This is a genomic window from Rhodococcus sp. SG20037 (assembly GCF_031763325.1).
GTDB classification, from domain to species: domain Bacteria; phylum Actinomycetota; class Actinomycetes; order Mycobacteriales; family Mycobacteriaceae; genus Rhodococcus_F; species Rhodococcus_F qingshengii.
Window position 1 is genome coordinate 1,882,831 of the sequence record NZ_CP134497.1, and the last position, 56,232, is coordinate 1,939,062.

Annotated in this window: 59 protein-coding genes (2 of these 59 cut by a window edge); 41 read left to right on the plus strand and 18 right to left on the minus strand. The window is 63.1% G+C overall.

Going from position 1 to position 56,232, the window contains the following annotated elements; translation table 11 throughout:
- Together RHP72_RS08920 and RHP72_RS08925 are read right to left on the minus strand one after the other, a co-directional pair.
- Positions 1-373, minus strand: the beginning of a protein-coding gene (locus RHP72_RS08920) for a DMT family transporter (protein WP_058227497.1). 488 nt of this gene lie to the left of the window's left edge; 373 of the gene's 861 nt are visible here — the first part of the coding sequence; the start codon lies at positions 371-373; its stop codon lies off the left edge, out of view.
- Positions 370-1,170, minus strand: a complete 801-nt coding sequence (locus RHP72_RS08925; RefSeq protein WP_003942035.1) for a crotonase/enoyl-CoA hydratase family protein — start codon at positions 1,168-1,170, stop codon at positions 370-372. The genes RHP72_RS08920 and RHP72_RS08925 overlap by 4 nt, the downstream gene beginning before the upstream one ends.
- A 109-nt stretch (positions 1,171-1,279) precedes the next feature.
- On the opposite strand from RHP72_RS08925, the gene RHP72_RS08930 reads away from it, so the two are divergent.
- The 14 genes from RHP72_RS08930 to tuf all read left to right on the plus strand — a co-directional run bounded on the left by RHP72_RS08930 (position 1,280) and on the right by tuf (position 17,231).
- Positions 1,280-2,101, plus strand: a complete 822-nt coding sequence (locus RHP72_RS08930) for a TIGR03084 family metal-binding protein (protein ID WP_003941918.1) — start codon at positions 1,280-1,282, stop codon at positions 2,099-2,101.
- Complete coding sequence (locus RHP72_RS08935; RefSeq protein WP_311094572.1) at positions 2,098-3,819, plus strand: acyclic terpene utilization AtuA family protein; 1,722 nt, start codon at positions 2,098-2,100, stop codon at positions 3,817-3,819. Before RHP72_RS08930 ends, RHP72_RS08935 begins: the two co-directional genes overlap by 4 nt.
- Entirely contained in the window at positions 3,816-4,964 is a 1,149-nt protein-coding gene (locus RHP72_RS08940; protein ID WP_311094573.1) for an acyl-CoA dehydrogenase family protein, read from the plus strand. The genes RHP72_RS08935 and RHP72_RS08940 overlap by 4 nt, the downstream gene beginning before the upstream one ends.
- The gene (locus RHP72_RS08945) at positions 4,961-6,559 is read left to right on the plus strand and encodes an acyl-CoA carboxylase subunit beta (RefSeq protein ID WP_003941989.1); all 1,599 of its coding nucleotides are present in this window, start codon (positions 4,961-4,963) and stop codon (positions 6,557-6,559) included. Before RHP72_RS08940 ends, RHP72_RS08945 begins: the two co-directional genes overlap by 4 nt.
- Positions 6,560-6,567: 8 nt before the next feature.
- Positions 6,568-8,553: a biotin carboxylase N-terminal domain-containing protein gene (locus RHP72_RS08950; RefSeq protein WP_050656406.1), complete on the plus strand. Its 1,986-nt coding sequence runs from the start codon at positions 6,568-6,570 to the stop codon at positions 8,551-8,553.
- Positions 8,553-9,713, plus strand: a complete 1,161-nt coding sequence (locus tag RHP72_RS08955; protein WP_003942033.1) for an acyl-CoA dehydrogenase family protein — start codon at positions 8,553-8,555, stop codon at positions 9,711-9,713. Before RHP72_RS08950 ends, RHP72_RS08955 begins: the two co-directional genes overlap by 1 nt.
- A 13-nt stretch (positions 9,714-9,726) precedes the next feature.
- Positions 9,727-10,512 carry an enoyl-CoA hydratase family protein gene (locus RHP72_RS08960; protein ID WP_058038134.1) on the plus strand — a complete coding sequence of 262 codons (786 nt, stop codon included), beginning with the start codon at positions 9,727-9,729 and terminating at the stop codon, positions 10,510-10,512.
- Between the two features lie 60 nt (positions 10,513-10,572).
- A complete protein-coding gene (locus RHP72_RS08965; protein WP_003942008.1) occupies positions 10,573-11,184 on the plus strand; it encodes a TetR/AcrR family transcriptional regulator in 612 nt (203 codons plus the stop codon).
- A gap of 83 nt (positions 11,185-11,267) precedes the next feature.
- On the plus strand, positions 11,268-11,816 hold the full coding sequence (locus RHP72_RS08970) for a DUF3558 domain-containing protein (RefSeq protein ID WP_003941874.1): 549 nt from the start codon (positions 11,268-11,270) through the stop codon (positions 11,814-11,816).
- Positions 11,813-12,358 carry a DUF3558 domain-containing protein gene (locus tag RHP72_RS08975; RefSeq protein WP_003942022.1) on the plus strand — a complete coding sequence of 182 codons (546 nt, stop codon included), beginning with the start codon at positions 11,813-11,815 and terminating at the stop codon, positions 12,356-12,358. The genes RHP72_RS08970 and RHP72_RS08975 overlap by 4 nt, the downstream gene beginning before the upstream one ends.
- A 409-nt stretch (positions 12,359-12,767) precedes the next feature.
- On the plus strand, positions 12,768-13,142 hold the full coding sequence (gene rpsL / locus RHP72_RS08980) for a 30S ribosomal protein S12 (RefSeq protein ID WP_003941908.1): 375 nt from the start codon (positions 12,768-12,770) through the stop codon (positions 13,140-13,142).
- Positions 13,142-13,612, plus strand: a complete 471-nt coding sequence (gene rpsG / locus RHP72_RS08985; protein ID WP_003941856.1) for a 30S ribosomal protein S7 — start codon at positions 13,142-13,144, stop codon at positions 13,610-13,612. The genes rpsL and rpsG overlap by 1 nt, the downstream gene beginning before the upstream one ends.
- A gap of 200 nt (positions 13,613-13,812) precedes the next feature.
- Complete coding sequence (fusA, locus tag RHP72_RS08990) at positions 13,813-15,915, plus strand: elongation factor G (protein WP_007728394.1); 2,103 nt, start codon at positions 13,813-13,815, stop codon at positions 15,913-15,915.
- Positions 15,916-16,040: 125 nt separating this feature from the next.
- Entirely contained in the window at positions 16,041-17,231 is a 1,191-nt protein-coding gene (gene tuf / locus RHP72_RS08995) for an elongation factor Tu (protein ID WP_003941926.1), read from the plus strand.
- Between the two features lie 137 nt (positions 17,232-17,368).
- On the opposite strand, the gene RHP72_RS09000 is transcribed toward tuf, so the two are convergent.
- From RHP72_RS09000 to RHP72_RS09020, 5 genes are read right to left on the minus strand one after another with little or no spacing between them, the layout of a single operon-like run.
- A complete protein-coding gene (locus tag RHP72_RS09000; RefSeq protein ID WP_003942084.1) occupies positions 17,369-17,932 on the minus strand; it encodes a hypothetical protein in 564 nt (187 codons plus the stop codon).
- A complete protein-coding gene (locus tag RHP72_RS09005) occupies positions 17,929-18,903 on the minus strand; it encodes an Asp23/Gls24 family envelope stress response protein (RefSeq protein WP_397517610.1) in 975 nt (324 codons plus the stop codon). The genes RHP72_RS09000 and RHP72_RS09005 overlap by 4 nt, the downstream gene beginning before the upstream one ends.
- Positions 18,890-19,069, minus strand: coding sequence for a hypothetical protein (locus tag RHP72_RS09010; protein WP_003942043.1), 180 nt, complete (start codon positions 19,067-19,069; stop codon positions 18,890-18,892). Before RHP72_RS09010 ends, RHP72_RS09005 begins: the two co-directional genes overlap by 14 nt.
- Before the next feature lies 1 nt (position 19,070).
- Entirely contained in the window at positions 19,071-19,448 is a 378-nt protein-coding gene (locus tag RHP72_RS09015) for a hypothetical protein (RefSeq protein WP_003941945.1), read from the minus strand.
- Positions 19,445-19,912 (minus strand): Asp23/Gls24 family envelope stress response protein, encoded by a 468-nt coding sequence (locus RHP72_RS09020; protein ID WP_003941912.1) that lies wholly within the window; start codon positions 19,910-19,912, stop codon positions 19,445-19,447. Before RHP72_RS09020 ends, RHP72_RS09015 begins: the two co-directional genes overlap by 4 nt.
- Positions 19,913-20,096: 184 nt before the next feature.
- Between RHP72_RS09020 and RHP72_RS09025 the strand changes: the two genes are divergently transcribed.
- Positions 20,097-21,275: an NAD(P)/FAD-dependent oxidoreductase gene (locus RHP72_RS09025; protein WP_238592553.1), complete on the plus strand. Its 1,179-nt coding sequence runs from the start codon at positions 20,097-20,099 to the stop codon at positions 21,273-21,275.
- A gap of 42 nt (positions 21,276-21,317) precedes the next feature.
- Complete coding sequence (locus tag RHP72_RS09030; protein ID WP_070162580.1) at positions 21,318-22,082, plus strand: glutamate racemase; 765 nt, start codon at positions 21,318-21,320, stop codon at positions 22,080-22,082.
- 71 nt (positions 22,083-22,153) lie between these two features.
- On the opposite strand, the gene RHP72_RS09035 is transcribed toward RHP72_RS09030, so the two are convergent.
- Positions 22,154-22,522, minus strand: a complete 369-nt coding sequence (locus tag RHP72_RS09035; RefSeq protein WP_003941901.1) for an SPW repeat protein — start codon at positions 22,520-22,522, stop codon at positions 22,154-22,156.
- A 361-nt stretch (positions 22,523-22,883) separates the two neighbouring features.
- On the opposite strand from RHP72_RS09035, the gene RHP72_RS09040 reads away from it, so the two are divergent.
- Positions 22,884-23,621, plus strand: a complete 738-nt coding sequence (locus RHP72_RS09040) for a DNA alkylation repair protein (protein ID WP_058038130.1) — start codon at positions 22,884-22,886, stop codon at positions 23,619-23,621.
- A 38-nt stretch (positions 23,622-23,659) separates the two neighbouring features.
- Complete coding sequence (locus RHP72_RS09045; RefSeq protein ID WP_311094577.1) at positions 23,660-24,976, plus strand: glycosyltransferase 87 family protein; 1,317 nt, start codon at positions 23,660-23,662, stop codon at positions 24,974-24,976.
- Here RHP72_RS09045 and RHP72_RS09050 read toward each other — a convergent pair.
- Positions 24,948-26,003, minus strand: a complete 1,056-nt coding sequence (locus RHP72_RS09050; RefSeq protein ID WP_003941851.1) for a ferredoxin--NADP reductase — start codon at positions 26,001-26,003, stop codon at positions 24,948-24,950. The two genes, RHP72_RS09045 and RHP72_RS09050, sit on opposite strands and share 29 nt — an antisense overlap.
- Positions 26,004-26,364: 361 nt before the next feature.
- Between RHP72_RS09050 and mdo the strand changes: the two genes are divergently transcribed.
- The 4 genes from mdo to RHP72_RS09070 all read left to right on the plus strand — a co-directional run bounded on the left by mdo (position 26,365) and on the right by RHP72_RS09070 (position 30,732).
- Complete coding sequence (mdo, locus tag RHP72_RS09055) at positions 26,365-27,639, plus strand: NDMA-dependent methanol dehydrogenase (protein WP_003942095.1); 1,275 nt, start codon at positions 26,365-26,367, stop codon at positions 27,637-27,639.
- A gap of 86 nt (positions 27,640-27,725) precedes the next feature.
- Positions 27,726-28,808 carry a MadB family AAA-type ATPase gene (locus RHP72_RS09060; protein ID WP_269614060.1) on the plus strand — a complete coding sequence of 361 codons (1,083 nt, stop codon included), beginning with the start codon at positions 27,726-27,728 and terminating at the stop codon, positions 28,806-28,808.
- Positions 28,805-30,328 (plus strand): MadC family VWA domain-containing protein, encoded by a 1,524-nt coding sequence (locus RHP72_RS09065; RefSeq protein WP_311094578.1) that lies wholly within the window; start codon positions 28,805-28,807, stop codon positions 30,326-30,328. The genes RHP72_RS09060 and RHP72_RS09065 overlap by 4 nt, the downstream gene beginning before the upstream one ends.
- A gap of 56 nt (positions 30,329-30,384) precedes the next feature.
- Entirely contained in the window at positions 30,385-30,732 is a 348-nt protein-coding gene (locus tag RHP72_RS09070; protein ID WP_311094579.1) for a hypothetical protein, read from the plus strand.
- Here RHP72_RS09070 and RHP72_RS09075 read toward each other — a convergent pair.
- Both RHP72_RS09075 and RHP72_RS09080 read right to left on the minus strand, forming a co-directional pair.
- Positions 30,721-31,140, minus strand: a complete 420-nt coding sequence (locus RHP72_RS09075; RefSeq protein ID WP_037129880.1) for an RNHCP domain-containing protein — start codon at positions 31,138-31,140, stop codon at positions 30,721-30,723. The genes RHP72_RS09070 and RHP72_RS09075 overlap by 12 nt on opposite strands.
- Before the next feature lie 11 nt (positions 31,141-31,151).
- Positions 31,152-31,514: an RNHCP domain-containing protein gene (locus RHP72_RS09080; RefSeq protein ID WP_003941922.1), complete on the minus strand. Its 363-nt coding sequence runs from the start codon at positions 31,512-31,514 to the stop codon at positions 31,152-31,154.
- Positions 31,515-31,949: 435 nt separating this feature from the next.
- Here RHP72_RS09080 and RHP72_RS09085 point away from each other — a divergent pair, with 435 nt between their 5' ends.
- Genes RHP72_RS09085 through RHP72_RS09095 form a run of 3 tightly spaced genes read left to right on the plus strand, consistent with a single transcriptional unit; the run spans position 31,950 to position 35,267 of the window.
- Positions 31,950-33,155 carry an iron-containing alcohol dehydrogenase gene (locus RHP72_RS09085; RefSeq protein WP_003942060.1) on the plus strand — a complete coding sequence of 402 codons (1,206 nt, stop codon included), beginning with the start codon at positions 31,950-31,952 and terminating at the stop codon, positions 33,153-33,155.
- A 58-nt stretch (positions 33,156-33,213) separates the two neighbouring features.
- Positions 33,214-34,587, plus strand: a complete 1,374-nt coding sequence (locus RHP72_RS09090; RefSeq protein WP_003941844.1) for a MadS family sensor histidine kinase — start codon at positions 33,214-33,216, stop codon at positions 34,585-34,587.
- The gene (locus RHP72_RS09095; protein ID WP_042453153.1) at positions 34,584-35,267 is read left to right on the plus strand and encodes a MadR family response regulator transcription factor; all 684 of its coding nucleotides are present in this window, start codon (positions 34,584-34,586) and stop codon (positions 35,265-35,267) included. Before RHP72_RS09090 ends, RHP72_RS09095 begins: the two co-directional genes overlap by 4 nt.
- On the opposite strand, the gene RHP72_RS09100 is transcribed toward RHP72_RS09095, so the two are convergent.
- Together RHP72_RS09100 and RHP72_RS09105 are read right to left on the minus strand one after the other, a co-directional pair.
- Positions 35,264-35,803: a hypothetical protein gene (locus tag RHP72_RS09100; RefSeq protein WP_064443509.1), complete on the minus strand. Its 540-nt coding sequence runs from the start codon at positions 35,801-35,803 to the stop codon at positions 35,264-35,266. The genes RHP72_RS09095 and RHP72_RS09100 overlap by 4 nt on opposite strands.
- 83 nt (positions 35,804-35,886) lie before the next feature.
- The gene (locus tag RHP72_RS09105) at positions 35,887-36,381 is read right to left on the minus strand and encodes a GbsR/MarR family transcriptional regulator (protein ID WP_007728322.1); all 495 of its coding nucleotides are present in this window, start codon (positions 36,379-36,381) and stop codon (positions 35,887-35,889) included.
- 68 nt (positions 36,382-36,449) lie between these two features.
- Here RHP72_RS09105 and RHP72_RS09110 point away from each other — a divergent pair, with 68 nt between their 5' ends.
- Both RHP72_RS09110 and RHP72_RS09115 read left to right on the plus strand, forming a co-directional pair.
- Complete coding sequence (locus tag RHP72_RS09110) at positions 36,450-37,385, plus strand: ABC transporter ATP-binding protein (RefSeq protein ID WP_003942009.1); 936 nt, start codon at positions 36,450-36,452, stop codon at positions 37,383-37,385.
- On the plus strand, positions 37,382-39,052 hold the full coding sequence (locus tag RHP72_RS09115; protein WP_063314736.1) for an ABC transporter permease: 1,671 nt from the start codon (positions 37,382-37,384) through the stop codon (positions 39,050-39,052). The genes RHP72_RS09110 and RHP72_RS09115 overlap by 4 nt, the downstream gene beginning before the upstream one ends.
- Positions 39,053-39,064: 12 nt before the next feature.
- On the opposite strand, the gene RHP72_RS09120 is transcribed toward RHP72_RS09115, so the two are convergent.
- Both RHP72_RS09120 and RHP72_RS09125 read right to left on the minus strand, forming a co-directional pair.
- Positions 39,065-39,853 carry a thioesterase family protein gene (locus RHP72_RS09120; RefSeq protein WP_311094580.1) on the minus strand — a complete coding sequence of 263 codons (789 nt, stop codon included), beginning with the start codon at positions 39,851-39,853 and terminating at the stop codon, positions 39,065-39,067.
- A 233-nt stretch (positions 39,854-40,086) separates the two neighbouring features.
- Positions 40,087-40,563 (minus strand): MaoC/PaaZ C-terminal domain-containing protein, encoded by a 477-nt coding sequence (locus RHP72_RS09125; RefSeq protein ID WP_003942052.1) that lies wholly within the window; start codon positions 40,561-40,563, stop codon positions 40,087-40,089.
- A gap of 110 nt (positions 40,564-40,673) precedes the next feature.
- On the opposite strand from RHP72_RS09125, the gene RHP72_RS09130 reads away from it, so the two are divergent.
- Complete coding sequence (locus tag RHP72_RS09130; RefSeq protein ID WP_311094581.1) at positions 40,674-41,099, plus strand: DUF6314 family protein; 426 nt, start codon at positions 40,674-40,676, stop codon at positions 41,097-41,099.
- 16 nt (positions 41,100-41,115) lie between these two features.
- Here RHP72_RS09130 and RHP72_RS09135 read toward each other — a convergent pair whose 3' ends face one another.
- The gene (locus RHP72_RS09135) at positions 41,116-41,328 is read right to left on the minus strand and encodes a molybdopterin-binding protein (protein ID WP_003942061.1); all 213 of its coding nucleotides are present in this window, start codon (positions 41,326-41,328) and stop codon (positions 41,116-41,118) included.
- A 141-nt stretch (positions 41,329-41,469) separates the two neighbouring features.
- On the opposite strand from RHP72_RS09135, the gene RHP72_RS09140 reads away from it, so the two are divergent.
- A complete protein-coding gene (locus tag RHP72_RS09140) occupies positions 41,470-41,673 on the plus strand; it encodes a DUF4287 domain-containing protein (protein ID WP_007728313.1) in 204 nt (67 codons plus the stop codon).
- 6 nt (positions 41,674-41,679) lie between these two features.
- Here RHP72_RS09140 and mftM read toward each other — a convergent pair whose 3' ends face one another.
- Both mftM and mftR read right to left on the minus strand, forming a co-directional pair.
- Positions 41,680-42,513, minus strand: a complete 834-nt coding sequence (gene mftM, locus RHP72_RS09145; protein ID WP_042453167.1) for a mycofactocin oligosaccharide methyltransferase MftM — start codon at positions 42,511-42,513, stop codon at positions 41,680-41,682.
- A 29-nt stretch (positions 42,514-42,542) separates the two neighbouring features.
- Complete coding sequence (mftR, locus tag RHP72_RS09150) at positions 42,543-43,142, minus strand: mycofactocin system transcriptional regulator (RefSeq protein ID WP_007728311.1); 600 nt, start codon at positions 43,140-43,142, stop codon at positions 42,543-42,545.
- A gap of 150 nt (positions 43,143-43,292) precedes the next feature.
- Here mftR and mftA point away from each other — a divergent pair, with 150 nt between their 5' ends.
- The 12 genes from mftA to RHP72_RS09210 form a co-directional block, all read left to right on the plus strand.
- Complete coding sequence (mftA, locus tag RHP72_RS09155; RefSeq protein ID WP_063836238.1) at positions 43,293-43,388, plus strand: mycofactocin precursor MftA; 96 nt, start codon at positions 43,293-43,295, stop codon at positions 43,386-43,388.
- Positions 43,373-43,660 (plus strand): mycofactocin biosynthesis chaperone MftB, encoded by a 288-nt coding sequence (gene mftB, locus RHP72_RS09160; RefSeq protein WP_007728309.1) that lies wholly within the window; start codon positions 43,373-43,375, stop codon positions 43,658-43,660. Before mftA ends, mftB begins: the two co-directional genes overlap by 16 nt.
- A gap of 76 nt (positions 43,661-43,736) precedes the next feature.
- Positions 43,737-44,954, plus strand: coding sequence for a mycofactocin radical SAM maturase (gene mftC / locus RHP72_RS09165; RefSeq protein WP_311094583.1), 1,218 nt, complete (start codon positions 43,737-43,739; stop codon positions 44,952-44,954).
- 55 nt (positions 44,955-45,009) lie between these two features.
- Positions 45,010-46,188 (plus strand): pre-mycofactocin synthase MftD, encoded by a 1,179-nt coding sequence (mftD, locus tag RHP72_RS09170; RefSeq protein ID WP_218696043.1) that lies wholly within the window; start codon positions 45,010-45,012, stop codon positions 46,186-46,188.
- Positions 46,189-46,214: 26 nt separating this feature from the next.
- On the plus strand, positions 46,215-48,146 hold the full coding sequence (locus RHP72_RS09175) for a mycofactocin system FadH/OYE family oxidoreductase 1 (RefSeq protein WP_311094584.1): 1,932 nt from the start codon (positions 46,215-46,217) through the stop codon (positions 48,144-48,146).
- Entirely contained in the window at positions 48,143-48,970 is an 828-nt protein-coding gene (locus tag RHP72_RS09180; protein WP_003941966.1) for a mycofactocin-coupled SDR family oxidoreductase, read from the plus strand. The genes RHP72_RS09175 and RHP72_RS09180 overlap by 4 nt, the downstream gene beginning before the upstream one ends.
- Positions 48,970-50,919 (plus strand): mycofactocin system FadH/OYE family oxidoreductase 2, encoded by a 1,950-nt coding sequence (locus tag RHP72_RS09185; RefSeq protein ID WP_311094585.1) that lies wholly within the window; start codon positions 48,970-48,972, stop codon positions 50,917-50,919. The genes RHP72_RS09180 and RHP72_RS09185 overlap by 1 nt, the downstream gene beginning before the upstream one ends.
- A gap of 52 nt (positions 50,920-50,971) precedes the next feature.
- Positions 50,972-52,210: a DUF222 domain-containing protein gene (locus RHP72_RS09190; RefSeq protein WP_311094586.1), complete on the plus strand. Its 1,239-nt coding sequence runs from the start codon at positions 50,972-50,974 to the stop codon at positions 52,208-52,210.
- Positions 52,211-52,308: 98 nt separating this feature from the next.
- On the plus strand, positions 52,309-53,001 hold the full coding sequence (gene mftE, locus RHP72_RS09195; protein ID WP_007730152.1) for a mycofactocin biosynthesis peptidyl-dipeptidase MftE: 693 nt from the start codon (positions 52,309-52,311) through the stop codon (positions 52,999-53,001).
- 97 nt (positions 53,002-53,098) lie between these two features.
- Positions 53,099-54,496 (plus strand): mycofactocin biosynthesis glycosyltransferase MftF, encoded by a 1,398-nt coding sequence (gene mftF, locus RHP72_RS09200; protein ID WP_007730153.1) that lies wholly within the window; start codon positions 53,099-53,101, stop codon positions 54,494-54,496.
- Positions 54,493-55,974, plus strand: coding sequence for a mycofactocin system GMC family oxidoreductase MftG (gene mftG / locus RHP72_RS09205; RefSeq protein ID WP_311094587.1), 1,482 nt, complete (start codon positions 54,493-54,495; stop codon positions 55,972-55,974). The genes mftF and mftG overlap by 4 nt, the downstream gene beginning before the upstream one ends.
- A gap of 105 nt (positions 55,975-56,079) precedes the next feature.
- Positions 56,080-56,232: the start of a helix-turn-helix domain-containing protein gene (locus tag RHP72_RS09210; RefSeq protein WP_047268928.1), read on the plus strand. 1,161 nt of this gene lie beyond the right edge of the window; only the first 153 of its 1,314 coding nucleotides appear in the window; its start codon is at positions 56,080-56,082; the stop codon falls past the right edge of the window.

Here is a 56,232-nt window from a genome sequence, read left to right on the forward strand (position 1 = left end):
AGGCGAGCAGCACCCATGCTCCGTCGGCCCACCGACGAGACAGAATTGCGGCCAGGGTGAGCGGTCCGAGGAACTCGATGGTGACGGCCGTTCCGATGGGCACCGTGTCGAGGGCGAGGTAGAAGGCGCCGTTCATCACGGCGAGGGCGATGCCCAGTGCGAAGATGCCTTTGCGCTGCCGGTTCGACCATCTGCTCCATCGCGGGCGGACGATGACGCCGAGGATGATCGCGGCGATCGTCAGCCGCAGCGTCGTGGCTCCGGCCGGTCCGATCTGCGAGAACAATGTCGTCGCGAATGCCGCGCCGAACTGGAGCGACAGTATCGACGTGAGGACTGCTCCGACCGGCAGTAGCTGACTGCCGGCCTTCATTCTCCGGTGAACTCGGGACTTCGACGCTCGAGCATCGCGGCGACGGCTTCGTGGTGATCTCGGGTGTGGTGGGCGATCGACTGCATGGCGGCGGAGAGTTCGAGCAAGCTCTCGAGGCTCTGGTGCTGGCCCTCGCGGAGGAGCTTTTTGGTCATGCGGAGTACCTGCGGGGGATTGGCGGCTACTCGAGCCGCCAAAGCGTGCGCAGCGGAAAGCAATTCCTCGGGCTCGGTCACCTGCGAGACCAGACCCCAGTCGAGTGCTCTCGCAGCATCGATCGGTTCACCGGTGAACGCCATCTCGGCCGCGCGGGCGTTGCCGATCGCGCGCGGGAGCAGCCACGCTCCGCCGTCGCCGGGGATGAGTCCTACCTTGACGAAACTCTCGGCGAAGACTGCGGCGGTCGAGGCGATGCGGAGGTCGCACATGAGTGAGAGGTCGCAGCCCGCTCCGATGGCCGGGCCGTTGACCGCCGCGATGGTCGGCACCTCACACGTGTACAGCGCGAGCGGGATGCGTTGGATGCCGTGCCGGTAGCCCTGGCGGATCTCGCCGGGTGCGCCACCGAACATGCCCTCCTTGTCTCGCATGTGCTTGACGTTGCCGCCGGAGGAGAAGGCCGATCCGGCCCCCGTCAGAATGACCGTGCGCACACTCTGATCTCGGTTGACCGCGGTGACTGCGTCTTCGAGGGCCTCGATCATGTCGATCTCGGAGATCGCATTGCGGGTGTCCGGGCGATTGAGGGTCCACGTGACCACATCGCCGGTTCGCGAGATCAGTACGGCGTCGCTCATGGGTGCTCCTGGTTGTCGATGGCAGTTGAACTCAGTCTCTCACCACAGGATTTCGCAATAACAATCATTCGTGCTTGATTTTTATGGATGTGGATGTGATGCTGGTCGCATGGCCGAACTTCAGACGTTCATCGATGACTTGCGGGCCGAAGGCGAGAGCCTCGACGCCCTGGTTGCGGATCTGCCCGAGGAGAAGTGGGCGACAATGACGCCTGCGGAAGGGTGGACCATCGCACATCAGATCGGGCACCTGCACTGGACGGACAGTGCAGCGATCCTGGCGATCACCGACCCGGACGGGTTCGCGGAGCAGTTGAAGGCGGCGTTCGTGAACCCGGCAGGGTTTGTCGACGACGGTGCTGCCGAACAGGCGGCCCGCCAGCCGGCGGAGTTGCTCGCCGATTGGCGAGCGGGGCGCACCGCTCTCGTCGAGGCGCTCACCGCCGCCCCGGCCGGAACCAAGTTCCCCTGGTACGGCCCGCCCATGGGCGGTGTCTCCATGGCTACCGCGCGACTGATGGAGACGTGGGCGCACGGGCAGGACGTTGCCGACGCACTCGGCGTCGAACGCGCTCCGACGGCGCGCATCAAGAACATCGCTCACCTGGGTGTGCGGACGCGAAACTTCGCGTACTCGGTCAACGAGAAAACGCCGCCCGCCGACGATTTCCGGGTTGAGTTGACCGCGCCGGACGGGTCGCTCTGGACCTGGGGGCCGGAAGATGCACCGCAGAAGGTCACCGGGCCGGCGTTGGACTTCTGCCTGCTGGTTACCCAGCGCGCCAATCGCGCCGATCTCGATCTGGTCGCCGTGGGTGCCGATGCGGACGAGTGGCTCGGGTTCGCGCAGGCCTTTGCCGGACCCAGCGGTGAGGGACGAGCCGCCGTCGGATCCAGCGGTGAGGGACGAGCATCGAAGGTGGGCAAATGAGTTCGGTACGGATCGGTAACTGCTCCGGGTTCTACGGCGACCGCGTCTCGGCGATGCGCGAGATGCTCGAGGGCGGCGAACTCGACTACCTGACCGGCGACTACCTGGCCGAACTGACGATGTTGATCCTCGGGCGGGATCGGATGAAGGACCCGTCGCTCGGCTACGCGAAGACGTTCCTGCGGCAGGTGGAGGACACGCTCGGCCTTGCGCTCGACAAGGGGGTGAAGATCGTCGCGAATGCAGGCGGTCTCAATCCCGCCGGACTGGCCGACGCGTTGCGCGAGGTCAACACCAAGCTGGGGTTGAACGCAAAGATCGCCCACGTCGAGGGCGACGATTTGATCTCTCGGGCAGACGAACTCGGACTCGGCTCCCCACTGACGGCCAACGCGTACCTCGGCGCCTGGGGCATCGTCGAAGCATTGTCGGCCGACGCCGATGTCGTGGTCACCGGACGGGTCACCGATGCGTCGGTGATCGTCGGTCCGGCCGCTCACCATTTCGGTTGGAAGCGAGATGATTTCGATCAGCTTGCCGGTGCTGTCGCGGCGGGCCACGTCATCGAGTGCGGAACCCAGGCCACCGGCGGCAACTACGCGTTCTTCACAGAGATTCCCAATCTGGGCCGGCCTGGCTTCCCGATCGCCGAGATCAACGCGGACGGATCTTCGGTCATCACCAAGCACGCCGGAACGGACGGCGAGGTGAGCGTCGGCACGGTGACGGCGCAGCTGCTGTACGAGATCACCGGTGGACGCTACGCAGGCCCGGACGTGACGACCCGCATCGACAACGCAGTGCTCACCCAGGAAGGCCCGGACCGGGTGTTGATCAGCGGCGTCACGGGCGAGGCTCCGCCGCCGCAGTACAAGGTCTCCCTGAACACGCTGGCCGGGTTCCGTAACGAGGCCACCTTCATCCTCACGGGTCTCGACATCGAGGCCAAGGCCGATCTGGCGAAGACTCAGCTCGAATCCTGGCTGACGAAGAAGCCCGCCGAACTGGTCTGGACTCTCGCTCGCACGGATCATCCGGATTCCGACACCGAGGAAACCGCGAGTGCGTTGCTGCGCTGCGTGGTTCGCGATTCCGACCCCAAGGTGATCGGTCGCCCTTTCTCCGCGGTTGCGGTGGAAATGGCACTTGCCAGCTACCCCGGCTTCTCGCTGACGGCTCCGCCGAGCAACGGCCAACCGTACGGAGTGTTCACCCCCGGCTACGTCGACGCGGGATCGGTGCCGCACGTGGCCGTACTGCCGGACGGCACGCGCGTGGACATCGCTCCGTCCACGTTGACGCAGGACCTCGAACCCGTCGGCGAACCGGAGCGTCCGGAGCCGTTGCCGCCACAGACGTCGCTTTCAGTACCACTCGGCACGATCGCCGGTGCCCGTAGCGGCGACAAGGGCGGAAATGCCAACGTCGGCGTCTGGGTTCGCACGGACGATCAGTGGAAGTGGTTGGCGCACACACTGACCGTCGAGATGCTCAAGGAACTGCTACCGGAAGCAGCAGACCTGAACGTCACTCGCTACCAGCTTCCGCACCTTCGTGCCGTCAACTTCGTGATCGAGGGAATTCTCGGTCAGGGCGTCGCCTCGCAGGCGCGGTTCGATCCGCAGGCCAAGGGAATTGGTGAATGGCTGCGTTCGCGCCACATCGACATCCCGATTTCGCTACTCCCCGTAACTGACGAGAAAGAGGATTCACGGTGACCGTGTGGACCACACCGGAAAGGCTTGCGCTTCGCGAGACCGTACGCGGATTCGTGAACCAGGAGATTCTGCCGCATCTGACGCAGTGGGAGCGAGACGGCGAGATTCCGCGCGAATTGCACCGCAAGGCAGGCGCTCTCGGACTCCTCGGGGCCAGCGCACCCGAATCGGCCGGTGGTGAGGGCGGCGACGCCGTCGACTCCATCGTGATCTGTGAGGAGATGCATCAGGCAGGTGCGTCGGGCGGGCTGTTCGCATCGCTCTTCACCTGCGGCATCGCGGTGCCGCACCTGATCGCGGCCGGCGACGAGGCGCAGATCGAGAAGTGGGTCAAGCCGACCCTGCGCGGCGACAAGATCGGCTCGCTCGCCATCACCGAGCCCGGCGGAGGCAGCGACGTCGGGCACCTGACAACTACAGCCAAGCGCGACGGCGATCATTACGTCGTGAACGGCGCCAAGACGTTCATCACCTCCGGCGTTCGAGCGGACTTCGTCGTTACAGCGGTGCGCACCGGTGGTCCCGGCGCGGGTGGTGTCTCACTGCTCGTGATCGAGAAGGGCACACCGGGTTTCACCGTCTCGCGCAAACTCGAGAAGATGGGCTGGCGCGCATCCGATACCGCGGAACTCTCCTTTGTCGACGCCCGGGTTCCGGTGGAGAATCTGGTCGGTGCAGAGAACAGCGGCTTCGCGCAGATCGCCCAGGCATTTGTCTCCGAGCGGGTAGCGCTCGCCGCGCAGGCGTATGCCAGTGCAGAACGTTGCCTGGAGCTGACGCTCGAATGGTGCCGCGTCCGTGAGACTTTCGGTCGCCCCCTGATCAGTCGGCAGGCCGTCCAGAACACCGTCACCGAGATGGCCCGCAAGATCGACGTCGCCAAGGTGTACACGCACTCGGTGATCGAGCGGTACATGGCCGGTGACGGCGATCTGATCGCCGAGGTGTGCTTTGCGAAGAACACGGCAGTCGAGACGGGCGAATGGGTTGCGAACCAAGCTGTTCAGCTGTTCGGCGGCCTCGGATACATGCAGGAAAGCGAAGTGGAGAGGCAGTACCGGGACATGCGAATTCTGGGAATCGGTGGCGGAACCACCGAAATCCTCACCGGCCTCGCGGCCAAGCGATTGGGGTATCAGTCATGAGTGTCATCCGGTCAACACTGGACACCAATTCCGAGGTGTACAAGACCGCAACTTCGACCATGAATACCAAGCTCGCCGAGATCGAGGTCGAGCACGCCAAGGCGTTGGCGGGTGGCGGCGAGAAGTACACCGAGCGGCACCACAAGCGGGGAAAGCTCCTGGCACGCGAGCGGATCGAACTCCTGCTCGATCAGGATTCACCGTTCCTCGAACTGTGTCCCCTCGCTGCGTGGGGGAGTGACTTCCCGGTCGGCGCCAGCACTGTGGTCGGTATCGGCGTCGTCGAAGGTGTCGAATGCCTGATCGTCGCCAACGATCCCACCGTGCGCGGCGGCACCAGCAACCCGTGGACGCTGCGTAAGGGTTTCCGCGCCAACGACATCGCCATGCAGAACCGACTCCCGGTGATCTCCCTCGTAGAGTCCGGCGGCGCAGACTTGCCGACGCAGAAAGAGGTGTTCATCCCGGGCGGGCGTATGTTCCGTGACCTCACTCAGCTGTCCGCAGCCGGAATCCCCACCATTGCACTGGTCTTCGGTAACTCGACGGCCGGCGGTGCGTACATCCCGGGCATGTCCGACCACGTCGTGATGATCAAGGAACGCTCCAAGGTGTTCCTCGCAGGCCCGCCGCTGGTCAAGATGGCCACCGGTGAGGAATCCGACGACGAGGCACTCGGCGGCGCCGAAATGCACGCTCGCAAGTCCGGGTTGGCCGACTACTTCGCCGCCGACGAGCAGGACGCGATCCGCATCGGGCGCTCGATCGTCAAGCGGCTCAACTGGACCAAGAAGGGGCCGGCGCCGCGCGCGGAGATCATCGAACCGCTCGAGGATCCGGAAGAGTTGCTCGGCATCGTTCCGGCCGACCTGAAGATCCCGTTCGATCCGCGTGAGGTCATCGCCCGTATCGTCGACGGTTCCGACTTCGACGAGTTCAAGCCGCTCTACGGTTCCTCCCTCGTGACCGGGTGGGCAGAGCTCAACGGCTACCCGATCGGCATCCTGGCGAACGCACGTGGAGTGCTCTTCAGTGAGGAATCACAGAAGGCCACGCAGTTCATCCAGCTCGCCAATCGTTCCAACACGCCGTTGCTGTTCCTGCACAACACCACCGGCTACATGGTGGGTAAGGAATACGAGGAGGGCGGCATGATCAAGCACGGATCGATGATGATCAATGCGGTTGCCAACTCCAAGGTTCCGCACATCTCGATCCTGCTCGGAGCGTCGTACGGCGCCGGTCACTACGGCATGTGCGGACGGGCGTTCGATCCGCGATTCCTCTTTGCCTGGCCCAGTTCCAAGTCCGCCGTCATGGGCGGTGCGCAGCTCGCCGGCGTCATCTCCATCGTGGGACGCGCTGCTGCCGAGGCCCGCGGCCAGGTCTTCGACGAGCAGGCCGACGCCGGCATGCGCGCGATGATCGAGAACCAGATCGAGGCCGAGTCACTTCCGATGTTCCTGTCGGGTCGTCTGTACGACGACGGCGTCATCGATCCCCGAGACACCCGCACCGTGGTGGGAATGTGCCTGTCGGCCATCGCCACCGCCCCGATCGAAGGCACCGAGAACTTCGGCGTCTTCCGTATGTGAGGCACGCCGTGACAATCACTTCAGTACTGGTCGCCAATCGTGGCGAAATCGCCCGCCGTGTCTTTGCAACCTGCCGCAAGAACGGAATCGGCACGGTCGCGGTATTTTCCGACGCAGATGCCGACAGCCCGCACGTCGCCGAAGCCGATGCTTCGGTTCGCCTGCCGGGTAACACGCCTGCCGAGACCTACTTGCGGGGTGAGCTCGTCATCGCCGCCGCCAAGGCTTCGGGCGCCGACGCGATTCACCCCGGATACGGATTCCTCTCCGAGAACGCGGAGTTCGCGCGCAGCGTCATCGACGCGGGACTGACGTGGATCGGCCCGCCCGTCGAATCCATCGAGCTCATGGGGTCGAAGGTCGAGTCCAAGAAGATCATGGACGCCGCCGGAGTGCCGGTGCTCTCCGAACTCGATCCCGCCGCGGTGACCGAGGCTCATCTGCCGGTGCTGATCAAGGCGTCGGCGGGCGGCGGCGGACGCGGAATGCGTGTCGTTCGTGAATTGTCGGCGCTGGACGGCGAACTGGAAGCGGCGCGGCGTGAGGCGCAGTCCGCTTTCGGCGACCCGACAGTCTTCTGTGAGCGTTACCTCGAGACCGGTCGGCACATCGAGGTTCAGGTCATGGCCGACCGCCACGGTGCGGTGTGGGCGGTGGGGGAGCGCGAGTGCTCGATCCAGCGTCGGCATCAGAAGGTGGTCGAAGAGGCCCCGTCGCCGCTCGTGCAACGCATCCCCGCCATGCGCGACAAGCTGTTCGACGCCTCGCGGCTCGCAGCCAACGCCATCGGTTACGAGGGGGCAGGAACCGTTGAATTCCTGGCTGACGAAAAAGGCGACTTCTTCTTCCTCGAAATGAACACGCGTTTGCAGGTGGAGCATCCGGTCACCGAGTGCACCACTGGACTCGATCTGGTGGAACTGCAATTGCAGGTCGCTTCAGGTGAAGCACTTCCGGACGATCAGCCGGAGATCCGGGGGCATTCGATCGAAGTGCGCCTGTACGCCGAGGACCCCGCCAAGAACTGGCAGCCGCAGAGCGGAACCGTCCACCACATCGAGTTGCCCGGTGACCCGCAAGAATTCAGTGTTCTGCGTGAGCAGGGCGTTCGCCTCGACTCCGGCGTCGTCGACGGCAGTGTTGTCGGCGTCCACTACGACCCGATGTTGGCCAAGGTCATCTCGTACGCGCCGACGCGGACCGCAGCTGCCCGGCTGCTCGCATCGACGCTGGCGCGCACCAGGATTCACGGGCTGCGCACCAACCGCGACCTGCTCGTCAACGTCCTGGCCCACCCCGCCTTCATTGCCGGAGACACCGACACTGCCTTCTTCGAGACTCACGACCTCGAGAAGCTGTCTACGCCCTTGGCCGATACCGACGCCGAAAGACTCTCGGCGCTGGCGGCGGCACTTGCCGATGCCGCGCACAACCGGGCGTCGGCCCGCGTCATCGGCCGCTTGCCCAGCGGGTGGCGCAACCTCCCGTCGCAGCCGCAGAGCAAGAGCTATTCCACTGCGTCGGGCGACTACGACGTCCGCTACTCCCTGAGCCGAAGCGGCGTGCTGAGTGCAGAAGGCTTCGACGACGTGCGCCTGGTATCGGCAACTGCGACCCGGGTAGTGCTCGAGCAGAGCGGAGTACAGCGCTCGTTCGACGTTGCGGCCTACGGGAGTGAGATTTTTGTCGACTCCTCGCTCGGACCCGTCGCGTTGACGGCAGCACCGCGCTTCGTGGATCCGTCGGCAGAAGTCGCCGCCGGTTCGTTGCTCGCTCCGATGCCGGGATCGGTCATCCGCCTCGGTGCCGCACTCGGTGACACCGTCACCGCCGGCCAGCCGATTCTGTGGCTGGAGGCCATGAAGATGGAACACACCGTCACCGCGCCGACTGCCGGTGTCCTGGTGGAACTTCCGGTCGCCGTCGGCCAGCAGGTCGAGGTCGGATCGGTACTCGCACGTGTGGAAGAACCCGCTACAGAAGAGGAAGCATGATGAGTTTCATCGAAACCGAAGAGCAGAAGGAACTGCGGGCATCCGTTTCCAAACTGGGTGAGCGCTTCAACTACGTCGACTACGTGCTGCCCAAGGCGCGAAAGGGGGAGCCGCTCACCGAATTGTGGAACGAGGCGGGCAAACTCGGATTCCTGGGCGTCAACCTGCCGGAGGAATACGGCGGCGGCGGTGCAGGCATCTACGAACTCGCGCTGGTGCAGGAGGAATTGGCGGCGCAGGGTGCCGGTCTGCTCCTGGTTGTCGTATCCCCGGCCATCTGCGGCACCATCATCGGCAAGTACGGCACGGCGGAGCAGAAGCAGCAGTGGCTACCCAGCCTCGCCGACGGCTCCAAGATCATGGCGTTCGGAATCACCGAGGCCGACGCTGGTTCCAACTCTCATCAGATCACCACGACGGCACGCAGGGATGGCGACGACTGGATCCTGAGCGGCAACAAGATCTACATCTCGGGTGTCGATCAGGCTGACGCGGTCCTCGTCGTTGCGCGGACCGAGGACTCCAAGACGGGCAAGCTCAAGCCCGCTCTGTTCATCGTCCCCACGGATTCTCCCGGATTCGTGAAGACGCAGATGGAGATGGACATCATCGAACCGGACCACCAGTTCATCCTCTTCCTCGACGACGTCCGTCTGCCGGCCGACGCTCTGGTCGGCGAAGCCGATGCCGCCTTGATGCAGTTGTTCGCCGGCCTCAACCCCGAGCGCATCCTGGGTGCGTCGATGGCCATCGGCATGGGCCGTTACGCCCTGAACGCCGCAGTGAAGTTCGCCAACGAGCGCACGGTGTGGAAGACGCCGATCGGTGCGCACCAAGGTATTTCGCATCCACTCGCGCAGGTGAAGATCGAACTCGAGCTCGCCAAGCTGATGATGCAGAAGGCCGCGGTGCTCTACGACAGCGGTGACGATTTCGGTGCTGCCGAAGCCGCGAACATGGCAAAGTACGCCGCCGCCGAAGCCAGCATCAAGGCGCTCGATCAGGCGATCCAGACGCATGGCGGCGCAGGACTGACGAAGGAATACGGACTGGCCGCCATGCTCGGTGCGGCTCGTATCGCCCGTGTCGCGCCGGTGAGCCGCGAGATGATCCTCAACTTCGTCTCACAGCATTCCCTCGGTCTGCCACGGTCCTACTAGGAAGAGGCGACTCATGACGGATCAGGACAAGCCATACGTACGGTACGAAGTATCGGGCGGTGCTGCCACGATCACTCTCGACTCACCCCACAACCGCAACGCGATTTCGACGCGGTTGGTCACGGAGTTGCAGGCTGGGTTGACGGCGGCTGCCGCCGATCCGGCAGTTCGAGCGGTGGTACTCACCCACACCGGTGGAACATTCTGTGCGGGAGCCGATCTGAGTGAGGCCTCCGGTTCGTCCGCATCACCGGAGGACGCCGTCAAGGAGCGAGGACGGGGGATGCTGACACTCTTGCGCAGCATTCTCGAGCTTCCCAAGCCGGTGATCGGGCGGATCGACGGTCACGTCCGGGCCGGAGGCATGGGTCTTGTCGGGGCGTGCGACATCGTCGTCGCCGGACCGGCGAGCACCTTCGCGGTGACGGAATCACGGTTGGGTTTGGCGGCGTCCATCATCTCGCTCACGGTCCTGCCGAGGCTCGACCAGCGATCTGCGAGCCGCTATCTGCTCACCGGCGAGAAGTTCGGCCAGCACGAGGCCGAATCCATCGGACTCGTCACCTCCGCGTCGCAGGACACGGAGGAGTCGATCACCGAACTGCTCGGCACCTTGCGCCAATGTTCACCGCAGGGACTTGCCGAATCGAAGTGGATCACGACGCGTTCGGTCCTGGCTGGATTCGACCGGGACGGCGAGGAGATGATCGCGCAGTCGGCTCGGCTGTTTTCCTCTGACGAGGCTCGTGAGGGCATGATGTCTTTCTTGCAGAAGCGTCCAGCGGCCTGGGCGCAGTAGAAACTGCGCAGCTGGGACACAGAAGCGCTGGAACACAGAAGTAGAAGGGATGGCGGCGCGATGACTCGAGAGCCCAAGCAGGACCGAAGTCGAGTCACGCGCTCCCACCTGCTCGAAGTGACTGTGGAGTGTCTCGCCGAACTCGGGTGGAGCGCAACGACGATGAGCGTCGTCGCGCAGCGTGCCGGGGTGTCCAGAGGCGCGATGCAGCATCACTTCCCGACCCGCGAGGACCTCATCACCGCGGCGCTCGAGGTGATGTTCGACGCCCGGATGGATCAGGCACGAAAGGAATCGACCGACCTTCCGGTGGGTGCCGGACGAACCGAGGCGATCATTTCGCGGTTGGTGGAGTACTACACCGGGACTCTGTTCAAAGCAGCACTGCAGGTGTGGACGGCCGCTGCCTCCGACCCCGACCTGCGTGCCCGCGTACTGCCCCTCGAGGAACGATTCGGGCGCATCGCGCACCGCATGGCCGTCGAGAGTCTGGGTGTCGACGACTCCGACCCGGTGACGCACCGCTTGGTACAGGCGACCCTGGACCTGGCCCGCGGGCTGGGGCTGGCTGATGTCTTGACAGATGACTCGCGCCGACGCACCGAGGTGGTCAAACAGTGGGCGGCGCAATTGGATTCCACACTTGTTCGGGTACCGGTGGCAACTCCCTGAATCGGTAGCGGCGGGGCCGGCGCCGGTGCTCTCGACGCGCACGTGGCGTGTGTCGGGGGCCACCGAGAAGTACAGTCGGCTCCATGGCCGCACGCACTCTCACTTCGATCGGGACTTCGGTATTGGTCTCGGCTGCCGTGCTCTCGGCCGTGGTCGGCTGCAGCTCCGGCGACGGGTCCGTCGATCAGCCGGGCGACGGTGCGGGTTCGCAGGCACTCGCACCTACGGATCCGGGCCCGATGTTCGCCGAATGCGGCTCGGTGACCGACGAGGAAGTTGTCAACGCCTTCAATCTCGGCGCTTTTGCAACGACGACGCGCAACGGCGTCGGGTGCCAGTGGGAAGTCGCCGGTTCGAACGGTCCGAGCGTCAGTTTCTCCTGGTACCGCGGTAGCCCGATCGGCCGCGAACGGGCCGGGTCCGACCTGCTCGGACGTCCTGCCGACGACATCACGATCGGTGGACACCAGGGCTTCATCGCGTCCACCGCAGGTTCGTTGTGCGAGTTGGGTATCGCGTTCGGCGGAGACTTCGTGCACTGGTCGATCACCTACGGTTTGCTGCCACCGACCGCGGATCCATGCACGGTGGCGCGGGATCTGATGGAAAAAACAGTTTCGAGGGCACAGTGAAGTTCGAGGGCGCCGTGAAGCGCATAAGGATCGGACTCGCCTTGGCGGGGTCGCTGGTTCTGCTGACAGGCTGCGGCTCGGTGGTCACCGGGACTCCTCGTGCGGAGGGCAGCTACGGCGGTAGTGACAGCCAGGAATTCGCGAACGTCCTCCAAGAATGCGAAGCCGTCACCGACGAGCAGATCGCCGGTGCCGTGGGTGCCGACGCCGTCGGGCGTGGGTTCTTCGGCGCTATCTGCCGTTGGGACGGCATCGGAGCCGCGGGTCCGATCAAGATCACCTTCAACTGGTTCGAGACGGGCACCCTCGATCACGAGCGCGCTGCATTCGAGCACCTGGGATACGTGGTGGCGAAAATCGACATCAACGGCAGTGGCGGGTACCAGGTTCGCCAGCCGGCCGATCCGCAGAGCTGCGGGGTGAGCGCGAGCGCACCGGCCGGGGGAGTGTTCGGTTGGTGGGTCACCGAGCCGCAAGGCGGCGCGGATCCGTGCGAGGCTGCGGCAAAGCTCGGCGCGTTGACGTTGAACCGCAGCATCTGATCGCGACCGGTCCGGCTGCGTGGTCTGAGTGTGCAGCCAGAGTGTCTGGTCAGAGCGTGAGGTCACTATCACCGTGGCCTCGCTTTGACCTCGTGGCGCGCCGACAGGTATCGTTATGGGTCGTGTCCGGCATGCCCGGGCCGATCTGTGTGCCTAGCTAGGTATTGCCGTGCGCGCGTTCGAGCAGAAACTGCTGATGAACGAGCATCCGGCTGCCTGTGTGGGGGTATGCGACACGCCCGACCTCGGGGGCAGTGCGCGGCATGAAAGTGCTGAGTACAGACTCTGAGGTGGGTGAGGAGCAGCAGCTCTCTTGCTCCAACTGCTAGATCCCTAATTTCAGAACAGCCACGTTTTCGAACGGCCCGAGTTCGCTCGAGCAGTCTGTTCGTCACAAGAAAGCCGGTAAATGCCAACCATCAACCAGCTGGTCCGCAAGGGTCGCCGCGACAAGACCGCCAAGGTCAAGACGGCAGCCCTCAAGGGCAGCCCGCAGCGTCGTGGCGTGTGCACTCGCGTGTACACCACCACCCCCAAGAAGCCGAACTCCGCGCTCCGTAAGGTCGCACGTGTTCGCCTCACGACTTCGGTCGAGGTCACCGCGTACATCCCCGGTGAAGGTCACAACCTTCAGGAGCACTCCATGGTGCTCGTCCGTGGCGGTCGTGTGAAGGACCTCCCGGGTGTCCGTTACAAGATCATCCGCGGCTCCCTCGACACCCAGGGTGTCAAGGGTCGCAAGCAGGCACGCAGCCGCTACGGCGCCAAGAAGGAGAAGAGCTAATGCCACGTAAGGGCCCCGCTCCGAAGCGCCCGCTCATCAACGACCCGGTTTACGGTTCCCCGTTGGTGACGCAGCTCGTCAACAAGATCCTGCTGGACGGCAAGAAGTCCACCGCAGAGCGAATCGTGTACCAGGCTCTCGAGCAGGCACGCGAGAAGACCGGCACCGATCCGGTCGTCACCCTCAAGCGCGCCCTGGACAACGTCAAGCCTGCACTCGAGGTTCGTAGCCGCCGCGTCGGTGGCGCTACCTACCAGGTGCCGGTCGAGGTTCGCCCCGGTCGTTCCACCACGCTGGCACTGCGCTGGCTGGTCACCTTCTCGCGTGCACGTCGTGAGAAGACCATGGTCGAGCGTCTCGCCAACGAGCTCCTCGATGCCAGCAATGGCCTCGGTGCAGCTGTGAAGCGTCGCGAAGACACTCACAAGATGGCCGAAGCCAACAAGGCATTCGCCCACTACCGCTGGTGATGTAAAGCGTCGGAGCAACTGCCATCGGGTGGGGCTCCGACGCTTGTCGCCGTTGGCGGCCTGATCATCGCGACGGATTCCGGACGCAGGTGGCCAGGTTCGCCTCGGCAGAGACATAATTGAAAGACCATGGCCCTGACGGTGGAACACACCGATAAGGCCGACACCCGAAAACCAAGCAACGAGCGGGGAAGAAACCTGTGGCACAGGAAGTGCTGACTGACCTGAACAAGGTCCGCAACATCGGCATCATGGCGCACATCGATGCCGGCAAGACCACCACCACCGAGCGCATCCTGTTCTACACCGGTGTCAATTACAAGATCGGTGAGACGCACGACGGTGCGTCGACGACGGACTGGATGGAGCAGGAGAAGGAACGCGGCATCACGATCACGTCTGCCGCCGTGACTTGCTTCTGGAACAACAACCAGATCAACATCATCGACACCCCCGGCCACGTCGACTTCACGGTCGAGGTGGAGCGGTCGCTGCGCGTGCTCGACGGCGCAGTTGCTGTCTTCGACGGTAAAGAGGGTGTCGAGCCGCAGTCCGAGCAGGTTTGGCGTCAGGCTGCCAAGTACGACGTTCCGCGCATCTGCTTCGTCAACAAGATGGACAAGATGGGCGCGGACTTCTACTTCACAGTCCAGACCATCATCGACCGCTTGGGCGCGAAGCCGCTCGTTCTCCAGCTGCCCATCGGCGCTGAGGACGACTTCGACGGCGTCGTCGACCTGGTCGAGATGAAGGCCATCACCTGGCGCGGCGTGGTCCCGACGGGAACCGCTCCGACCATCGAGGAGATCCCCGCGGATCTCGTCGAGAAGGCTGCCGAGTACCGCGAGAAGCTGCTCGAGACGGTTGCAGAGTCCGACGAAGCTCTCATGGAGAAGTACTTCGGCGGCGAAGAGCTCACCATCGAGGAGATCAAGGGCGCCATCCGCAAGATGACGGTCGCCTCCGAGCTGTACCCGGTTCTCTGTGGCTCTGCGTTCAAGAACAAGGGCGTTCAGCCCATGCTCGACGCTGTCATCGACTACCTTCCGAACCCGCTGGACATCGGCGAGGTCATCGGCCACAAGCTCGGTGACGAAGAAGTAGAGATCACTCGCAAGCCGAGCAAGGACGAGCCGTTCTCGGCTCTCGCCTTCAAGATCGCTGCTCACCCGTTCTTCGGCAAGCTGACCTTCGTCCGCGTGTACTCGGGTCGTATCGATCCGGGTGCTCAGGTGCTCAACGCAACCAAGGGCAAGAAGGAGCGCATCGGAAAGCTCTTCCAGATGCACGCCAACAAGGAGAACCCGGTAGACGAGGCCGTAGCCGGCCACATCTACGCAATGATCGGCCTCAAGGACACCACCACCGGTGACACCTTGTGCGATCAGGCGAGCCCCATCGTCCTCGAGTCGATGTCGTTCCCCGCGCCGGTCATCCAGGTCTCCATCGAGCCCAAGACCAAGTCCGACCAGGAAAAGCTGGGCGTCGCGATCCAGAAGCTCGCCGAAGAGGACCCGACCTTCTCGGTCGAACTCGACGAAGAGACCGGTCAGACCGTCATCGGCGGTATGGGCGAGCTCCACCTCGACATCCTCGTCGACCGCATGCGTCGCGAGTTCAAGGTCGAGGCGAACGTCGGTAAGCCGCAGGTTGCGTACCGCGAGACCATCACCAAGAAGGTCGAGAAGCACGACTACACCCACAAGAAGCAGACGGGTGGCTCGGGCCAGTTCGCAAAGGTCATCATCGCTCTGGAGCCTTTCGTGGGCGAAGACGGTGCTACCTACGAGTTCGAGAACAAGGTCTCCGGCGGACGTATCCCGCGCGAGTACATCCCCTCCGTGGATGCCGGTGCGCAGGACGCGATGCAGTACGGTGTTCTCGCCGGCTACCCGCTCGTGAACCTGAAGCTGTCGCTGCTCGATGGTGCTTACCACGACGTCGACTCCTCGGAAATGGCGTTCAAGGTTGCCGGTTCGCAGGCACTGAAGGAAGCCGCCCGCAAGGCCGGCCCCGTCATTCTCGAGCCGCTCATGGCTGTCGAGGTCACAACGCCCGAGGAGTACATGGGCGACGTGATCGGCGACCTCAACTCCCGCCGTGGCCAGATCCAGGCCATGGAGGAACGCAGTGGTGCCCGTGTCGTGAAGGCGCTGGTTCCGCTCTCGGAGATGTTCGGTTACATCGGTGACCTGCGGTCGAAGACCCAGGGCCGAGCGAACTTCTCCATGGTGTTCGATTCCTACGCAGAGGTTCCCGCGAACGTCTCGAAGGAAATCATCGCCAAGGCGACGGGCGAGTAAGCACAGCGAGCTCCCCAGCCCGCGCCGGCAAGTAACCTCGGTTTCTTCCGGCACGAAGCACGACCTAGTAACAACCAACCGCACTGCTGCATACGGCAAGCAACAACAGTCCAGGAGGACACAAAGTGGCGAAGGCGAAGTTCGAGCGGACGAAGCCGCACGTGAACATCGGCACCATTGGTCACGTCGACCACGGCAAGACCACGACGACGGCGGCCATCACCAAGGTTCTCGCGGATGCATTCCCCGACCTGAACGAGGCTTCGGCCTTCGATCAGATCGACAAGGCTCCCGAGGAAAAGGCTCGTGGCATCACGATCAACATCTCGCATGTTGAGTACCAGACGGAAAAGCGCCACTACGCGCACGTCGATGCACCGGGTCACGCCGACTACATCAAGAACATGATCACCGGCGCAGCTCAGATGGACGGCGCTATTCTCGTCGTCGCAGCTACCGACGGCCCGATGCCCCAGACGCGCGAGCATGTCCTGCTCGCTCGCCAGGTTGGCGTTCCTTACATCCTCGTCGCCCTGAACAAGGCCGACATGGTTGACGACGACGAGATCCTCGAGCTCGTCGAGATGGAGGTCCGCGAACTGCTGGCCGCTCAGGAATTCGACGAGGAAGCCCCCGTCATTCCGATCTCGGCACTCAAGGCACTCGAGGGTGACCCGAAGTGGACGCAGTCCATTCTCGACCTGATGGCTGCTGTCGACGAGTCCATCCCGGACCCGATTCGTGAGACCGAGAAGCCCTTCCTCATGCCCGTCGAGGACGTCTTCACGATCACCGGCCGTGGCACCGTTGTCACCGGTCGTATCGAGCGTGGCGTTGTCAACGTCAACGAAGAGGTCGAGATCGTCGGCATCAAGGAAACCTCGACCAAGACCACGGTCACGGGTATCGAGATGTTCCGCAAGCTGCTCGACTCGGGCCAGGCCGGCGACAACGTCGGACTGCTCGTTCGTGGCATCAAGCGCGAAGATGTCGAGCGTGGACAGGTTGTCGTCAAGCCGGGCACCACGACTCCCCACACGGAGTTCGAGGGCCAGGCATACATCCTGTCGAAGGACGAGGGCGGCCGCCACACCCCGTTCTTCAACAACTACCGCCCGCAGTTCTACTTCCGTACCACGGACGTTACGGGCGTCGTGACGCTGCCTGAGGGCACCGAGATGGTCATGCCCGGTGACAACACCGAGATGTCCGTCAAGCTGATCCAGCCTGTCGCCATGGACGAGGGCCTGCGCTTCGCAATTCGCGAAGGCGGCCGTACGGTCGGCGCCGGCAAGGTTGCCAAGATCATCAAGTGAGACTCTTGTCTCGCTAGCTGATTCACAGCACTGAAAAAGGCGCTCATTCCCTTCGGGGAGTGAGCGCCTTTTCTGTGTCTTCCATCGGGTGGCCTGTGATCGAGTGTTCGGTGATCGGGTGCCTGCGTGGTTCTTACTTACTTGTTGGCTTCCACCCGGTCGAGGTGCAGCAGAACCTGTACTGCGACGGTTGAGCCGTCCAGGCTGCGCCTGGTTGCGCCGGCGATACGTTCGGCCGAAGCGGTGAATCCGGCGACGTCGATCGACGGATCTGCAGTGACGACAATCGACAGCGTCGGCAGTCCGCGATCGACCGTCGCTTTGCTCTTGGTGCTCCGCACGCCGGTCAGCTGAGCGAGTTCGGCCGCTACGCCGTCTGCGACGGGTCCGAGATCCACGCTGACGTCGGTACCGGATTCGTTGTGCCGCAATGTGACTGCGCTTGTGCGGCGCCGGCGAAGGTTCAGGTACAACAGCCCGAAACCGGCGAAGACACAGAGGACGAAGGTGCCCGACAGTACCCAGTGCCACCACGGCTCCTCCGGAAGGCCGAAGAGGACCTCCCGATCGAGGCGTGACACCCAGGTTCGAATCAGCGACGCGCCCGCGTCCCACGCGATGGCGTATGCGCCCGCCGCGAGGAGTGCGATTCCGACGATGAGGACGATGATCCGATCGACCGCGGAGATCCAACGGTTCACGAGGCGTCCTTTCGTCGTACTACAGTTTCTCGCACGACAACCGAAAGTTGCAGTGGCCGCTGCAGTATCGCGAGGTGGGGCCGAACCGCCGCGTCGACGGCTGCGGCAAGTTCAGCTCGATCGCCACCGGTCGATTCGATGTGGACCTTGACGTGTTTACGGTCGACGCTGGTGTGAGCCGAGCCGACGCCGGGAACGACCGCTGCGTGGCTACTGCACAGACGTGCAATGTCAGTCGGCCGCATCCACACCGTCGATGCGCTCGGGTTCCCGAGTGGGACATGGGTTTTCGCACGGCGTTTGATCGCCGACATTATCAGGACAACACCCGCGACAACGGCAGCGATCGCCACCGGAAGCAGCCACGGTTGCCAGTGCAGGCGAGACGTCCACTCCACGGAGTTTCGGATCCAGGGCGCCGATTCGAAAGTTCCACGGTTGATGAACCATTCGCGCGAGACGACGAAGGCGAGTGCGAGTAGACCACACGCGATGACGACGGCCGAAACCGCGGCCGCCGGGTTCGCAGAGGGGACCCGCGGCGGAATCGGATCCGAGAGTGCCTGCTGTGCCGGGCCCTCCGCGATCTCGACGCCGGAAACACAGGAGTCGTCAGAACCCTCGGTTGCCGCGATCATCACGTTCATGTCGTGGAGTGGAAGCCCGGTCAGCGATTCGACGCTGCGTCCGACTTCCGTTCGCACCCGGCCGGTCAACTCGGTGACCGAACACGGCCAGGACACGGCGAGGAAGAGATTGATCGCGACGGCGTCGCTACCCATCGAGATGTCGGCTCGCGGAAGGTCGCGTCCGGTCAGGCGGGTCAAGCCACCGGACTGGCGGACCACCCCCGGGACGTTCACCGCTGCGGCCGTGGCGATCTTGGCCATCGCACGGTCCTTGATGACCAAGGAGCCGCGTAGGCCAGGATCGTCCGCTGCGCTGGGATCGGACGACTCAGCCACGGCCACGGCTTCGGAGGATCGCGCCGAGGTCGAGATGTCCGTCGCGGTGTGCTCCGATCGCCATACCGGCGGCGCCGAGCAGGACTGCGAAGACGAAACCGCTGAACCCACCCATGATTCCGGCGAGTGCGAGGAGCAGACCGACCAGCAGTCCGACGGTGGTGCTGTTCATGTCAGTTCCCTTCTCGAATGTTCGGTGCAATGTCTGTGACGGTGGCAGGCTCGGTGACTGCATTTTCGGAATCAACGGGTAGATATCCCGCTGTCGACAGGTCGCCGACGGTCACATTCACCGGTACGTCGACCAATCTCGCCACCACCGCTCGTACGCGTTCGGCGACGCTGCGAACGTCTGCCGGATAGTGAACGGAAATGTGTACAGCACAGGAGTTTTCGTCGACGACGACGCCGGTGATGCGGCGTCCGGGGAGGTAGGTTCCCACTTCGCCGAACTGTCCTCCGTGCAGATCTGCCACTTCCGGGATGGCAAGAACCGCGTCGGCGACTACCTCGGCCGCGTCGATCTCGCGGCCGGCGTCGGCGGTACTCACTGAACCCTCGGCTTGGCTTCCGGATCGGTACTGCCGCCGCTCTCTGCATCCTCGAAGAGCATGACGTCGAAGACGGTGATGTTGACCTCGGTGACCTCGAGACCCGTCATGCTTTCCACTGCGGCAATGACGTTGCGGCGGATACCTACCGCCAGTTCGTGGAGTGCGACGCCGTACTCGGCGACAATGCCGATGTCGATGGCGGCTTGTTTCTCGCCTACCTCCACCGCCACGCCCTGGGCATGGTTGACGCGGGCGCCCGGTATGCGGTCGCGAAGTGCCCCCACCGCACGCGCTGTGCCCCCGCCGACGTCGTACACGCCGTTGATCTCGCGGGTCGCGATACCGGCGATCTTGGCGACCACGGCGTCGGCGATGATCGTCTTACCCTGGGTGCTGACTAGTTCCGCGCCACCGTCGGCGCCGAATCGGACGCTGTTCTTTTCACTGGAATCGCTGGTCATGGGGGCTCCCTGCTCATGTGTCAGTGCGTGCGTCTGAAGTACCTCCAACTGTAGTGACTGGTAGGTGACCATGCGGGATGCACCACACCTACTCCGGCATTTGGTATGGCAGAGTCGGAGGCAAATAGTGACGGCGTTCATAGTGAGCGCTGCAAGTGACGTGGGTCGGACAGGGTGGTACGTGGTGGCACGGATAGTGATCGTGGGTGCGGGTTTGTCGGGACTGCGGACCGTCGAGGAACTGCGACGAGCTGGTTTCGAAGGTGAATTGACGCTCGCGGGTGGGGAAACGCATCTGCCCTACGACAGGCCTCCGTTGTCGAAGGAAGTGATCCGCGGCGACAAGGACGAGACGACCTTGCGTCCGGCCGAGTTCTACGTCGAGAACAAGGTCGATCTCAAGCTCGGTTCGCCGGCAACCTCGGTGGACACGGTCGCCAAGTCGGTGGCGTTCGCCGACGGATCCACCCTGGACTACGACGAGTTGGTCATCGCGACCGGACTGACTCCGCGTCGCATCGCCGGCCTTCCGGAGTTGTCCGGAGTGCACGTTCTGCGCTCCATCGAGGAAGCGTTGGCCCTCCGCGCCGACCTTGCTCCCGGTAAGCGTGCGCTGATCGTCGGGGCCGGCTTCATCGGCTGCGAACTGGCCGCGAGCATGAAGTCTCACGGCGTCGACGTCGTGTTGCTCGAACCCCAGCCGACGCCGCTGGCGTCGGTGCTCGGCCCCACCGTCGGCGCCCTCGTCGAACGTCTGCATCGGAACGAGGGCATCGACGTCCGAGTCGGTACGGGCTTGACCTCGCTGTCCGGCGACGGAGCGGTTGCCGCTGCGACCTTGAGCGACGGTTCGGAAATCCCGGTCGACGTGGTCGCGATCGGAGTCGGTTCGGTGCCGGTCACGGGATGGCTCGACGGTTCGGGGATCGAACTCGACAACGGAGTGCTCTGCGACGGCGTCGGCCGCACCAGCACCGAACACGTCTGGGCGGTCGGCGACGTCGCGTCCTGGCAGATCGGAGATCGACGCAAGCGTGTCGAACACTGGACCAATGCTGGGGACCAGGCCAAGATCCTGGCGGGAGCGATCACCGGAACGGGTGATCCGGACGCGCCGGCGCAGGTTCCGTACTTCTGGAGCGATCAGTACGACGTCAAGATCCAGGCATTGGGGACCGTCGCACCCACGGACACCGTTCACATCGTGAAGGACGACGGCCGAAAGTTCGTCGCATACTACGAGCGCGACGGTGTGCTGGCAGCTGTCGTCGGCGGCGGTAGCGCGGGAGCTGTGATGAAGATGCGCGCGAAGATCGCAGCCGGCACGCCCATCTCGGACGTGTTGGAGTCCACACCGGCCTGAACGGATGAGGCAGGACCGGTTCCGAGACGATAGATTTGTGCGGTGATCGTTGCACTCATCGACTCGGGACTGGGCCTGCTCCCTACCTCTGCGTGGCTCAGACGCCTGCGCCCGGATCTCGATCTTGTGCTGTCCCTCGATCCGGACGGCGCCCCCTGGGGGCCCAAGCCCGAGCCGTGGGTCGTCGACCGGGTACTCGGTGCGGTGCGGCGGAGCCTCGATCGTGGGGCTCAGGTCATCGTTCTTCCATGCAATACCGCGAGCGTCACCGCTCTCCCACACGTCCGCGAACTGGTCGGGCCGGGTGTGCCGGTCATCGGAACGGTGCCCGCGATCAAGCCCGCGGCCGCCGCGTGCGATTCAGTGGCGATCTGGGCTACCGCCGCGACGACTGCCAGCCGGTACCAAGCCGATCTGATCGAACAGTTCGGCAACGGCGCCAAGGTCGTCGGGGTGCCGTGCCACGGCCTGGCCGATTCGATAGACCTCGGTGATCGTGCAGCCGCACTTGCAGCTATCGAATCCGCAGTGACACGGACGCCGGACGACGTCAACGGCGTTGTCCTCGGCTGCACGCACTACCCACTGCTCGCGGACGAAATCGCAGCGCGGCTACCCGCCGGCGTCACACTCTTCGACAGTGCCGAAGCCGTTGCACGACAGACCCTGCGGCGGATCGACGGGCTCGGTGACGCGGGTGAAGGATCGGGAACCGTCGAGGTTTTCGTGAGTGGTCGTCCGGGCGCGCTACCGCCCAGCGCCGAAGCCTTCGACGCCGGGCGGTTGTTGGGCGCGATCAAAGCCTGATCCAACCTGTATTCAGCCATTCATCAACGGGCAGCTACTCCGCTCTGTCAATGGGCGGCTACGCCGCTCCGTCAATGTGCGGCTACGCCGCCGTGACCCCCGTGATGCATCCGCGCACTCATCACCGGCATCGCACTCACCGCGACCACAACGGTCAGGACCCCGACCACCCAGGCCGTCCAAGACGCACCGCGTAGAGCGTCGAAGCTCATGACCCAGGGTGAAATGAACATCAAGACGCCGAAAACGCCCATCGCGTAATCCGCCATGGCCATGTCCGGACGTGCCATGTGCGCCAGACCCGACAGTGCAACCAGGACACCCAGGACGACGAGTGACCACATTGCCCGATCGGTGGTGTCGAGCCACATCGGCGAGAGAGCCGCAAAGACGCCGAGAACCACCGCGACGGCATCTTGCATTCGATTCCACGACTTCATGACGAGACCTCCAAAGACGAGAGTGTGTCCACCTGTAGTACACGCCCGCGGCAGATCGAGATCAACTCTCCGCCAATTGCATTCGCGTTGCAGTTAGAGGCGATGTGGAGGCTCGAATATCAAGATTTGTGACTATTCGTCCGGATTGCCACGAGCCCGCGCGGAGCGCTGGCCGCGATATGTCCCGAGAGTGCCATGAGGGTGAGAGTGGTGAATGCGATAGCGGCGGTGATCATGGGTGGTCCTTTCACTGACTGTCCTCGAGTGTCGTCTGCCGACCTGTGGCCGAGCAGGGCACACGGTGTGAGGACGCTGAGAGAATCGAAGAGTCCGCACAGACGACCCGTGAGAAGGTTCTGGGGTGACGCAATCGAGTGCCCAGGACGTGATCGAACAGTTGGCCGACCTCGCGGATCCCGCGGATGCCGTCCAGCTGCAGAAGTTCTTCAAGACAGCGCCGGGGGAGTACGGCGAGGGTGACGTCTTCATCGGTGTGCGAGTACCGAAGACGCGTTCGGTGGTGAAGAAGCATGTCGGTCTCGAGTTGCCTCAGGTACGCCTCCTTCTCGACAGCGACGTCCACGAGCATCGGTTGGCCGGTCTGTTGATCCTGGTTGCTCGATTCGAAAAGGTCAGTCGCCCAAAATTTTTCGACGACGAGAGTCGCGCCCGCATCGCCGACTTCTATCTCAGCGCTGTCGAGGACGGGCGGGTGAACAATTGGGATCTCGTGGATTCGTCCGCCGGACAGATCCTCGGCGGCTGGCTGTACGACCGAGATCGCCGGCTGATCTTCGAGCTTTCCGATTCGGGTGACCTGTGGCGACGACGGGTGGCGCTGCTGACGACGTACGGATTCATCACTCGCGGCGACGGGTCGACCACGCTCGAGCTTGCCGCGCAGGTGCTGGGTGATCGACGAGACCTGACCCAGAAAGCGATGGGCTGGATGCTCCGCGAGGTGGGCAAGCGGGTGGACCGGGATTTGTTGACCGGTTTCCTCGCGAAGAATGCAGCAGACATGGGACGCACGGCACTGAGCTACGCGTGCGAACACCTGACCGCAGACGAGCGAGCACACTTCCGGGCGGCCCGCTAGCGAAGTACCGCTCGGTAGGTTGTGGGACGATTCTCGGTATGCCCGCCACCCGTGTCGAGGCGTCTCGAATTGTGACGATCGGTTCACTGATCGCTGCCGGCGTCGCAGCTCTGTGTTATCTCGTGTACTCCGTTCGAGCCGTCGAACCCGTTGATTTTCTCGTCTACCGCTACGCTGCCCAGGCGTTCGCAGCGGGATCGAACATCTACGAGGGCAATCTGTCCGGCCCGTTGATCGTCGACGAGGGTATGCCGTTCACCTACACCCCGTTCGCGGTGATCTTCCTCTGGCCGACTGTCCTCTTCGACTGGTGGACTGCCTATCTGCTGTGGTCGGGATTGTGCATCGCGGCGTTGGTGTGGACGGTTGCGATGTTCACTCCCGCTCGCGTCCCCAAGCGGCCGCTCGTCATGGCGGCATTGGTCCTGGCCGTGTCGGTGACTCCCATCGTCAGTGCGCACATCTCATTCGGCCAGGTGAACTTGGTGCTGATGGCGCTCGTACTGCTCGATGTGACTCGCCGAGAGGATTCGAGATTCGGCCGGTGGTTTCCGCGAGGACTGCTGATCGGCGTCGCGGCCGCGATCAAGCTGACTCCGGCTCTCTTCATCGTCTACTTCGTCGTCACGAAGCAGTGGCGACTCGCGATCTGGAGTTCGATCGGATTTGCCGCGGCGACCGCCGTCGCAGCAGTGGTGGACCCGGCCGTCAGCTGGACCTTCTGGTCGGACGTCGTCTGGAACCTCAGCGACCGGGTGGATTTGAGCGGGCAGGCGATCGCGAGTGCCGGCAACAGTTCGCTGCAGGGCGGACTTGCCGCGCTGGGCCCATGGACAGCGTCTCTGGCGATGCCGTCGACCGTGCTGTGCGCGGGGGTAGCGCTATGGATCGCCCGAGATGTCTATCGCGTCGGGCGAGTGGTCGATGCGGCGTTGGTGATCGGATTGAGCGCGCCGATTCTTTCGCCGATCAGCTGGATTCACCACTGGGTGTATCTCGTGCCTGCTGCCGTCACGGTTCTCTTTCGGCTTCGATCGCCGCTGCAGTTCGGTGCGGCCGCTCTGGGGTTGGCCATCGTCTACTGCGGGCCGAGTATGGGACAGCAGTTCATCGAGACGTCGCCGCTCCTGCTGCCGTTCGGGTTGCTCCTTCGTGAGGGTTTCCTGATCGTGACCCTCGCACTGATTCTTGCGCTGTGGCGGTTGCCCACAACGGCGCCGGTGTGGGTTTCGCGGCGGGACTCGGAAGATGACTCGGGAGACTCCGAACATGACAAAGCCCCCGATTCCGCAGGGAATCAGGGGCCGTCATGCATCGAGGCAGGGTTCAGAACTCGATCTTCAGGTGATCGGTGATCGGCTTCGCCTGGCAACCGAGGATGTAGCCGTTCGCCACGTCCTCGGCGTCGAGGATTTCGGAGTTGTCCATCTGAACTTCGCCTTCGGTGACGGTGCAGGCACACGACCCGCACTCGCCTTCCTGGCAGGAGTACGGCACGTCGAGGCCCTTGGCGAGCATGATGTCGACGAGCGTCTGCTTGCGCGGCCAGACGAGGGTGTGGGTTTCACCGTCCAGTTCGACCTCGACGGTTGCGGCGTCGGCTGCTTCCTCGTCGGAGACCTCGGCTACCTCGACGTCACGGAACGGGTCGCCCGCGAGTGAATTGAAGACCTCGGCGTGAACCTGCGTGCGGGGCATGCCGGCCTCTGCCAGTGCCTTGTGGACGGCGTCCATGAAGGGTCCTGGACCGCACATGAAGGCCTCGTACGCGACAAATGGCTTGGCCAGTGTCGCCAACTGTGAGACGGCGGGGAGTCCCTGCACGGTTTCGATCCAGTGGACAACGGTGAGGCGGCCGGGGTGTTGCGCTGCCAATTCGCGAAGTTCGGCGCCGAAGATGACGGACTTCTCGTCGCGGTTCGCGTAGATCAGCACGACGTTGCCGCTGCCCTGGGTGAGGGCGGACTTGAGGATCGAGATCACCGGAGTGATTCCGCTGCCTGCACCGAAGAGCAGGAAGTCGTGATCGAGCGACTTGGGCGTGAAGACACCTGACGGCGGCAGCACTTCGATGGTGTCGCCGACCTGGAGCTTGTCGCACAACCAGTTGGAGCCGTAGCCGTCGACGGTTCGCTTGACGGTCACCTTGGGGGCGTCGTCGGTGAAGGGTGAACTGGCCAGCGAGTAGCAGCGTGCGACCGAGCCGGTCTGATCACTCGGGATGCGCAGGGTCAGGAATTGACCTGGCTTGTAGTCGAACTTGTCCTTCAGTTCTGCGGGAATCTCGAACACCAGCGACCGGGCGTCGGAAGTCTCTTCGATGACTCCGGACACGGTGAGTACCGCCGATCGCGAGCTGTGCGGTACCTCGACTGTCGTCATCGCGAAGCTAGTCCTCTCGTGAAGCTGGGTAAAGCGCAGGTCAGTGAAGTGCAACATCTAGAACGTGTTCTAGTTCAATGTTAGCAGTGATGAAAAGCTACTGGGGATCGTAGTCGCCGAGCAACACGTTCCCGATCAGCGGGAACCATGGCGGTCTGATCCAGCCGTCCTGGCAGTCCGGGGTGGCGTCGACCTGCCCGAACGGGCGGTTCGTGAGCGGCGTCCGGGCGGTTGAGCTGCCGAAGTCTGTGCACGGGCTGTTTGTCGGTACACAGTGGGAACCAGGTGAGACGCCGGTCACAAAGATTCGGCTCGAATCCCTCCCGCAGTCACATTCGTGCACATCCCTGAGGAGATACCGATGGCTATCGAGCTCAACCAGATCTGGGACTTTCCCATCAAGGAGTTCCACCCCTTCCCTCGCGCCCTGATGGGTGTGGGCGCTCACGACATCATCGGGGTGGAGGCCAAGAACCTCGGCTTCAAGCGCACCCTTCTGATGACGACCGGTCTGCGCGGTTCGGGCATCATCGAGGAACTCGTCGGCAAGATCGAGTACCAGGGTGTCGAGGTCGTGCTCTACGACAAGGTCGAGTCGAATCCCAAGGACTACAACGTCATGGAGGCCGCGGCTCTCTACCAGAAGGAGAAGTGCGACTCGATCATCTCGATCGGCGGTGGTTCGAGCCACGACGCCGCCAAGGGCGCTCGCGTCGTGATCGCACACGACGGTCGCAACATCAACGAGTTCGAGGGCTTCGCCAAGTCCACCAACAAGGAGAACCCGCCCCATATCGCCGTATCCACCACGGCCGGAACGGGTTCCGAGACGTCGTGGGCGTACGTCATCACCGACACGTCGGACATGAACAACCCGCACAAGTGGGTGGGCTTCGACGAGGCGACCATCGTCACCCTGGCGATCGACGATCCGCTGCTCTACTACACCTGCCCTCAGCATTTCACCGCGTACTGCGGCTTCGACGTACTCGCGCACGGCAGTGAGCCTTTCGTGTCTCGTCTCGATTTCGCGCCTTCGCTCGGTAACGCGATCTACTCGGTCGAGTTGGTCGCGAAGAACCTGCGCGAGGCCGTCTTCGAGCCGCGCAACCTCAAGGCCCGCGAGGGAATGATGAACGCGCAGTACATTGCCGGGCAGGCCTTCAACTCCGGTGGCCTCGGCATCGTTCACTCGATCTCGCACGCGGTCAGTGCCTTCTTCGACAGCCACCACGGTCTGAACAACGCCATCGCGTTGCCGCGTGTGTGGGAGTACAACCTGCCTTCGCGCTACGAGCGCTACGCCCAGTTGGCCGGCGCACTCGGTGTCGACACTCGCAACCTCACCACGGTTCAGGCCGCAGATGCTGCCGTCGAGGCTGCCATCCGTCTGGCCAAGGACGTCGGTATCCCCGACAACTTCGGTCAGGTTCGCACCGACTCGTACGCGAAGAACCAGATGAACACCAAGAAGTACGAGGGCCGTGGTGATGTCATCAAGGGTGACGAGAAGACTGTGCGCGCCATCTCCGAGCACATTCAGGACGACTGGTGCACCCCGGGCAATCCCCGTGAGGTCACCGTGGAGTCGATGATCCCGGTTGTCGATCACGCGATCAACAAGTCGTACTTCTAGCAGGGCCTTCGGCCCCGTGCGCCTTTTTGGTAGCCCGCACTACCAAAAAGGCGCACATGGGCTGTGCCCCTATCGAAAGGTATTCCATGTCCGGTCGCAGTTTCTCCAGCGGAATCGAAGTGAAAGATGCTCTGCGAGAGCAGGACTACATTGCCGATGACGAGTTCGCGGTAGTCGTTCATCTGGCGACGGCGTTGGGGCGTCCGCTCCTGCTCGAAGGTCCGGCCGGTGTCGGCAAGACGGAACTGGCGAAGTCTCTGGCTGCGATCGGGGGCCGCAAACTGGTGCGATTGCAGTGCTACGAAGGGCTGGACGACAATCGCGCCCTGTACGAATGGGACTACGCGAAGCAACTCCTGCACGTGCAGATGCTCCGCGACCGGATCAGCGATCAGGTTTCCGAATTCGACAGCGTCGCCGAAGCGTCCAAGTTTCTGGCCGATCAGGATTTCGGTTTGTACTCCGAGAACTTCCTGTCCGTACGACCGCTGCTCGAAGCAATCCTCTCACCCGATCCGGTAGTGCTTCTGGTCGACGAGGTAGACCGCACCGAGGAATCGATGGAAGCACTGCTCCTCGAAATTCTCGCCGAACAGCAGATCACCATTCCCGAGGTCGGTACGTTCGTTGCCCGCTCGCAGCCCTGGGTCATCCTGACGTCCAACGACACCCGCGAGCTCTCACCCGCACTCAAGCGTCGTTGTCTGCATTACCATCTCGGCTATCCGACATCGGAGCGTGAACGCGAGATCGTCACGGCCCGAGCGCCGGAGGTGGATTCGGCTACGGCCACCGAGGTTGTCGAATTGGCTCGCATCTTGCGTGATCTCCCGCTGCGCAAGAGCCCGTCCATCTCGGAGGTCATCGACGCGGCCAGAGCGGCAACAGTGCTCGCGGCCGGCGGATTCGACACCGCTTCCGACGCCAAAGTGCGCGACATCCTGCTCACGGCGTTGCTCAAGTACTCGTCCGATGTGACGCTGGCCAAGGAACGATTCGACGGAAAGCGTTTCGAATCATCGTCGCGTGACGGTGGCGAGCCGATCGAGCGGGACACGGTGGCAAGCAAACCCGCCAACACGACGACGGCCGTGTTCCGGGGCACGGGTGGACGTGACCCTCATCAACAGGGAATCCGCGGCGGCAGCGGAATCCGTTCGACGCGATGACGACGCTCGGTGGCCTTGCCGTGTGGCAACCGTCGTTTGTTCTCGACGTGGTGTCCGCGAGTTTCGGCCGATTGCTGAGGGCGGCCGGAGTTTCCGCGTCACCGGCCGAGGTCATCGAGGTTCGGCGTGTTCTCGCGATGGTCGGCGCTTCGGATCGTGAGACGTTGCGAGCATGTCTTCGGGCAGTGTGCGCCAAGTACTCTCACGAGCAGGCCGGTTTCGATCGGGTGTTCGACGCGCTGTTCCGGCCGGCCGCAGGCAAAGCGCACGGCGAGCGGATGGGGTCGCGCGCCGAGGTGGCGGACGGTCTGCCCACCGCGCTGGGGATCGACGAGGATCAAGAAGTTGGTCGGTACGCCGAGTACAACGAGCGTGCAGCCGAGGTCGGCGACTACTTCGACACTCCGGAAGCGGAGAAGGGCTTCAACCCGCACAAGGACGACGACGATGTGTCGATGACGTCGAGCGATGCCGAACTGTCGGTCGATACCGGTTCGGAGACCGGTCGACGCGGAGTCAGTTACACGGTCGACGTGGACCGTGCAGCATCGGCGGTGGTCGGTGACCTGAGCACCAGTGTTGCTGCAGCAGTGGTCGGCTCGCTGTCCTGGGACGATCCGACGTCGATCCTCGCCTGGTTGGATGCCTACGACCCGAGCAAAGCGTATGCAGATGTCTCCGACGACGGGCCGTTGACGCAAGCACAATTGAACCGGCTCGTCGAGGCGGTCGAAGCGTTCGTGCAAGCACTCTCGGCAGCTGCACTCGCCGAAACCGCTCCCGATGCGCCCGACAGTGAATCTGCCGCGGGCGCAACGCACAACGACATCGAACTCGCGTGCCACGAAGTGCTTCGGCGGATGAGAGGACCGTCCAGACCTCGGCCCCGTGAGCGCTCTCGTGGGCATCTCGACATGCGGCGCACGGTGCGTTCGAGCCTGCGCACCGACGGGATACCCTTCCATCTCGTCGTGAAAGCTCCTCGCCCCGATCGTGTTCGACTACTTCTCATCGCCGACGTGTCGCTGTCCGTGCGCCCCATCACCGCGTTCACTCTGCGCTTGGCTCAGGCAATGCATCGCCGAGCAGATCGTTGTGAAGTCCTCGCCTTCGTCGATCGTCCGGTCGACGTGACCGACACCCTTCTCGCCAGTAGTGGTGACGGCGCACTGGCCGCGGTACTCGCGCACCCGGGTCTGGATCTGGAAGCCAGCAGCGATTACGGGCGGGTGCTCACAGAATTGTTGGACGAGCACGGAAACACCTTGAACTCACGGACGTCTGTCATCATCGTGGGCGACGGTCGGTGCAACGGGTTGCCCCCGCAGGTGGACAAGCTCGAGGAACTCCGCCGAAAGGTCCACCGTCTGGCCTGGATCACGCCTGAACCACAGCGTTACTGGAACCAGGCATCGTGCGCGATGCCGGAGTATTCGGAGATCTGCGACGAGGTTGTTGTTGCCCGAGATGCCGCGCAACTGATGGCAAAGGCCGCCGAGCTGGGGCACGCACTTCGCTGATGTCAGTGCACTTCACCGATGTCACTGCGCGATCTGTCGTGAACTAGTTTGATCTCGTGTCCGAAATCAGGGGATCGATCTGGCGACCGATCGCGGCGCTGACAGTGCTCGGCGCCGTGTGTGGGGTTGTGGCGCTCGGCGTGTTTCAGTGGTGGTGGAAGTCGTTGGCGTCACCGCACATTCTCACCGGAGGATCCTATCGGGAGCCGTTTTCCGAACCGACATACACCGGACCCATATTCATGGACCTCTTTCCGGCAGAACCTGCCCCGTGGCTGTACTCGGGACTGGTCCTCGGACCGACGGAGGTGGGCTTGCTCGCCGGGAACGTGTTCGTGGTCTTCGTCCGGTGTAATCGTGCGCAGAGCCGCGCGAGTACACCGGACGAATCATCAGAGCGCTAGCAACGCGCGCGAGCGCAGGCGAGGGTCTGCCAACGGACGTAGCGCCAAGCGCAGCAGGACCAAGACGTTGTCGTCGCCGGCAATCCTGTTGACTTTCAACGTATTGCACTCGACACACTGGTGAACGAGCATCCATTCACCGTCTTGCCGGACCGACAGGCAGAGCGCCGCCATGGCACCTCGGCACTGTTGTGCTCGGTCGCCCGGAACGCGACCGTCCACGTGGCGGCTGGCCAGACAGTTCGGGCAGTGGTTCCGATGAGCGGTACCCGGCGCCGCAGTGGAGATGTCCAAACGGCATGTGAGACAACGGAAGCTCGATCCTTGTTCTCCGCCGATTCCGTGCAGTACGTGCTTGGCCCGTTGCGGTGCCCGCCGCGGGCGGGTGCTGGGATTCCTACGTGGCATCTGATTCACCCTCACAAGTCGCCGAAGGCTTCGAGCGGGAAGGGCGGTTGCGCGAGCGGCCGCACTGCCATTCTCATCAACAACAACTGGTTGTCGTCTCGGCTGACGGGGTTGGAGGTGAGCTCGAGGCACTGTGCGCAGCGGTGGATGATCATCCAATCGCCACTGCGCAGTACTGCGATCGAAATGGGAGCCATCCGCATTCCGCAGTCCGACGGTCCACCTTCCACCTGGTCGAACAGGTGTCGGGAATGCAGGCAACTGGGGCAGTGGTTTCGGCGATCACCATCGGGGCCGTACGTCATGACTGTGAGTCCGCACTGAATGCACGAGAAGGTGTCGGTTTTCGAGATGGAATTGTGTGATTGAGGCACTGGAGAACTCCTAGCTGAGTGAACAAAGCAGTAGGAGCAGGCCGAGGGGGCCTCGCGGCTGTCAGTCCGACGTTTCGAGGATCAGCATGTGACCCTCGAGGTTGCCGGCAGTGCAGGGGCGAGAGGCGCGCTCGGCGCGGGCTGGGTCATAAACACCTTCTGAATCGGTTCTACGGGCCACTCTGGCCGCAACCGAAAGTACAGCGGGACCTTCTCGCCGCGCCATTCATTTTCCCGAGACGCCTTACCTGCCCGAACGGGTAGGTAAGCGCCTCTCCTTCGGTGGGTGTGCCCCGACTGCTGTCCGCGTAGGCTCGGGGCCAGCGATTGTAAGGTGGATCACACCAGTTTGTGCACGTGGGAGTTGATGCGCTGAGAGCGACGGATGCGAAATCCCGACCGGAGATCTCAGAGCAGCGAGAGGAGAGTGGGGTCGTGTCCGTGGCATACCCGGATGCTGTGAACCACGGTGTTCATCGCCGCGGCACTGCTGCTCGACTGGTCAAATTTCACGCCCCCGAGATCGTCTTCGGTATCGGTTCCCTGGTCGAGGCAGCACACGCGACTCTGAGGTTCGGCGGGTTCCGGCCATTCCTGGTCACCGATCCCGGTCTGATCGACGCGGGGTGGGTCAGCGAACTCGAAGACCATCTCACGGAGCAGGGATTGACGGCGACGGTGTGGTCAGGGCTGACGCCCAATCCCAAGGACTTCGAGATCGCGGCCGGTTTCGAGGTGTACCAGGAAGGCGAGTGTGACGTCATCATCGCGCTCGGCGGCGGTTCGGTCATCGACGCGGCTAAAGGTGTAGCCGTCCTCGCTGCCAACGGTGGCAACATACTCGACTACGAGGGGGTAGATCAGGCGACCAAACCGATCCCGCCGTTGGTGATGGTTCCCACCACGTCCGGCACGGGCGCGGACGTGTCGCAGTTCTGCATCGTCACGGACACGACCCGCGGCACCAAGATCACCATCATCGGCCGGGCGCTGGTTCCAGATGTGACGGTCATCGATCCGCGGTTGCTCACGACGATGCCCGAGTGGCTCAATGCGGCAACAGGATTGGACGCACTGACGCACGGAATCGAAGCCTTCGTCTCACTGGCGCACAATCCGTTGACCGATCATCACGCGCTCCGCGCTGTCGGCCTCGTGACCGAGAATCTGGTGCACACGATCCAGGACCCGATGGAGATGGAAGCTCGATCGGTGATGGCGCAGGCGAGCCTCGAGGCCGGGTTGGCGTTCACCAACGCGATACTCGGAGCCGCGCACGCCATGAGCCATCAGGTGGGCGGCATGCTCGACCTTCCGCACGGCGTCATCAACGGAATTCTCTTGCCCCACGTCATCCGGTTCAATTCCACCACGGACGCCGCCCCCTTTGTCGCCATCGCTGCGGCACTGAGTCTTCCCGAGCAGCGCGGCACCCCGGAGGAAGCAGCGCTGGCGGTGGCCGACCGTGTCGAACGTCTCGCCCGGGAGGTCGGTGTGCCGAAGGGGCTGGGGGAGTTGGGTGTTCGAGAGGAAGACCTCAGTCGACTTGCCAGCTTCGCGTTACTCGACGCCTGCATGTCCACCAATCCCAGGGAAGCGACGCAGGAACAGATGGTGGCGTTGTTCCGAGGTGCCTTGTGAAGATGGACGCTGTGAAGATGGACGCTGTGAAGAGGGCCGCTGTGAATTGGTGCAGGCGATGACCGCGGACCTGTCCCGGCTCACCGGATTACGATCGGGTAAGAGTTCGTTCTACCCGCAGTATCGCGGTGCGGCCGAGCGCCTCGAACGCGTCGTGCATGCCTTGGAGTTGATCTCGCGGGCTTTGGTGCGCACCGTCGAGGGGCCGGAAACCCTCGTCTGCGCGGTCGCGGAAGCTGCCCGTGCGCATCTGAGTGCCAACTGGATAGTCTTCGCCTTGGCTGACGGAACTTTGCCCGACGCCGGACCACGGCGACTGGTTCTCGGCCCGGACGCCACCCCTTTTCTGGTCGACAACGTCGAGGGGCCGCCACTTCCGGAGGATGTCGTCGAATGCCTCGACGACATCCGGTACGGAAGAATCGAATCCAACTCGGTGATCGACGCGCACTACGCGTTTGTGCCGATCGTGCTCGGTGGCGGCGTGGTAGGTGCCTTTGCGGCCTGGACGCCGGCCAACCGAACCCTCGACACGACGGACGGAGCCGTGCTCAGCATTCTGGCCAGCCAGACTGCTGTGGCTCTGCAGAATTCGGCGCTCTATCAGCGCGGACAACTACTGCTCGAGCGTGCCGAAGATGCGTATGCGGAGGCCAATCGTACTGCAGCCGACCTTGCGGTGCGCAACAGCGAATTGGAGTCCACTCAGCGTCAACTCGGAGTGGCGCACCGGCACCAAGTGGTCGACGACGAACGTCACCGGATCGCCCGCGAACTGCACGACAGTGTGACACAGGCGGTGTTGTCGGCCGGCATGCAGATCGAGGTCTGCCGGAGTGACATCCCGGAGGCTGAACGCAGTGAAAGACTGGACTTGGCAAAGGATTTGACCAGGAGGGCGGTCGAGCAGCTTCGTTCGGCGATCTACGCGCTCAATCATTCGTCGGACGCGGACCGGACGTCGTTGCCCGAGATGCTCGAGCAGCTCGGCGTGGTTCACATGCCGGACGAGTTGGCGGTGAGCGTTCGCGTCGGCGGTACCCCGACCGAACTTCCGGGCGATGCCGAACACGCTCTTCTCCGGATCGCGGGGGAAGCGCTCTTCAATGCAGCGGTCCATGCTCACGCGAATCGGGCGGTGCTTCGTCTGACCTATCGGGCGGACTCCGTGTTGCTGTCGGTCTCCGACGACGGTGACGGCGACCCTGCGCGAATGCGTCTGATCCTCAAACTCGCAGCCACCAACGACGTCGACGGCCGCCATCGCGGTCTCGCGAACATGCAGGCGCGAACACTCGAGTTGGGTGGTGCGCTCGAAGTACGGCGCGCGCGGATCGGTGGGATTCAGATTCTCGTGCGACTACCACTGCCGTTCGACTCGGGCATGGAAAACCTTTGCTCCACCACTGAAATCGAGAGCGAGGAATCATGACTACTGCGCGTCCCGTCATCACCCGCGGAGCATCGCCGGTTCTGGGATTGGTTCGAATCGTCCTGGTCGACGACCATGCAATTCTGCGGCAAGGGCTCCGCTCGGTTCTCGAGCGCGAAAGCGATCTCGAGATCGTGGGGGAGGCGTCGTCCCTCGCCGAGGCACTCGCCGTGGTCGACAAGGTCGGCCCGGACATCGTCCTGATGGATCTCAAACTCTCCGCCAGTTCGGACTACGAGGGACTGACCCTGTGTGGCCAGCTGTCCTCGGCGCATCCCGGCCTCGGACTGTTGGTTCTCACCACGTTTCTCGACGATCAACTGGTGGTGCGAGCGGTGCACGCGGGTGCTCGCGGCTATGTCGTCAAAGACGTCGACACCACCGAATTGGTGCGTGCGATCAGGGCGGTCTCGCGGGGTGAGAGTGCGTTCGATTCGCGCAGCGCGTCAGCTGTCGTGCGATCGCTCAACGGGCAGTCGTCGTCGAAAGAACGATTGACCGATCGCGAACTCGAAGTGCTCAGACTCCTCGCAAACGGCTTGTCCAACATCAAGATCGGTGAGAGATTGTTCATCTCACCGACCACCGTCAAGTTTCACGTCAGCAACATCATGCGCAAACTCGAGGTGAGCCGTCGAGCAGAGGCCGTCTATGCCGCGAGTAAGCAAGGTCTGATCTAGCTCTGCTCGGAGACCGTCCAGGCGCGCAGCGCTTGATGCTGTAGGAGGAGCACGCTCGAACGAGTTGTGCGCAGAGTCGACGCGGTCATCTCGGCAGTCAGACCCACTGCGATTCGTAGTACCAGAACCTCACGTTGGTCGTCGGTCAGGCGACGCGGGCGTTTGAATTGTCCGTCGATGTTGCGTGACTGGGGAATTGACGCAATTCGTCGAGAGGCCAACTCGTACGCGAAGGTCTCGATGCGTGTGTCGGCCGAGATCGTGTCGGACATTCGTGTGACGACGTCCAGGGTGCATTGGTGGGCGAGATCGTCGGCGAATGTCGCGACGGGCGTCCCGAGGAGTCTGGCGCGATAGTAGAGAACGACGCGAGGGTGCAACCGGGCCAGTAGTTTCGACAGTGCATGGTGATCACCGGCGAATGCCTCGGCGGCGGTGCGATTCAGGGAAATCGATCGTTCACAGGTTTCGGGTGAAGTGGTACGCGCGAAGGGTGGAGTCGGTGAAGTGTTCGCGCCCCTGATCGACAGCTTCATCAGCAACTCCTCGATTACACCGCACCTGACCATGCTGGAACGAGAATTGAGGTACCCAGCCGAAATTGCGGGTAAACCTGAAGTTACCTGCCAGGTGTCCGGTCTTTTCGCCGGGAGCGCCAGTCCGCGAGCATTCGCGGCATTTCCGCGGCCATGAAGTCGAAGAAGTCGCGCAGATCTGCCATACGATCGCCGGCGGTTGTTCCTTCACCGAGGACTCGTATGCCCTCGTCCGCAACTGCCGAGACCTGGTAGAGCGAGGACTGTTTCGTGACAAACGCGTCGGCCCACATGTCGACGCTGACGCAGTAGTGCTGACGCCGCGATCCGGGGACGGCCACACGCTCGATCAATCCGACTTGCTGGAGGTATCTGACGGCTCCGGAAATGGCGGCGGGGCTCACTCCCAACCGAGATCCGAGATCTCCTGGCGTGGACGAGGGTGTCTCGCTGGTCATCAACGCGGCCCAGACGCGGGCGGGCATCGGCGGAAAACCCATGTCGCTCAGTACGAGTGAGAGTCGCTCGACATAGTGTCGGCTCTCGTCCGGTGCAACGGTGTGGCTGGTGTCGGTCATCGGAACCCTTCGATCTTTCCGTCTTTTCTATCTTCACACATTTGTGAAATCGGCGTACGGTCAAATTCATGGGTGCGGCAATTTCAGTGAAAAGCCTCGTCAAGACCTTCGGTACCACCCGCGCGCTGGACGGCCTCGACCTCGACGTCTCGACGGGTGAAGTGCACGGATTCCTGGGGCCGAACGGTTCCGGAAAGTCCACCACTATTCGGGTGCTCCTCGGCCTGCTCCGCTCGGACTCCGGAGACGCAACCGTTCTCGGCGGCGATCCGTGGCGAGACGCTGTTACTTTGCATCGACGTCTCGCCTATGTGCCTGGCGACGTGAATCTGTGGCCCAACCTCACCGGCGGTGAGGCTATCGATCTGTTGGCGGGCCTGCGCGGTGGCTTGGACCGAAAACGCCGCAGCGAGTTGCTCGATCGCTTCGAATTGGACCCGACCAAGAAGGCGCGTACGTACTCGAAAGGTAACCGGCAGAAGGTTGCACTCGTGGCCGCGTTCTCGTCCGACGTCGACCTTTACGTCCTCGACGAACCCACATCGGGGCTCGACCCGTTGATGGAGGCGGTATTCCAGGACTGCGTCGAGGAGGTGGCTCACGCCGGAAAGACGGTACTGCTGTCGAGCCATATCCTCGCCGAGGTCGAAGCGCTGTGCGATCGCGTGAGCATCATCCGCGACGGGCGAACGGTGGAAGAGGGAACACTGTCCGAACTCAGGCATCTCACGCGCACGTCCGTCGCGGCGGAGACGCAGCGTCCGATCGGTGGACTCGACGGACTCGGCGGTGTCCACGACGCGGTGATCGACGGTAACCACGTCACCTGCGAAGTCGACAGCGCGCAACTCGGACCACTCATGACGTACTTGGTCGGATTCGGAATCGTGGCGCTCACTTCCACTCCGCCGACTCTCGAAGAACTTTTCTTGCGGCATTACGGTGACGAACGGGCTAGGGAGACTTCGGTACACCTGCGAGCCGAGACCGGAGTACGGCCGTGACCGTTGTTGTCGAGGCCGCTCCACCGGTACCGGCCTCGGCAAGTCAATTCACCGGCACACGCCGACTGGTTCGGCTGGCTTTGCGGCGGGACCGAATTCAGCTCTCCGTGTGGGTTATCTCCATCGTCTTGTTCATGCTGCTGGTTGTCGCCAGTGTGACCGGGCTGTACTCGACACCCGAGGAATTACGAAACATCGCAGTCAGTTCCGCGGTATCGCCGGTCGCGCTGGCGACCAACGGGATCGTGTCCGGTGATTCGCAGGGCGCGATAGTCGCCAGTCAGTCGGTGCTCGTGTTCGCGTTGGTGGCCGCATTGATGAGCACCCTAGCGGTGGTTCGCCATACGCGACAGAACGAGGAGACCGGCCGAGCCGAGATGATCGGTGCAGCGGTGGTAGGTCGACGAGCGCTCCTGACCTCCGCATTGATCGTAACGGTCGGTGCGAACGTCGTTCTTGCACTGGGAATTGCACTGGGATCGATCGCCGTCGGTTTGCCTGTCGTCGGTTCGTTCGCGTTGGGCGCCTCGATAGGTGGGACCGGAATCGCGTTTGCCGGAGTGGCAGCCGTGACGGCGCAGATCACCGACGGTGCTCGTACGGCCAACGGCCTGGCGGGTGCCGCGATCGGCGTTGCGTTCATGCTGCGCGCGATCGGCGACGTGAACAGTACGGTCGTCGACGACGGAACTCGCGTGGTCAGTGGCTGGTTGTCGTGGCTCTCGCCGATCGGATGGGCACAACAGATCCGGCCCTTCGACGACGACGCCTGGTGGATCCTGTTGTTGCTGATCGGATTCGCGGCTGTGCACGTGGTGGTGGCTTTTGTTCTCATCGGCCATCGCGATCAGGGAGCGGGACTCGTTCAGCCCCGACCCGGCCCGCCAGTCGCGGCATCGTGGCTACCGTCGGCTTGGGGCCTGGCGTGGCGCATGCAGCGAATGACGATGTTCTGGTGGATCTTTGCCGTTGTCATACTCGGGTTCGCGTACGGCGCTGTGGGCAACGAGATCGACGCGATGGTGGGATCGTCGCAGCAGACCGCGGAGATGTTCGAGAAACTTGGCGGCGGCGGATCGGATCTGGTGGATTCCTACTTGGCCACTGCTCTGGGGCTCACGTCGATAGTCATCGCGGCGTATTCGGTCCAGAGTCTTCTCCGGATGCGGGGCGAGGAAACTTCGGGACGGCTCGAACCGTTGCTGGCAACGTCTTTGTCGCGGTGGAGGTGGATGCTTTCCCACCTGGGTGTGGTTGTGGGCGGCGTGATCCTCGCGCACGTCTTGATGGGTGCCTTCACCGGATTTGCCTTCGGGCTCGTCACGGACGACATCGGCGGCAACACACTTCGCATGACTGGCGCCGCGTTGGCCTATCTGCCTGCGGTGCTCGTAGTCGTGGGGTTGGTGTCGTTGGCTTTCGGACTGTTTCCGACGTACGCGTCGGCGCTCTCCTGGGGAATCTTGGCGGCATGCATCGTGCTCGGGCAACTCGGCACGTTGCTGAAGCTTCCGCAGGTAGTGCTGGATCTGTCGCCCTACACTCACGTGCCGGGTGCCCCTGCCGAGCCGGTGACAGTTCTGCCACTGCTGGCAATGATCGTTGTGGCAGTGGTGCTTTCGACAGCATCGCTTGTTGCGTTCCGTCGTCGCGACCTCCAGGTGTAGGAGAGCTGAAACTCAACTCAGAATTCGACGAAGCTGGCGAGCCCGAGCAGCAAGTCGTCCGGTCGAGTCGAATAGTTCGGATTCGTCAACACAGAGAGTGTCCGTCGCCCAGGCAGTCCCGTGGCGTAGGCGATACCACGGTGACAGCGTTCGGGGATCTGCCGTGAGGTGCTCCGGGGTGAAATGCGCGGTGAACTCGATGGTCGGTATGGCCACGGGCATCGTCAGTGTCGCGAACAGTCCGGGCGGAAGCGCGTCGAGAAGGACCGCGGCGCGCTCTTGGGCCGTGAAATCGAGGTCTGTGAGCAGGCGGATCCAAACGTCGAATTCAGGGGAGTCGCCACCGGCGAACGGCCTCGCGGAATTGATCGGCCGGATGTCGAGGTGCTGGGCGAACGGCACAAAATCCACCGGGATCTCCAGCGGCGGCAGGGTTGACGGGTCGGCCGGAGCCGGTTCGGCGACAGGGGCGGACATTGTTGTAGCTCCTATGTCGCGGGCCAACCGAACGAGAGCGGATCCCGAACCGGTCAGCGTGACGTGGCAACTGACGGTCCGCCCGCCCCGCATCTCGCCGACAGTCAACCCGGCCGGCCCAGGAGGAACGGGGCGGTCCAGGTGCGCCGTGACTGCCAGCGGTTCGGCTCCGGACGCGTCGGCCGCCACTCGCAGCATCCGTGCAATTGCGAGTCCGCCCTGGATGCCGTCGAAACTCCGCCAACTGGAGTCGAATTCGGTGTGATGACGCGCTGCGTCGGTCGACGGCGCGGCCGCCACTGATGCCTGACTAGTAATTGCCATAGTCAGCACCCTAGATGCTGACTATGGCTATGGCAAGCTAGGGTCTATTCGGGAGTGCTGGACGACCCACCGAAGAGCATGTAGATGAGGATCTGAAGAATGCCGAGAGGATTGATCTCGCCGAGGCTGCTCATGTGTGAGGAACTCCTGATTGCAGGGATGGGTATTGTTGCGTCGCAACGTCACTGAAAGTACGGCAATTCGGACAATGCGGTGCGAAATTTACCGATAATTCACTGCGCGCGAGTCGAGCGGCAGTGCAGGTACGCGTCAGTGACCACGTCGAGAACGCGATTGCCGTGTGCATCGACCAATTTCGCTGTGATGGTCACCAATCCTCGCGCGCGATTGTCGAACACGACGTTGTCGACGGTGACCTTTCCGCTCAGGGTGTCACCGGGGCGAAGCGGACGGAGGAAGCTCACGTCGCGCATGGTTTTCCCGGCGATCACGTTCCACTGGTCGTAGAGACTGGCGACCACCAACTTCTGGCAGATCGACAGGGTGTGCAGCCCGCTGGCGATCAACCCGCCGAAGACGCCGGACTCGGCGGCTTCCTTGTCGACGTGAAACCACTGGGGATCCCACTGAGTTGCGAACTCGACGATTTCCTCTTCGGTCACCGAATACGAACCCAATGGGATCACTTGGCCGATCTCGAGATCCTCGGCGAACACTGCGCGTTTGTGAAGGGCGGCCGAATCGTTCATGGTTGTGAAAATCTCCTGCGTGTTCCGGGTGTACTCGGAACATACTCTCGCAGTGTGTTCGAGTCGGTCTCCGGTGTCGTCGGGCAATGCAGGGTCACTAGAATCGCCACATGGTCGACGACGCGAAAATCGAGCCGAGGGCGCTGGTAGGAAAGTGGCACTTCGAGCGGGACATCGTCGACCGCCTTTCCGGTTCCACCAAGCATGTATTCGGCGAGACCACTATCTCCGACGCCGGTGACAGTCGGATGCGCTGGTACGAGAGCGGCACGCTGCGTGACGGCGACCTGGAATTACCCGTGTTCCGAACTCTGTTCATTGCCGAGCGCGGCCTCGAGTGGGCCGTGACATTCGAAGACGGCAGAGAGTTCCACGACTGGGCGCCGGGGGAGGAAGTCGAGCACCTGTGCGGTGCGGATACCTACCGCGGGCGAATCGACGTCACTGCCGGAGATCGATCGACCTGGACTGTCGTCTGGACCGTGACGGGGCCGAGCAAGGACTACACGATGACCACGCATCTCACCCGGCCCTGATCACATCGCTCGCCAGTTACTCGACGCCGATCGTCACCTCGGTGGACTTCACGAATACCGTTGCGGCTTGGCCTGGTTCAAGATCGAGATCCAGTGCGGCATCGCGGGTGATCGACGAGGTCACAATCTGATTCCCGCCGTCCAACTTCACCTTGACCGTCGCCATGACGGTGCCGAGGTTGACCTCGGTGATGGTGCCGGTGAGTTGATTTCGTGTGGACAGTCGCATCGCTGAACTCCTGTGCTCTCGGGTGGGTGTTCTTCGACCATAATGCGATGGTCGCGTATCTACCCAGCGATTCCGCAGGTGCGGACATGCGGGCGCCGCCGGTGCGCGAATATTGTCGGGCGGTGGAGGTAGATTCCGGTCATGACTGAACCCGTGAAAGGCCCGGCGTCGTATTTTCCGTCGATCGAGAAGAAGTACGGTCGGCCGATCGGTGAATGGCAAGAGCTGATCAGAAGCTCAGACCTCACGAAGCACATGGAATTGGTCAACTGGTTGAAGTCGGAGCACGGTATGGGTCATGGGCACGCGAATGCGCTTGTCGCCCATACGCTGAAAGAAGGGTAGTTCTTTTCAGGCGGCCGAAGCGTCCAGCACCAACCAGCCGCCGTGATGCTCGAATACCTCGAACGGCACACGGCTCTGCCGGCCGACCGCACGCAGTGACTCGAGATCGAAAGTGCGGATGTGGCCGTGGCACGCGGTGGCTTCGTCTTCGAAGGGGACGGCAATGACGACCCGTTGACGCGCGATCCGGAGTGCTTGCGCGATCACGGCCTCGCCGACTGCGTCGTCGACGTGTTCGAGGAGATGAATCGCGGTGACGGTGTCGGCGCTGTTGTCCGGTGCCGGTACTTCACCCGCGTCGCAGATCACCGTGTCGATCGTGATGCCGAGTTCGGGGGCAACCGCGTCGAGCAGGATCATCGTTCCGGGCAGGATGTCCGTGGCGGTCACGTCCATTCCGGCGCGCGCGAGCCGCAGGGGCAGGAAACCGAAGCAGGAACCCAGATCGAGCACGGAACCGCGGACCAGCTCTTCGGCTTTGTCGTGAATCGGCGCGAAATCTGCAGTGCCGTCCAGTAGTTCGGCAAGTGAGTTCCGGTAGTAGGTGGTCCAGGATTCGAGAGCGCCGTCCACGGTGGAGCGAACCAGGCCGACCATCGTCAACTCGAATTCGTCCTGACCGAACTCCGCGTCCTGGATCGACGAGGTGACTCCGGCGACGAGTCGCTCACTCAGATCGGCGGGAGTGAGGGAGTGCTTGACGTGGAGGCGACCGCCTCGGCGATCGAGCGAGATCGGACCGGACTCGACGCGTTCGACGGTGACATGCCCGAACGACCACAAGCCCGGCGTCGACGGCGCCAGGGAATCCAGGACGGGTTCGTTCGTGATGGTGGACATGATCGCCTTTCTCAGGTGGTGATGCTTTCTCAGGTGCTGATACCGGTCCGCAGGGACTGCGTACCTGTTTTCAAGAGTTCCGGTAGCTCGAGTGAATCGTCGGTGAGCCACTGCTCGTACGCCGACATCGCGACCCCGAGCAGAAGATAGCCGACCGTGCGTGGGCCGTGATCGGTCGGCTCGAGATTCATTCGGCGTGCGACGTAGTCGGCGACCACCTGCCGCCAACCTTCGTACATCACCACAGAGTATGCCTGAAGCGTCGGAACTTCGAGGATCAATTCCATCCGTTTGCGATGTACCGCAGTCTCTTCCGGTGGGAAGGTGTTGAACGTCAACAATGCGGATTCGAGTGCGTCGACCAACGGAATATCAGCGGGCAGTGAATCCAGGTGCTCGCGCATCTCGTCGAGATGTCCGTCGAAGTCTCCCCAGGGGACGGCGTTCTTGGACGGGAAGTAGCGAAAGAAGGTCCGACGCGCGATGCCGGCGGCGTCGGCTATCTGGTCGACGCTCACCTCGTTGAAGCCGACTGTCGAGAACAGTTCGATCCCGATCGTGCTGATTCCCTCCTTCGTTGTGGAGGGGCGACGACCTATCCGAGCGGACGGTTTCTTGCGGCTACGCATACTTTTTTCGCTCCATGTGTGTCATTCTGCACTCGATGCCATTACAGTGGTGAACCGAGTCACAGTGAAGTCCCACTAGTGACCACCAACTCCCAGGTTGGAAGTCTGATCTACAGACTTCCAGACGGAGTGCGACCGCAGGAGGAATCCATGTCAGATCGTGACAACAAGGCGCTCGAGAACGACCTCGTCGAGGAGTCCCTCGTGGAGGAAGTTTCCATCGACGGCATGTGCGGCGTGTACTGACCGTGTCTGCTTTGGATCTCGATGCGGGGTGGAAACTCCACCCGCAGGTAGCGCTTCGCCCCGAACCTTTCGGGGCGTTGCTCTACCACTTCGGAACACGCAAGCTGTCGTTCCTGAAGAACACGACCATCGTTGCGGTGGTCAAGGCGTTGCCAGACCATCCTGATGTCCGGTCCGCACTACGTGCGCAAGGCATCGAAGATGACGCGGCTCCCCAATATGCCCGCGCGCTGAGCACTCTCGCCGACTCGCACATGATCGTGCCTGTCTGAGCCAGACGCTCGCCCCCACGTGCGGAACAGCCCTTCCGCACGTTCGCCCGCTTCATTTCTTCGCGAGGACACAGCCATGACCTCAGTTCTTGAACAGCCCTCCCCGCCCGCCAAGGTGGGTCGCCTCGTCGATCAGTTCGAACTCGGACTCGACGCCCCCATCTGCCTGACGTGGGAACTCACCTACGCCTGCAACCTGTCCTGCGTGCACTGCCTTTCGTCGTCGGGTCGTCGTGACCCCAACGAGCTGAGCACCGAACAGTGCAAGTCCATCATCGACGAGCTGCAGCGTATGCAGGTTTTCTACGTCAACATCGGTGGCGGCGAGCCGACGGTACGCTCCGACTTCTGGGAGCTCGTCGACTACGCGACCGACCACCAGGTTGGTGTGAAGTTCTCCACCAACGGCGTGAAGATCGACAAGAAGGTCGCGGCGCGCCTCGCAGCCAGTGACTACGTCGACGTGCAGATTTCCATCGACGGTGCCACCGCTGAGGTCAATGACGCTGTGCGCGGGCCTGGTTCGTTCGCGATGGCCGAGCGCGCTCTCGCGAACCTGAAGGAAGCCGGCTTCAAGGACGCCAAGATTTCGGTGGTCGTCACGCGGCACAACGTCAGTCAGCTCGACGAGTTCAAGGCTCTCGCGAACAAGTACGACGCGACCCTGCGCATCACTCGACTGCGTCCTTCGGGCCGCGGCGCCGACGTGTGGGACGACCTGCACCCGCGTCCGGAGCAGCAGCGTGAGCTCTACAACTGGCTGGTCGCCAATGGCGAAGGCGTCCTGACGGGCGACTCGTTCTTCCACCTCTCCGCCTTCGGCGATGCACTGCCCGGTCTCAATCTCTGTGGCGCGGGCCGCGTCGTGTGCCTGATCGACCCGGTCGGTGACGTGTACGCATGCCCCTTCGCGATTCACGAGCAGTTCCTCGCCGGAAACATCGTGAAAGACGGTGGATTCCAGGAAGTCTGGCAGCACTCGGACCTGTTCGAGGAGCTGCGCTCGCCCCAAACCGGTGGCGCCTGCAGCAAGTGCAACCACTACGACTCCTGCCGCGGCGGCTGCATGGCGGCCAAGTTCTTCACCGGACTGCCGATGGACGGACCTGACCCCGAGTGCGTCATCGGTAACGGTGAAATGGCACTGGCGTCGGCGGGCGAGGTCCCGAAGTCCAGTGTCGACCACTCCCGTTCCGGTCAACGTAAGACCCCACGCGCATCGGTGCCACTGACACTGATGATGCGTCCGCCCGCCAAGATTTGTGACGAAAACCCGCTTGCGGGAATGCAGTAACTACTGCGCGATACCGACAGTGCGGCGAAAGCTGCACCCCAGAGAGGTCAGTTCAATGGCTAAGAATGCTTTCTTCGAGACGGTGGCAGAAGCACAGCGCCGTGCGAAGAAGAGGTTGCCCAAGTCCGTGTACGCGGCGTTGGTGGCGGGATCCGAGAAAGGGCTGACGGTCGACGACAACGTCGCGGCATTCAGCGAATTGGGTTTCGCTCCCCACGCTGCCGGGCTGTCGGACAAGCGCGAGATGTCCACCACCATTATGGGCCAGGACATTTCGTTGCCCGTCATGATTTCACCGACCGGTGTGCAGGCAGTGCACCCCGACGGTGAAGTAGCGGTAGCCCGTGCGGCTGCAGCACGGGGAACAGCCATCGGACTGAGTTCTTTCGCCAGCAAGTCCATCGAAGAAGTTGCCGCGGCCAACCCGCAGGTCTTCTTCCAGATGTATTGGGTCGGTAGCCGCGACGTGCTCCTGCAGCGTATGGAGCGCGCTCGCGCTGCCGGTGCCAAGGGCCTGATCATCACCACCGACTGGTCCTTCTCGTACGGTCGCGACTGGGGCAGCCCGTCCATCCCCGAAAAGATGGACCTCAAGGCGATGTTCCAGTTCGCACCCGAGGGAATCATGCGCCCGAAGTGGTTGCTCGAGTTCGCCAAGACCGGCAAGATCCCGGACCTGACCACCCCCAACCTCGCGGCTCCCGGCCAGCCTGCACCGACGTTCTTCGGCGCATACGGCGAGTGGATGCAGACTCCGCTTCCGACGTGGGAAGACATCGCCTGGCTTCGTGAGCAGTGGGGTGGACCGTTCATGCTCAAGGGCATCATGCGCATCGACGACGCCAAGCGAGCTGTCGACGCCGGTGTCTCCGCTATCTCGGTCTCCAACCACGGTGGTAACAACCTCGACGGCACCCCGGCGCCGATCCGTGTGCTCCCGGGCATTGCCGAGGCCGTGGGCGATCAGGTGGAAGTTGTTCTCGACGGCGGCATTCGACGCGGCGGCGACGTCGTCAAGGCGCTCGCACTCGGAGCCAGGGCCGTCATGCTCGGGCGCGCCTACCTGTGGGGCCTCTCGGCCAACGGCCAGGCCGGTGTCGAGAACGTGCTCGACCTCATGCGGATGGGCATCGACTCGGGGCTGATGGGCCTCGGCCACTCGTCCATCACCGAACTGAGCCCGGCGGACCTGGTGATACCGGAAGGGTTCACACGCACATTGGGTGCCAGCTGAGATTACGGCTCCGATAGAGCTGTGAGTTGACACTCGACGAACACACGACCCTGGCCGGACGCCTCGTCCGGTCCAGGGTTGTTTTCGGTCCGCACGAGACCAATCTTGCTGTGGGACGCTCGCTTTCCGATCGGCACCGTGCGTACTACCAGCGCCGCGCCGAGGGCGGAACCGGGATCGTCGTCACCGAAGTGGCCTCGGTATCGGAGAACGACTGGCCGTACGAGCGGGCACCGTTGGCGTCGCAATGTGGCCCGGGGTGGCAGTCGATCGCGGCTGCATGTGCTCCGTACGGAACGCTGGTTCTGGCCGGGCTCGGTCATACCGGGATGCAGGGATCGAGCGCATACTCCCAGTCGGTGCTGTGGGGACCGTCAACAGTGGCCGACCCGGCGACGCGTGAGTTGCCGATGGCAATGGGGCAGGCGGAAATCGACCAGTTGATAGCCGGCTTCCGTGAGGCGTCGGCGCTGGCCGTCGCTTCGGGAATGGACGGAGTGGAACTCGATGCCGGTCCTCGAAGCATTCTGCGACAATTCCTTTCGGGTCTGACCAACACTCGGCAAGACCGATACGGTAGCGATCGCGTTGCTCTTGTTCGCGAGGTCATCTCGGCAGTGCGCGAGGAAGTCGGGTCGGATCACGTTGTCTCCCTGCGGTTGTCCTGTGACGAGGAAGCTCCATGGGCGGGCCTGACGCCCGATCTTGCCATCGGTATCGCATGTGAAGTGTCTCCGTTCCTCGATCTCCTTGTCGTCGTTCGTGGCGGACTCTATTCGTCTGACCGGTACCGCCCCGATTTTCACTGCCCGCCGAACTTCAACCTCGATCTGTGCCGTGAGATCAAGGCCGCTCTGTCGATTCCTGTTGTCGTGCAGGGGAGCGTCGTGGACATCGCCGACGCTCACGCGGCGCTGGAAGTAGGTGAGTTCGTCGAGATGACCCGGGCCCAGATCGCAGACCCGGACCTGGTCGTGAATGCCGCGCGCGGCGATCGTCCCCGGCCGTGTGTGCTCTGCAATCAGACGTGCCTCGTACGTGATCCTCTCAATCCTGTCGTGACGTGCGTCGGGAATCCGAGCGCGGGTTTCGAGACGGTGGACCCCGATGAGCGAGAGCAGATTTCGAAACCGGGAGCCGTGCTGGTCGTGGGGGGTGGCCCCGCTGGGATGGAAGCCGCACGGATCTCGGCGGTGGCGGGGCACTCGGTCACACTCGTCGAGAGTTCATCGCAGTTCGGCGGCATGATCCGAACTTTTGCGCGAGGTGACGGCCGTAGCCGGTTCGCACTCCTCGCGCAGTGGTTGGAGGACGAATGCCGTCGTAGCGGCGTGACGATGCGGACCGGGGCGGCGCTCGACGCCCAAGACCTGGGTGACGCACGCAGCCGGGGCGAGGTTGTTGTCGTTGCCACCGGTAGTGCTGCGAGGCCGCCGACGTATCCGGTCGACGATTCGGTTCGGTGGTTGGATGCGTCGGAAGCCTTCGAGAAGTTGAGCACCGTGGGGCCGGGTCCGGTCGCGCTGATCGATCCCCTCGGTGGACCGATCGCGGTGGCGCTCGCAGAAGCACTCGCGGCCCATGGCATCTCCGTCTCGATTGTGACTCCCGACAGCATCGTCGGTTCGAGGCTCGGCGCGAGTGGGGATCTGGTCGGCGCCAACACGCGCATCCAGCAGGCCGGGATCACCAGGGTGCTCGCGTCACGTGTCACCGAAATCGCTCGAGGGGCCGTCTGCGTCGAACACGTCCATACCGGCGAGCGGTCACAGCTCGAGTGCGAAGTGGTGATCGACTGCTCGCCTCGTCTGCCGAACGAAACGCTGAAGGAAGAGGCCGACATTCAGGTGGGCGACTCGGTTGCCCCGAGAACTGTTCTCGAATCCATCCGCGAAGGCCGCTTTGCAGGGTTTACTACTAGAACGAGTTTCAATTCTGCAGAGAGGGCTATCTCATGACACAGGGTTCAGTTCGTTCGCTCGAAGGTCGCGTTGCTTTCATCACCGGCGCAGCGCGCGGTCAAGGACGTGCGCACGCGGTCAAGATGGCGCGCGAGGGAGCAGCGATCATCGCGGTCGACGTATGCGCGTCGGTGGCGTCGGACAATTCCTACGACGCAGCAACTTCCGAGGACTTTGCCGAGACGATACGTCTGGTGGAAGCGGAGGGCGGGAAGATCCTCGCCCGCGAGGTCGATGTCCGTGACGGCGCAGCGCTCACCGCGGTGGTCAAGGACGGCGTCGAACAGTTCGGACGACTCGACATCGTGGTCGCCAACGCCGGGGTCTGCAACTGGAATCGATTCTGGGAAATGTCGGACGAGCAGTGGGAAACTCTGATCGACATCAACCTGACCGGAGTCTGGAAAACCCTCAAGGCCTCGGTGCCGGCGATCATCGAGGGTGGGCGCGGTGGATCGATCATCGTGGTCAGTTCGGTGGCCGGACTCAAGGCGCTGCCCGGACAGGCGCACTACGCGAGCGCCAAGTTCGGTCTCGTCGGTCTGACGCAGGCCGCAGCAAAGGAACTGGGGGAGTACAAGATCAGGGTCAACTCGATCCATCCTTACGGAGTGAATACGCCGATGGGGGTCGACCAGGGCGCTCTCGAGGTATTTGCAAAGTTTCCGCAGTACCTTCCCAACTTCACTCCGATCCTCTCGGACATCGCTTTCGCCGAACCTGACGAGATCGCCGATACCGTCCTGTGGCTCGCCGGTGACGGTTCCCGCACCGTCACGGCAAGTCATATCGCGCTCGATCAAGGAAACTCCAAGGTCTGATGACGCCGTACCCGCGCCTCTTCGCGCCACTGCGCCTGGGCAACCTGACACTCCGCAATCGGGTCGTGTTCTCCGCACACCTGACCAACTACGCGGAGAACGGGTTGCCGACGGAGCAGCACGCGAGCTACTACGAGGCGCGGGCCCGCGGCGGTGCGGGTCTGATCATCACCGAGGAACACTCGACGCATCCTTCGGATCGACCGTACGAGAAGATGATTGCGGGCTATCGGCCCGAAGCGATCGAGGGATACCGGCGGATCACCGACGCCGTTCATGCACATGGTTCGTCGATTCTCGCGCAGATCAACCACAATGGGGGCCAGGGCGCTGGAACCTATTCGCGATCGCCGCTGTTGGCGCCGAGCGCCGTCGCCGATCCGTTGTTCCGCGAGGTGCCCAAATCTGTCGACGACGCGGACATCGCCGAGATTCTCGCAGGGTTCGCCCTTGTTGCCCGCAATTGCGTCGCCGGTGGCTTCGACGGGGTGGAATTGCAGGCGTCGCAGTCGTCCATAGTGCGCGCGTTTCTCGCCCCCTCGACCAACCTGCGCACCGATCGCTACGGCGGGGGCGTGGCACATCGTGCACGGTTCCTTCTCGAAGTGCTCGGGGTACTGCGTGAGGCCATCGGCCCGGATCGTGTCCTCGGTGTGCGCCTGAGTGGATACGAAGGAACGCGGGGTGGCATCGAACTGTCCGACGCAGTAGCCACCGCTCAACTCATCGAAGCTGACGGTCACGTCGACTACATCAACACGACCGTCGGAATGGCCACGGAAACACTGCATCTGGTCGAAGCATCGATGGCTGTACCCACCGGCTACGCCAACTTCGTCCCGTCTGCGATCAGGGAGGTCGTCGATCTTCCAGTCGTCGGAGTCGGCCGTTTCAAGACGCCGGAGCAAGCCGAAGCCGCACTCGAGGTCGGTGTATGCGATCTGGTGGGAGTAGTTCGCGGGCAGATCGCCGATCCGGATTTTGTGAACAAGGCGCGTGCTGGTCAATCGGTACAGGTGCGAACCTGCCTGTCCTGCAACCAGGAATGCGTCGGGCGGATGGGTTTGGGACGTTGGTTGGGGTGCACCGAAAATCCGCGCGCCGGTCGGGAATCGGTACCGCTGCCGATGCCGCGGCGACGGGGCCGCACGGTGGTGGTGGTCGGTGGCGGCCCGGCCGGCCTGCAAGCTGCGGCTACAGCGGCCCAGCGAGGTCATGCGGTGACGCTGTTCGAGCGTGAACGAAGACTTGGGGGACAGATTCTTACCGCCTCGGTGGTACCGGCTCGCCGTGAGCTCGCCGACCTCGTCCGGAATCTCGAATCTGAGTGTCGCCGCAGCGGTGTGACGATCGAGTTGGATGCTAAAGCTGATCTCGCGATCGTGGAGGAGCGCGCGCCCGAGGTGGTCGTGATTGCAACGGGAGCGCGGCCTGTGCGACCGGCGTGGGCGGGTGGATCAGAGCGTGTGGTGGGTGTTCGAGACGTTCTCGACGGCAAGATTCTGCCGAGTGGAACGGTGCTCGTCTACGACGAACTGGGATTCCATCAAGGTACGTCGGTGGCGGAGTTCCTCGCTGATCGAGGCTGTGCCGTCACGATCGCGACCAACGGCATGGTGGTCGCGCAGGACCTGAGCATCACCCTGGATTTCGAGGGGTGGAACCGCCGAGCGTTCGAGAAGTCGATCGGTCAACGGACAGATCTGATGGTGACTTCGGTGAGCGCTGGGGCCTCGCCGCTCGTGAGCTTGGTTCACCTTCCGACGGGTGTGACCGAGGAAGTTGCAGTCGACTGGGTGGTCTTCGCGACACAGCAGGAACCTGTCGACGAGTTGTGGAACACCTTGCAGGGAAGCTGTTTCGAGAAATTTCGCATCGGTGACGCCTTGTCTCCGAGGCGTTCGCACTCGGCCGTCATCGAGGGGCATCGGGCCGCGTTGGCGATATAAGTCGTCCGTTTTGTCTCTGGTTCTCGAAAGTATGTTCGATTAAACTTTGAGCATGGACAGTCGGGATGCGTGGCAGCTGGATGGTGAGGGCCTCAAGGGTGAGGTTCTGGATCTGGTGCGTGTCCGGCACGAGTTGCAGTCGCGGATGGTGTTGCTGATCGTGGAGATGTTTTTCCGGGAGACTGTGGTCGGGAAGGGTTTTCGGGCGATCGCGCAGTGGTTGCATGGTTCGACGAATCTGGAGATCGGTGAGTGCAGTCTGCTGGTCGGGTTGGCGCGGTTGTTGATGCTCGAACCTGTTGTCGCGGATGCATTTCATCGCGGTGACGTGGATGCGTTGAAAGCCCGTCAGGTGGCGTCGTTTTGTCAGCATCCGCCCAAGAACATGACGCCGGCGGATGTGGACAAGGCCCGCGGGATCTTGCTCGGGTTGGCGTCGAAGAACATTGCCGATTGTGATGCGGTGCGGGCGGCGATCCGGCGGATCGAGAAGCAGTACGGCAAGCGTGAGGACGGCGTTCCGGTTGGTGAGGATTCGGAGCGTAACGAGTTCTACGCCTCGAAAGGCTTGTACGGGCGCGTGTCGGTGAAGGGTGATCTGGATGCGGTGAACGGGGCGCGTCTGATCACGTTGCTGTCGAGCCTGTCGGCGCCGACGCCGGAGAAGGACGGCGTCAAGGACACGCGTACTCCGGCATTACGACGGGCGGACGGGTTCTGCGAACTACTGCGGCGGTACGAGCGGGCGGGGTTGGGTCCGATCGAAGGCGGAGTGAAACCACACATCACGGTGACCGCGTCCGCGAAAGACATGACAGATCTGCAGTCCTTGAAGGACTTGCTGCCGTCCACTCAGGAACTCGGGTTCGCGTGGACGGATTGGGTGGGCCCGATCAGCATCGACACCGCACGGATGCTCGCCTGCGACTGCACCGTGACGCGGATTTTGTTGGACGAGAATGGTGTTCCGCTCGACTGCGGCAAGGAAGCGAGAACGGCGACGGTGCCGCAGCGGCGGGCTCTTGCGGTTCGGGATGGTGGGTGTGCGTTTCCGGGGTGCGGGACACCGTCGGGGTGGTGCGATGCCCATCATATTGTTCACTGGAACGATGGTGGCCCAACGGATCTCGACAATCTGATTCTGTTGTGTGGTCATCATCACCGGACGCTGCATCACACGGAGTGGCGGGTGGAGATCGGTCCGGATCGTAAATCGGTGTTCTATCCGCCGATGTCGATGGATCCGTATCAGCAGCCGATCGGCGGGAACAGCCCACCGACAGCGGCGTGAACCGCGACAACTGACGAATACGCCGGGGCGCAACAATGCCCCGGTGTATCCGCATGCAGTGTTGCGGTGGGAGGGGCCCGCACCAATACGATCGGGGGATGAGTTCTCCGCGTGACCTTGCTGCCATCCCGAGTCCTTCGCTCGAGGGCACTGCGCTCACCGTCGTGGTCCCGGTCGGTTCTTTCGAACAACACGGACCGCACCTGCCTCTCGATACCGACACTCGGATCGCGAGAGCAGTCGCAGAGGCTCTGCCCGACGTCGTCGTGGCCCCGGCCATCGAATACGGGGCGAGCGGCGAACACGAAGGGTTTGCCGGCACGATTTCGATCGGTGCCGAGGCTATGGAAACCGTCGTCGTCGAATACGGAAGGTCGGCGTTCAGATGGACGAAGCGGGTGCTGTTCGTCAACGGCCACGGCGGAAATGGTCCCGCATTGGCCAAAGCGGTGGCACTTCTGCGGTATGAGGGGCGTGATGCTGCTTGGGTGCCGTGCGCTGTTGCGGGTGCCGACGCTCATGCCGGACACACTGAAACGAGCCTATTGCTGCACCTTTCGCCCGATTTGGTGCACATGAGCCTTGCTGAGACAGGAAATTTGTCTCCTATCGCGGACCTGATGCCAGGAATGCGTTCGGGCGGTATGGTCGCTGTGTCGCAAAACGGCGTTCTCGGCAATCCAGTCGGGGCTACCGCCGAAGACGGCGCATACATCTTCGGTGAGTTGGTAGGACGCGTGACGGATGGACTGGCCCGGTGGGAGCCTGGTCCAGATGGGAGGCTTCGGTGACGACCACGACCGAGTGGGGGCGGACGGTCCACCTGCGACGGCTTTCGAGGCTGCGACGAGTTGCAGCACGACGGGCTACGTCCCTTACGATCATCTGATGCGACCAGCAAGACTCCCCGACGGCTTCGGCATTCGGTTGGACCCCAAGGTGCGCACGTACTCGGGTGGCCGGGTACTCATCGGCGGATCTCCGACACGGATGCTCAAGCTGGCGCCGACGGCTGCGGCGATGATCGGTGACGGCTTCCTCGAGGTGGTCGATCAGCAGAGCGCTGCGGTTGCGCGACACCTTCTCGATTCAGGTGTCGCGAATCCTCGTCCGATGTCGACGCCGTCCGCTGCCGATGTCACGGTCGTGATTCCGGTCAAGGACAACCAGGCCGGAGTCGAACGCCTATTGCCCGTCCTCAAGGATCTGACCGTCATCGTTGTCGACGACGGTTCGGAAGTGCCGGTGGAGCCCCGTCGCGCCTGCCCGGGCACCGGCACCATCACAGTGGTCCGGCACGAGAGTGCCCGCGGACCCTCGGCAGCGAGAAACTCGGGATTGCGTTCGGCCCAAACACGTTTCGTAGCTTTTCTGGACTCCGACGTCATACCGCGTGCCGGTTGGCTCGAGTTGATGTTGGGCCACTTCAGCGATCCGGGGGTTGCCCTTGTTGCACCCCGCATCGTCGCCCTCGATCCGTACGGGACGGCGCTGGCGCGGTACGAGAACATGCGATCGTCTCTCGACCTCGGACGCAAGGAAGCTGCGGTGAAGTCGGGCAGTCCGGTCGCCTATGTCCCCAGCGCCGCCGTGATCGTCCGGCGCGACGTGGCACTCGAATGCAACGGTTTCGACGAGAGTCTCGAAGTAGCCGAGGACGTCGATTTCTGCTGGCGACTGCAGGCTGCGGGTTGGCGACTGAGGTACGAACCGGTTGCGCATGTCGCCCACGATCATCGAGTTCAGTTCGACAAGTGGTTCGCCAGGAGAGCGTTCTACGGCACGGGTGCGGCGCCGTTGGCTGCAAGACACGAGGGTTCGGTTCCGCCGATGGCGATGTCGTTCTCGACGCTCTTCGCGTGTATCGCCGCTGCAACACTGACCCGTTCCGGCCTTGCCGGCGCACTCGGCGCTTTGCTGTTTACCGTTTACCGGCTGCGAAAGATGTTCACCGGCCTGAGTCAACCCACCCGGATCGCGGCGATCCTCACCGCGCAGGGAGTTGTCGGCGGATTCTGGCAACTCGCCTCGGCAATGTGTCGTCACTACTGGCCCGTGACGCTCCTGGCGGTGATCGCCTCCAGGCGAATTCGGCGGCTGGCCGTCGCTGCAGCAGTCACCGAAGGTTTGGTGGACTGGTATCGCCACCGTGAGCCAGGCGGGCTGGGACCGGTTCGGTACGTCTTCTTCAAACGAGCCGACGACATCGCGTATGGAGCCGGACTCTGGCGTGGCGCATTCGACGCCCGCGACTGGGCGGCGCTGAAACCTCGAATCACCAAGTGACAGAAGCCGACTACGCAGATTTCCTGGTTGTCGGTGGTGGCACGTGTGGTTGCGTGGTCGCAGCCAGGCTCAGTGAAGATCCATCCGCCACGGTGATGCTCCTCGAATCGGGAAGCGGATATCGATCGGCGCTCGAACTCCCGGACGTCCTGGGTGATCCGTACCGACTGCCGGTCGGACCTGCGAGCGAATACACGTGGACCTATCCGGTCGAACTGACGCCGCGTCGGGCGTCCACAATTGCGCGGGGGCGGACACTCGGTGGATCCGGAGCCGTCAACGGTGCGTACTTCACCCGCGCGACCCGTGCTGATTTCGAGAATTGGCCGAGTTCATGGCGATACGACGACGTCTTGCCGTACTTCAAGAAGTCCGAAACGGATCGTGATTTCGAGGGCGAGTTCCACGGGACCGCCGGACCGATCCCGGTCGAGCGTCGAGCGTGGGACCAACTACATCCACTGAGCGGCGAGTTTCATGCGGCAGCGCTCGGAGCAGGCTTTCCCGACGACGTCGACAAGAATGCGCCGGACTCGTTCGGGGTGGGCCGAGTGCCACTGAACGTCTCGGATCATCGTCGGATCAGTACGGCGATCGGGTATCTGATGCCGGCGTTGCACCGGCCGAATTTGCGGGTGGAATCCGGAGTGAACGTCATTCGCATCGCGTTCTCGGGTACCCGTGCGATCGGCGTCGACGTTCTCGGCGACGGCAATGTCCGACGCATTCGTGCCGACCATGTGGTCGTGTGTTCGGGTGCGGTGGCGACACCGCACATTCTCCTCAATTCCGGTGTTGGTCCAGCGGAACAACTTGTAGAGCAAGGAGTTTCCGTCGTTCTCGATCGACCGGGCGTCGGACAGAACTTCGTCGACCACCCGGAAGTGCTGCTGCCGTACCATTTTTCGAAGCCCCGCACGATTCGATCGCAGACTCCGGTGCTGGAGACAGCCCTCAACCTCGCTGAGATCGAAATCCGTCCGTACACCGCATCTTTCACAGACCTGGTTCCCGGTGCGCCTCGCATGGACCACGGCGTCGGAGTGGTCCTCATGGCGCCGCACAGCCGGGGAAGCATCGAGCTGGCATCGGGCGATCCCGCTGGGGCGCCGCGTATTCGGTACAACTACGTCGCGTCGGCGCACGATCGAGCTGCCATTCGGGAAGGGATGCGGATCGCCGAGAATCTTCTCGAGTCGATCGCCGAGACGGGGTTGATCGATCGCCCCGTCATGGAGTACACCGATGAGTGGGTCGAATCCCGCCTGGGAACGTCGCTGCATATGTCCGGTAGTTGCGTGATGGGTGCCGAGGCGGACCCGTTCGCAGTCGTCGACGGTCGGTGCCGTGTGATCGGCGCGCAAGGACTCAGTATTGTTGACACGTCAATCCTGCCGACGATCCCGACCCGCGGCCCGCATGCGACCGCGGTGATGGTCGCGGAACGAGCAAGCGCCATTCTGCTCGGCGACGAGTGACCGCGAGGGGCAGCAGGCTGGGTCGGCAGTCATACCGAATGGTCGTTCTCGCCTATGGGCTGTGATCGGCGTTACAGTGGTCCACGGAGCGGAGGAACGCAAAATATGGCACGTGAACAGGCTGTGCCCGGCAACCCGTGGGTGGCGGTCAGGCCAGGCGATGACGTCGCGTTACTCGCGCGGCGACTTTCGTCTGCCCATCAGTCGTTCATCGATGCCCGCGGCGTGCCCGGCCAGGGGCTGACCGACGACTCCCAT

Bases quoted from the DNA above. Each gene is read 5' to 3' on its own strand.
- RHP72_RS08925 (WP_003942035.1), bottom strand. From the start codon at position 1,170: ATGAGCGACGCCGTACTGATCTCGCGAACCGGCGATGTGGTCACGTGG.
- RHP72_RS08930 (WP_003941918.1), top strand. From the start codon at position 1,280: ATGGCCGAACTTCAGACGTTCATCGATGACTTGCGGGCCGAAGGCGAG.
- RHP72_RS08935 (WP_311094572.1), top strand. From the start codon at position 2,098: ATGAGTTCGGTACGGATCGGTAACTGCTCCGGGTTCTACGGCGACCGC.
- RHP72_RS08945 (WP_003941989.1), top strand. From the start codon at position 4,961: ATGAGTGTCATCCGGTCAACACTGGACACCAATTCCGAGGTGTACAAG.
- RHP72_RS08955 (WP_003942033.1), top strand. From the start codon at position 8,553: ATGAGTTTCATCGAAACCGAAGAGCAGAAGGAACTGCGGGCATCCGTT.
- RHP72_RS08960 (WP_058038134.1), top strand. From the start codon at position 9,727: ATGACGGATCAGGACAAGCCATACGTACGGTACGAAGTATCGGGCGGT.
- RHP72_RS08965 (WP_003942008.1), top strand. From the start codon at position 10,573: ATGACTCGAGAGCCCAAGCAGGACCGAAGTCGAGTCACGCGCTCCCAC.
- RHP72_RS08970 (WP_003941874.1), top strand. From the start codon at position 11,268: ATGGCCGCACGCACTCTCACTTCGATCGGGACTTCGGTATTGGTCTCG.
- rpsL (WP_003941908.1), top strand. From the start codon at position 12,768: ATGCCAACCATCAACCAGCTGGTCCGCAAGGGTCGCCGCGACAAGACC.
- rpsG (WP_003941856.1), top strand. From the start codon at position 13,142: ATGCCACGTAAGGGCCCCGCTCCGAAGCGCCCGCTCATCAACGACCCG.
- RHP72_RS09010 (WP_003942043.1), bottom strand. From the start codon at position 19,069: ATGAACAGCACCACCGTCGGACTGCTGGTCGGTCTGCTCCTCGCACTC.
- RHP72_RS09020 (WP_003941912.1), bottom strand. From the start codon at position 19,912: ATGACCAGCGATTCCAGTGAAAAGAACAGCGTCCGATTCGGCGCCGAC.
- RHP72_RS09035 (WP_003941901.1), bottom strand. From the start codon at position 22,522: ATGAAGTCGTGGAATCGAATGCAAGATGCCGTCGCGGTGGTTCTCGGC.
- RHP72_RS09045 (WP_311094577.1), top strand. From the start codon at position 23,660: ATGCCCGCCACCCGTGTCGAGGCGTCTCGAATTGTGACGATCGGTTCA.
- RHP72_RS09050 (WP_003941851.1), bottom strand. From the start codon at position 26,003: ATGACGACAGTCGAGGTACCGCACAGCTCGCGATCGGCGGTACTCACC.
- mdo (WP_003942095.1), top strand. From the start codon at position 26,365: ATGGCTATCGAGCTCAACCAGATCTGGGACTTTCCCATCAAGGAGTTC.
- RHP72_RS09060 (WP_269614060.1), top strand. From the start codon at position 27,726: ATGTCCGGTCGCAGTTTCTCCAGCGGAATCGAAGTGAAAGATGCTCTG.
- RHP72_RS09065 (WP_311094578.1), top strand. From the start codon at position 28,805: ATGACGACGCTCGGTGGCCTTGCCGTGTGGCAACCGTCGTTTGTTCTC.
- RHP72_RS09075 (WP_037129880.1), bottom strand. From the start codon at position 31,140: ATGCCACGTAGGAATCCCAGCACCCGCCCGCGGCGGGCACCGCAACGG.
- RHP72_RS09090 (WP_003941844.1), top strand. From the start codon at position 33,214: ATGACCGCGGACCTGTCCCGGCTCACCGGATTACGATCGGGTAAGAGT.
- RHP72_RS09095 (WP_042453153.1), top strand. From the start codon at position 34,584: ATGACTACTGCGCGTCCCGTCATCACCCGCGGAGCATCGCCGGTTCTG.
- RHP72_RS09100 (WP_064443509.1), bottom strand. From the start codon at position 35,803: ATGAAGCTGTCGATCAGGGGCGCGAACACTTCACCGACTCCACCCTTC.
- RHP72_RS09105 (WP_007728322.1), bottom strand. From the start codon at position 36,381: ATGACCGACACCAGCCACACCGTTGCACCGGACGAGAGCCGACACTAT.
- RHP72_RS09110 (WP_003942009.1), top strand. From the start codon at position 36,450: ATGGGTGCGGCAATTTCAGTGAAAAGCCTCGTCAAGACCTTCGGTACC.
- RHP72_RS09120 (WP_311094580.1), bottom strand. From the start codon at position 39,853: ATGGCAATTACTAGTCAGGCATCAGTGGCGGCCGCGCCGTCGACCGAC.
- RHP72_RS09125 (WP_003942052.1), bottom strand. From the start codon at position 40,563: ATGAACGATTCGGCCGCCCTTCACAAACGCGCAGTGTTCGCCGAGGAT.
- RHP72_RS09130 (WP_311094581.1), top strand. From the start codon at position 40,674: ATGGTCGACGACGCGAAAATCGAGCCGAGGGCGCTGGTAGGAAAGTGG.
- RHP72_RS09135 (WP_003942061.1), bottom strand. From the start codon at position 41,328: ATGCGACTGTCCACACGAAATCAACTCACCGGCACCATCACCGAGGTC.
- RHP72_RS09140 (WP_007728313.1), top strand. From the start codon at position 41,470: ATGACTGAACCCGTGAAAGGCCCGGCGTCGTATTTTCCGTCGATCGAG.
- mftM (WP_042453167.1), bottom strand. From the start codon at position 42,513: ATGTCCACCATCACGAACGAACCCGTCCTGGATTCCCTGGCGCCGTCG.
- mftR (WP_007728311.1), bottom strand. From the start codon at position 43,142: ATGCGTAGCCGCAAGAAACCGTCCGCTCGGATAGGTCGTCGCCCCTCC.
- mftA (WP_063836238.1), top strand. From the start codon at position 43,293: ATGTCAGATCGTGACAACAAGGCGCTCGAGAACGACCTCGTCGAGGAG.
- mftC (WP_311094583.1), top strand. From the start codon at position 43,737: ATGACCTCAGTTCTTGAACAGCCCTCCCCGCCCGCCAAGGTGGGTCGC.
- mftD (WP_218696043.1), top strand. From the start codon at position 45,010: ATGGCTAAGAATGCTTTCTTCGAGACGGTGGCAGAAGCACAGCGCCGT.
- RHP72_RS09180 (WP_003941966.1), top strand. From the start codon at position 48,143: ATGACACAGGGTTCAGTTCGTTCGCTCGAAGGTCGCGTTGCTTTCATC.
- RHP72_RS09185 (WP_311094585.1), top strand. From the start codon at position 48,970: ATGACGCCGTACCCGCGCCTCTTCGCGCCACTGCGCCTGGGCAACCTG.
- RHP72_RS09190 (WP_311094586.1), top strand. From the start codon at position 50,972: ATGGACAGTCGGGATGCGTGGCAGCTGGATGGTGAGGGCCTCAAGGGT.
- mftE (WP_007730152.1), top strand. From the start codon at position 52,309: ATGAGTTCTCCGCGTGACCTTGCTGCCATCCCGAGTCCTTCGCTCGAG.
- mftF (WP_007730153.1), top strand. From the start codon at position 53,099: ATGCGACCAGCAAGACTCCCCGACGGCTTCGGCATTCGGTTGGACCCC.